The sequence below is a fragment of the Pseudomonas entomophila L48 genome (assembly GCF_000026105.1).
Classification (GTDB): Bacteria; Pseudomonadota; Gammaproteobacteria; order Pseudomonadales; family Pseudomonadaceae; genus Aquipseudomonas; species Aquipseudomonas entomophila.
Genome location: NC_008027.1, coordinates 1,715,007 through 1,771,471 on the forward strand (window position 1 = coordinate 1,715,007; position 56,465 = coordinate 1,771,471).

At 63.7% G+C, this 56,465-nt stretch carries 51 protein-coding genes and 4 tRNA genes (2 of these 55 cut by a window edge); 30 read left to right on the forward strand and 25 right to left on the reverse strand.

The features are described from left to right. On the reverse strand, positions 1-1,625 hold the beginning of the coding sequence (locus tag PSEEN_RS07685) for a PAS domain S-box protein (protein ID WP_044487853.1). The gene continues 1,672 nt to the left of window position 1, outside the view; only the first 1,625 of its 3,297 coding nucleotides appear in the window; its start codon is at positions 1,623-1,625; its stop codon lies beyond the left edge, outside the window. A gap of 61 nt (positions 1,626-1,686) precedes the next feature. After that, positions 1,687-2,565 carry a LysR family transcriptional regulator gene (locus PSEEN_RS07690; RefSeq protein WP_011532912.1) on the reverse strand — a complete coding sequence of 293 codons (879 nt, stop codon included), beginning with the start codon at positions 2,563-2,565 and terminating at the stop codon, positions 1,687-1,689. A 130-nt stretch (positions 2,566-2,695) separates the two neighbouring features. On the opposite strand from PSEEN_RS07690, the gene leuC reads away from it, so the two are divergent. From leuC to PSEEN_RS07730, 8 genes are all read left to right on the forward strand, one after another. Next, complete coding sequence (gene leuC, locus PSEEN_RS07695; protein WP_011532913.1) at positions 2,696-4,129, forward strand: 3-isopropylmalate dehydratase large subunit; 1,434 nt, start codon at positions 2,696-2,698, stop codon at positions 4,127-4,129. Beyond that, a complete protein-coding gene (leuD, locus tag PSEEN_RS07700) occupies positions 4,126-4,770 on the forward strand; it encodes a 3-isopropylmalate dehydratase small subunit (protein ID WP_011532914.1) in 645 nt (214 codons plus the stop codon). Before leuC ends, leuD begins: the two co-directional genes overlap by 4 nt. 107 nt (positions 4,771-4,877) lie before the next feature. Continuing rightward, complete coding sequence (gene leuB, locus PSEEN_RS07705; RefSeq protein WP_011532915.1) at positions 4,878-5,960, forward strand: 3-isopropylmalate dehydrogenase; 1,083 nt, start codon at positions 4,878-4,880, stop codon at positions 5,958-5,960. A 63-nt stretch (positions 5,961-6,023) separates the two neighbouring features. Next, on the forward strand, positions 6,024-7,136 hold the full coding sequence (gene asd, locus PSEEN_RS07710) for an aspartate-semialdehyde dehydrogenase (protein ID WP_011532916.1): 1,113 nt from the start codon (positions 6,024-6,026) through the stop codon (positions 7,134-7,136). 1,125 nt (positions 7,137-8,261) lie between these two features. Further along, positions 8,262-8,675, forward strand: a complete 414-nt coding sequence (locus PSEEN_RS07715; protein WP_011532917.1) for a GFA family protein — start codon at positions 8,262-8,264, stop codon at positions 8,673-8,675. Between the two features lie 83 nt (positions 8,676-8,758). Further along, on the forward strand, positions 8,759-9,097 hold the full coding sequence (locus PSEEN_RS07720) for an FKBP-type peptidyl-prolyl cis-trans isomerase (protein WP_011532918.1): 339 nt from the start codon (positions 8,759-8,761) through the stop codon (positions 9,095-9,097). A 212-nt stretch (positions 9,098-9,309) separates the two neighbouring features. Next, on the forward strand, positions 9,310-9,972 hold the full coding sequence (locus PSEEN_RS07725; protein ID WP_011532919.1) for a hypothetical protein: 663 nt from the start codon (positions 9,310-9,312) through the stop codon (positions 9,970-9,972). 45 nt (positions 9,973-10,017) lie between these two features. Beyond that, positions 10,018-11,211, forward strand: a complete 1,194-nt coding sequence (locus PSEEN_RS07730; protein ID WP_011532920.1) for a D-amino acid dehydrogenase — start codon at positions 10,018-10,020, stop codon at positions 11,209-11,211. A 57-nt stretch (positions 11,212-11,268) separates the two neighbouring features. Here the strand turns inward: PSEEN_RS07730 and PSEEN_RS07735 are convergent, their stop codons facing one another. From PSEEN_RS07735 to PSEEN_RS07745, 3 genes are all read right to left on the reverse strand, one after another. Continuing rightward, positions 11,269-11,997 (reverse strand): aspartate/glutamate racemase family protein, encoded by a 729-nt coding sequence (locus PSEEN_RS07735; protein ID WP_011532921.1) that lies wholly within the window; start codon positions 11,995-11,997, stop codon positions 11,269-11,271. 17 nt (positions 11,998-12,014) lie between these two features. Further along, positions 12,015-13,550 (reverse strand): NCS1 family nucleobase:cation symporter-1, encoded by a 1,536-nt coding sequence (locus PSEEN_RS07740; RefSeq protein ID WP_011532922.1) that lies wholly within the window; start codon positions 13,548-13,550, stop codon positions 12,015-12,017. Between the two features lie 557 nt (positions 13,551-14,107). Further along, positions 14,108-14,545 carry an Lrp/AsnC family transcriptional regulator gene (locus PSEEN_RS07745; RefSeq protein WP_011532923.1) on the reverse strand — a complete coding sequence of 146 codons (438 nt, stop codon included), beginning with the start codon at positions 14,543-14,545 and terminating at the stop codon, positions 14,108-14,110. A gap of 133 nt (positions 14,546-14,678) precedes the next feature. On the opposite strand from PSEEN_RS07745, the gene PSEEN_RS07750 reads away from it, so the two are divergent. Together PSEEN_RS07750 and PSEEN_RS07755 are read left to right on the forward strand one after the other, a co-directional pair. Continuing rightward, on the forward strand, positions 14,679-15,578 hold the full coding sequence (locus PSEEN_RS07750) for a DMT family transporter (protein WP_011532924.1): 900 nt from the start codon (positions 14,679-14,681) through the stop codon (positions 15,576-15,578). A gap of 56 nt (positions 15,579-15,634) precedes the next feature. After that, the gene (locus tag PSEEN_RS07755; RefSeq protein ID WP_011532925.1) at positions 15,635-16,564 is read left to right on the forward strand and encodes a class I SAM-dependent methyltransferase; all 930 of its coding nucleotides are present in this window, start codon (positions 15,635-15,637) and stop codon (positions 16,562-16,564) included. Between the two features lie 76 nt (positions 16,565-16,640). Here the strand turns inward: PSEEN_RS07755 and PSEEN_RS07760 are convergent, their stop codons facing one another. The 8 genes from PSEEN_RS07760 to gcl form a co-directional block, all read right to left on the reverse strand. Then, positions 16,641-17,639 (reverse strand): sulfate ABC transporter substrate-binding protein, encoded by a 999-nt coding sequence (locus tag PSEEN_RS07760; RefSeq protein WP_011532926.1) that lies wholly within the window; start codon positions 17,637-17,639, stop codon positions 16,641-16,643. A 171-nt stretch (positions 17,640-17,810) separates the two neighbouring features. Beyond that, entirely contained in the window at positions 17,811-18,632 is an 822-nt protein-coding gene (locus PSEEN_RS07765) for an ion transporter (RefSeq protein ID WP_011532927.1), read from the reverse strand. A 45-nt stretch (positions 18,633-18,677) separates the two neighbouring features. Beyond that, entirely contained in the window at positions 18,678-19,553 is an 876-nt protein-coding gene (locus PSEEN_RS07770; protein ID WP_011532928.1) for an urea transporter, read from the reverse strand. Positions 19,554-19,698: 145 nt separating this feature from the next. Beyond that, positions 19,699-21,114, reverse strand: coding sequence for a pyruvate kinase (gene pyk / locus PSEEN_RS07775; RefSeq protein ID WP_011532929.1), 1,416 nt, complete (start codon positions 21,112-21,114; stop codon positions 19,699-19,701). Continuing rightward, complete coding sequence (locus PSEEN_RS07780) at positions 21,111-22,385, reverse strand: glycerate kinase type-2 family protein (protein WP_011532930.1); 1,275 nt, start codon at positions 22,383-22,385, stop codon at positions 21,111-21,113. Before PSEEN_RS07780 ends, pyk begins: the two co-directional genes overlap by 4 nt. 226 nt (positions 22,386-22,611) lie before the next feature. Further along, entirely contained in the window at positions 22,612-23,505 is an 894-nt protein-coding gene (locus PSEEN_RS07785) for a 2-hydroxy-3-oxopropionate reductase (protein WP_011532931.1), read from the reverse strand. Positions 23,506-23,684: 179 nt separating this feature from the next. Next, entirely contained in the window at positions 23,685-24,467 is a 783-nt protein-coding gene (gene hyi, locus PSEEN_RS07790) for a hydroxypyruvate isomerase (protein ID WP_011532932.1), read from the reverse strand. 54 nt (positions 24,468-24,521) lie between these two features. Continuing rightward, entirely contained in the window at positions 24,522-26,297 is a 1,776-nt protein-coding gene (gcl, locus tag PSEEN_RS07795; protein ID WP_011532933.1) for a glyoxylate carboligase, read from the reverse strand. Positions 26,298-26,554: 257 nt separating this feature from the next. Here gcl and PSEEN_RS07800 point away from each other — a divergent pair, with 257 nt between their 5' ends. Next, positions 26,555-26,995 (forward strand): GlcG/HbpS family heme-binding protein, encoded by a 441-nt coding sequence (locus PSEEN_RS07800; RefSeq protein WP_011532934.1) that lies wholly within the window; start codon positions 26,555-26,557, stop codon positions 26,993-26,995. A gap of 87 nt (positions 26,996-27,082) precedes the next feature. On the opposite strand, the gene PSEEN_RS07805 is transcribed toward PSEEN_RS07800, so the two are convergent. Beyond that, positions 27,083-27,694 (reverse strand): TetR/AcrR family transcriptional regulator, encoded by a 612-nt coding sequence (locus PSEEN_RS07805; protein ID WP_011532935.1) that lies wholly within the window; start codon positions 27,692-27,694, stop codon positions 27,083-27,085. A 133-nt stretch (positions 27,695-27,827) separates the two neighbouring features. Here PSEEN_RS07805 and PSEEN_RS07810 point away from each other — a divergent pair, with 133 nt between their 5' ends. Then, positions 27,828-28,742, forward strand: a complete 915-nt coding sequence (locus PSEEN_RS07810) for a DUF808 domain-containing protein (RefSeq protein WP_011532936.1) — start codon at positions 27,828-27,830, stop codon at positions 28,740-28,742. 97 nt (positions 28,743-28,839) lie between these two features. Here PSEEN_RS07810 and PSEEN_RS07815 read toward each other — a convergent pair whose 3' ends face one another. Further along, on the reverse strand, positions 28,840-30,783 hold the full coding sequence (locus tag PSEEN_RS07815; protein ID WP_011532937.1) for an LTA synthase family protein: 1,944 nt from the start codon (positions 30,781-30,783) through the stop codon (positions 28,840-28,842). 150 nt (positions 30,784-30,933) lie between these two features. Between PSEEN_RS07815 and PSEEN_RS07820 the strand changes: the two genes are divergently transcribed. Beyond that, on the forward strand, positions 30,934-31,248 hold the full coding sequence (locus PSEEN_RS07820) for a hypothetical protein (protein ID WP_011532938.1): 315 nt from the start codon (positions 30,934-30,936) through the stop codon (positions 31,246-31,248). Positions 31,249-31,310: 62 nt separating this feature from the next. Here the strand turns inward: PSEEN_RS07820 and PSEEN_RS07825 are convergent, their stop codons facing one another. The 7 genes from PSEEN_RS07825 to puuE form a co-directional block, all read right to left on the reverse strand. After that, positions 31,311-32,093: an outer membrane protein OmpK gene (locus PSEEN_RS07825; RefSeq protein WP_011532939.1), complete on the reverse strand. Its 783-nt coding sequence runs from the start codon at positions 32,091-32,093 to the stop codon at positions 31,311-31,313. A gap of 351 nt (positions 32,094-32,444) precedes the next feature. After that, positions 32,445-33,230 carry an outer membrane protein OmpK gene (locus PSEEN_RS07830; RefSeq protein ID WP_011532940.1) on the reverse strand — a complete coding sequence of 262 codons (786 nt, stop codon included), beginning with the start codon at positions 33,228-33,230 and terminating at the stop codon, positions 32,445-32,447. A gap of 141 nt (positions 33,231-33,371) precedes the next feature. Beyond that, positions 33,372-34,727, reverse strand: coding sequence for a nucleobase:cation symporter-2 family protein (locus PSEEN_RS07835; RefSeq protein ID WP_011532941.1), 1,356 nt, complete (start codon positions 34,725-34,727; stop codon positions 33,372-33,374). 182 nt (positions 34,728-34,909) lie between these two features. After that, a complete protein-coding gene (locus PSEEN_RS07840; RefSeq protein ID WP_011532942.1) occupies positions 34,910-36,229 on the reverse strand; it encodes a urate hydroxylase PuuD in 1,320 nt (439 codons plus the stop codon). 45 nt (positions 36,230-36,274) lie between these two features. Then, positions 36,275-36,778: an ureidoglycolate lyase gene (locus tag PSEEN_RS07845; protein ID WP_011532943.1), complete on the reverse strand. Its 504-nt coding sequence runs from the start codon at positions 36,776-36,778 to the stop codon at positions 36,275-36,277. 102 nt (positions 36,779-36,880) lie between these two features. After that, the gene (gene uraD / locus PSEEN_RS07850; RefSeq protein ID WP_011532944.1) at positions 36,881-37,396 is read right to left on the reverse strand and encodes a 2-oxo-4-hydroxy-4-carboxy-5-ureidoimidazoline decarboxylase; all 516 of its coding nucleotides are present in this window, start codon (positions 37,394-37,396) and stop codon (positions 36,881-36,883) included. Further along, positions 37,396-38,322, reverse strand: a complete 927-nt coding sequence (gene puuE, locus PSEEN_RS07855; RefSeq protein WP_011532945.1) for an allantoinase PuuE — start codon at positions 38,320-38,322, stop codon at positions 37,396-37,398. The genes uraD and puuE overlap by 1 nt, the downstream gene beginning before the upstream one ends. 400 nt (positions 38,323-38,722) lie before the next feature. On the opposite strand from puuE, the gene uraH reads away from it, so the two are divergent. The 16 genes from uraH (at position 38,723) to PSEEN_RS07940 (ending at position 53,104) form a co-directional block, all read left to right on the forward strand. Further along, positions 38,723-39,076, forward strand: coding sequence for a hydroxyisourate hydrolase (gene uraH / locus PSEEN_RS07860; protein ID WP_011532946.1), 354 nt, complete (start codon positions 38,723-38,725; stop codon positions 39,074-39,076). Between the two features lie 294 nt (positions 39,077-39,370). Next, positions 39,371-40,375 carry an aspartate-semialdehyde dehydrogenase gene (locus PSEEN_RS07870; protein ID WP_011532947.1) on the forward strand — a complete coding sequence of 335 codons (1,005 nt, stop codon included), beginning with the start codon at positions 39,371-39,373 and terminating at the stop codon, positions 40,373-40,375. A gap of 71 nt (positions 40,376-40,446) precedes the next feature. Next, on the forward strand, positions 40,447-43,122 hold the full coding sequence (locus tag PSEEN_RS07875) for a motility hub landmark protein FimV (protein WP_011532948.1): 2,676 nt from the start codon (positions 40,447-40,449) through the stop codon (positions 43,120-43,122). 150 nt (positions 43,123-43,272) lie between these two features. Beyond that, the gene (truA, locus tag PSEEN_RS07880) at positions 43,273-44,127 is read left to right on the forward strand and encodes a tRNA pseudouridine(38-40) synthase TruA (protein WP_011532949.1); all 855 of its coding nucleotides are present in this window, start codon (positions 43,273-43,275) and stop codon (positions 44,125-44,127) included. A 60-nt stretch (positions 44,128-44,187) separates the two neighbouring features. Continuing rightward, positions 44,188-44,808, forward strand: a complete 621-nt coding sequence (locus PSEEN_RS07885; RefSeq protein WP_011532950.1) for a phosphoribosylanthranilate isomerase — start codon at positions 44,188-44,190, stop codon at positions 44,806-44,808. 225 nt (positions 44,809-45,033) lie between these two features. Further along, the gene (gene accD / locus PSEEN_RS07890) at positions 45,034-45,927 is read left to right on the forward strand and encodes an acetyl-CoA carboxylase, carboxyltransferase subunit beta (RefSeq protein ID WP_011532951.1); all 894 of its coding nucleotides are present in this window, start codon (positions 45,034-45,036) and stop codon (positions 45,925-45,927) included. Further along, a complete protein-coding gene (folC, locus tag PSEEN_RS07895; protein WP_011532952.1) occupies positions 45,927-47,234 on the forward strand; it encodes a bifunctional tetrahydrofolate synthase/dihydrofolate synthase in 1,308 nt (435 codons plus the stop codon). Before accD ends, folC begins: the two co-directional genes overlap by 1 nt. Beyond that, positions 47,218-47,898, forward strand: a complete 681-nt coding sequence (locus PSEEN_RS07900) for an SPOR domain-containing protein (RefSeq protein ID WP_011532953.1) — start codon at positions 47,218-47,220, stop codon at positions 47,896-47,898. Before folC ends, PSEEN_RS07900 begins: the two co-directional genes overlap by 17 nt. A 260-nt stretch (positions 47,899-48,158) precedes the next feature. Beyond that, positions 48,159-48,713 carry a CvpA family protein gene (locus tag PSEEN_RS07905; protein WP_011532954.1) on the forward strand — a complete coding sequence of 185 codons (555 nt, stop codon included), beginning with the start codon at positions 48,159-48,161 and terminating at the stop codon, positions 48,711-48,713. Positions 48,714-48,755: 42 nt separating this feature from the next. Continuing rightward, positions 48,756-50,261 (forward strand): amidophosphoribosyltransferase, encoded by a 1,506-nt coding sequence (purF, locus tag PSEEN_RS07910; RefSeq protein ID WP_011532955.1) that lies wholly within the window; start codon positions 48,756-48,758, stop codon positions 50,259-50,261. Between the two features lie 15 nt (positions 50,262-50,276). Then, positions 50,277-51,488: an O-succinylhomoserine sulfhydrylase gene (locus PSEEN_RS07915; RefSeq protein WP_011532956.1), complete on the forward strand. Its 1,212-nt coding sequence runs from the start codon at positions 50,277-50,279 to the stop codon at positions 51,486-51,488. Next, complete coding sequence (locus PSEEN_RS07920) at positions 51,485-52,258, forward strand: SDR family oxidoreductase (RefSeq protein ID WP_011532957.1); 774 nt, start codon at positions 51,485-51,487, stop codon at positions 52,256-52,258. Before PSEEN_RS07915 ends, PSEEN_RS07920 begins: the two co-directional genes overlap by 4 nt. Positions 52,259-52,495: 237 nt before the next feature. Next, a tRNA-Val gene (locus PSEEN_RS07925) sits at positions 52,496-52,571 on the forward strand. Positions 52,572-52,652: 81 nt separating this feature from the next. Then, a tRNA-Asp gene (locus PSEEN_RS07930) sits at positions 52,653-52,729 on the forward strand. 82 nt (positions 52,730-52,811) lie between these two features. Then, positions 52,812-52,888 (forward strand) — tRNA-Asp (locus PSEEN_RS07935). A 139-nt stretch (positions 52,889-53,027) separates the two neighbouring features. Then, a tRNA-Asp gene (locus PSEEN_RS07940) sits at positions 53,028-53,104 on the forward strand. A gap of 112 nt (positions 53,105-53,216) precedes the next feature. Here PSEEN_RS07940 and PSEEN_RS07945 read toward each other — a convergent pair. Further along, on the reverse strand, positions 53,217-53,978 hold the full coding sequence (locus PSEEN_RS07945) for a methyl-accepting chemotaxis protein (protein ID WP_011532958.1): 762 nt from the start codon (positions 53,976-53,978) through the stop codon (positions 53,217-53,219). A 231-nt stretch (positions 53,979-54,209) separates the two neighbouring features. On the opposite strand from PSEEN_RS07945, the gene PSEEN_RS07950 reads away from it, so the two are divergent. Further along, entirely contained in the window at positions 54,210-55,022 is an 813-nt protein-coding gene (locus tag PSEEN_RS07950; RefSeq protein ID WP_011532959.1) for a DUF2242 domain-containing protein, read from the forward strand. A 229-nt stretch (positions 55,023-55,251) separates the two neighbouring features. Here the strand turns inward: PSEEN_RS07950 and PSEEN_RS07955 are convergent, their stop codons facing one another. Then, on the reverse strand, positions 55,252-56,292 hold the full coding sequence (locus PSEEN_RS07955) for an AraC family transcriptional regulator (protein ID WP_011532960.1): 1,041 nt from the start codon (positions 56,290-56,292) through the stop codon (positions 55,252-55,254). A gap of 4 nt (positions 56,293-56,296) precedes the next feature. Then, a protein-coding gene (locus tag PSEEN_RS07960; RefSeq protein ID WP_011532961.1) for a nitrilase-related carbon-nitrogen hydrolase crosses the window boundary here: on the reverse strand, positions 56,297-56,465 show its final stretch. The gene runs 950 nt beyond the window's last position; the window shows 169 of its 1,119 coding nt (coding positions 951-1,119); the start codon falls outside the window, past its right edge; it ends in the stop codon at positions 56,297-56,299.

Here is a 56,465-nt window from a genome sequence, read left to right on the forward strand (position 1 = left end):
GCCTTGGCGAACTTCTCTTCGCTGGCCTTGAGCGCCGCTTCGGCGCGTTGCTGCTGGGTGATGTCGCGCAGGGTGGTGACGCTGCAGGGCTGGTTGTCGACGCTGATCAGGCGGCTGGAGATCACGCAGGTCAGTGGCGTGCCGTTGCGGTGGTTGACCCCGACCGCGACATTGCTCAAGGCCTGGTCGCGGATCACCCGCTCGATGCGCTGGGCGCGCTCCGACGACTCGGCCCACAGGCCAAGCTCTTCGGCGGTGCGGCCGATCACCTGGTCGGTTTCCCAGCCGAAGATCTGGCTGAAGGCCGGGTTGATCTCGATGAACTGGCCGGTGTCCTGGCGGGTCACGCAGATCGGGTCGGGGCTGACCTGGAACAGGCTGGCGAACTTCTCTTCGGAGGCGCTCAGGCGCTGCTCGCGCTCCACCTGGTCGGTGATGTCGAGCAGGGTGCCGGCCATGCGCAGCGGGTTGCCGTGCTCGTCGCGGTACAGCCGCGCGCGGCTTTCGATAAAGCGTGTGGTGCCGTTTTCCAGCTGTACCTGGTAGGTGATCTGGTAGTTACCGGCCGGGCCCTCGCGCAGGCTGCGGTAGGCCTGGCGCATGACGTTGCGCTCGTCTTCGGGCACGCCCTCGAAGAAGGCGTCGAAGGATTCGTGGAAGGGCACCGGGGCCAGCCCGTGCAATTGTGCCGCGCGGGCCGAGCCATAGAGCATGCCGCTGGGGATGTGCCAGTCCCAGGTGCCCAGCTGCGCCGAGTCCAGGGCCAGGTCGAGGCGTTCCTGGCTGTCCTTCAGGGCCTGTTCGGCGCGCTTGCGCTCGGTGGTGTCGACGAAGGTGCTGATCAGGAAGGTGACGCCTTCCAGTTCGATGCCCTGGGTGCACAGGATGCCGTCGTGGACCTTGCCGCTGGTGGCACGGAACTGTACCTCCATGATCAGCGGCCCACTGCCGGCACGGGTGGCCTCCAGCACCTGGAAGCGTTGCTCGGGGTTGACCCACAGGCCCAGCTCCAGGCTGGTCTTGCCCACCACTTGTGCGCCCGGCCAGCCGAACATGTGCTCGAAGTGCTGGTTGACCTCGAAGATCATGCCGTCCTGGCGGCGGGTGAGCAGGATGGCATTGGGGCTGAGGTGGAAGAGGGTGGCGAAACGTTTTTCCGAGTTGATCAGCGCGGTTTCCCGCTCCCGCTGGCGGCTGATTTCGCGGATCACCCCGATCATCTGCGGGTGGCCGTTGGCGTCATGGGTCAGGCTGCCGTTGATCTCCAGCCAGTGCACGCTGCCGTCGGGCCAGCGGATGCGATGGCGCATGGCCTGCTCGACCGGTTCGCCATTGACCACCGCCTGGAAGGCCTGGCGCGTGCGGGCACGGTCTTCTTCCGGCAGCAGGTCGAGGTAGTCGATGTCGGCAGGTAGCGGGCGCTGCGGGTCGAAACCGAAAAGCGCCTGAGTGCCGCGCGACCAACTGACCCGGCCGCTGTCGATGTCCCATAACCAGGCGCCCAGGCGCGCGCCATTGAGCGCAGCCAGCAGTTGCGGCGCGTTCTGCCAGGCCTGTTCCGACTCCTGGGGATCGGCGGCGGGGATGCGTGGCAGGCGCGGAAAGCGGTTTGCTGATTTGGGCATCGGTACCAGACCTTTGGCGAAAAACGCGTCCTTGTGGATGTAACGCCGTGCAGACGGCCGGTCAGGCGGACCCGGCATGGCTGTCGAGCAGGGCCATGAAGGCCCTGGCCGCGTTCGACAGCGTGCGTTCGGTATGCAGTATGTAGCCTAGCTGGCGTGACAGCTGTATGCCGGGCAGGGCGATGGGCGCGACCTGCTCATCGAGCATAGTACGTGGTAGCACACTCCACGCCAGGCCGATGGACACCATCATCTTGATGGTTTCCAGGTAGTTGGTGCTCATGGCGATGTTAGGTGTCAGGCCCTGGCTTTCGAACAGGCGCTGGACAATGTGGTGGGTAAAGGTGTTGCCGCCTGGGAAAACCGCCGGATGACGGGCGACATCGGCCAGCTCGACCTGGCCATTGCTGGCCAGCGGGTGTTCCGGCGCGGCCACGAAGTCCAGCGCGTCATCCCAGACCGGGACGGCGCGGACCAGGTGGTGAGGCTCCGGGGCCAGGGTGATCACGGCGATTTCGGCGCGGCCATGGAGAATTTCATCGTAGGCCGCCTCCGAATCGAGGAACTGGATATCCAGGGCCACCGCCGGGTACTGGCGGGTGAAGGCGCGCAGCAGCGGGGGCAGGCGGTGCAGGCCGATATGATGGCTGGTGGCCAGGGTGAGACGACCGGTCACCTCGCCGGTCAGGTTGGTCAGGGCGCGGCGGGTGTCATCCAGTACATTGAGAATCTGGTAGGCGCGCGGCAGCAGGGCGCGGCCGGCCTCGGTCAGGGTCACTTCGCGGCCCAGGCGGTCGAACAGGCGCACGTCCAGTTGCTGCTCGAGCCCGGCGATGCGTTTGCTGATGGCTGGCTGGGTCAGGTGCAAGCGTTCGCCGGCCCCGGAAAAGCTGCCGGTTTCGGCAATGGCGATGAAAGCACTGAGGTTGGCGAGGTCCATCTTTCGAATTCCTGATGGTTATGCAAAGCATGAAAATTATGAATTTGAGTTATTCAATCTATCGCCATAGGATCGTCCGTACAAGCCAAGGGGTCTTTGGCATAGAAAGACGCTGATGAGGAACAGTCTGATGGCTGGCAAAACGCTCTACGACAAACTCTGGGACGCCCATGAGGTCAAGCGCCGCGATGACGGCTCGTCCTTGATCTACATCGATCGCCACATCATCCACGAAGTGACGTCGCCCCAGGCCTTCGAGGGCCTGCGCCTGGCCAGCCGCAAGCCATGGCGCATCGACACCAACATCGCCACCCCCGACCACAACGTGCCGACCACGCCGGAGCGCAAGGGCGGCATCGAGGCCATCGTCGACCAGGTGTCGCGCCTGCAGGTACAGACCCTCGATGAGAACTGTGACGAATATGGCATCGTCGAATTCAAGATGAATGACGAGCGCCAGGGCATCGTCCACGTCATCAGCCCCGAGCAGGGCGCCACCTTGCCGGGCATGACCGTGGTCTGCGGCGACTCGCACACCTCCACCCACGGCGCATTCGGCGCCCTGGCCCATGGCATCGGCACCTCCGAGGTCGAGCACGTGCTCGCCACCCAGTGCCTGGTGGCCAAGAAAATGAAGAACATGCTGGTGCGCGTCGAGGGCGAGTTGCCTGCCGGCGTCACCGCCAAGGACATCGTTCTCGCCGTGATCGGCAAGATCGGCACCGCGGGCGGCAACGGCCACGCCATGGAGTTCGCCGGCAGCGCCATCCGCGAATTGTCGATGGAAGGCCGCATGACCATCTGCAACATGTCCATCGAGGCGGGCGCCCGTGTGGGCCTGGTGGCGGTCGACGACACCACCGTGAACTACGTCGAAGGCCGCCCCTATGCGCCCAAGGGCGAGCAGTGGAAGCAGGCCGTCGCCAGCTGGAAGGGCTTGGTATCCGACGCTGACGCCGTGTTCGACACCCTGGTCGAGCTGGACGCCGCGCAGATCAAGCCGCAGGTCAGCTGGGGCACTTCGCCGGAGATGGTCCTGGCCGTCGACCAGTGTGTGCCGGACCCGGCCGCCGAGGCCGACCTGATCAAGCGTGGCTCGATCGAGCGCGCCCTCAAGTACATGGGCCTGAGCGCCAACCAGGCGATCACCGACATCAAGCTCGACCGCGTGTTCATCGGTTCGTGCACCAACTCGCGCATCGAAGACCTGCGCGCTGCCGCCGAGATCGCCAAGGGCCGCAAGGTCGCCGCCAACGTCAAGCAGGCACTGGTGGTGCCGGGCTCGGGCCTGGTCAAGGCCCAGGCCGAGCGCGAGGGGCTGGACAAGATCTTCCTCGAAGCCGGTTTCGAATGGCGTGAGCCAGGCTGCTCGATGTGCCTGGCGATGAACCCGGACCGCCTGGAGAGCGGCGAGCATTGCGCGTCCACCTCCAACCGCAACTTCGAGGGCCGCCAGGGCGCCGGTGGCCGCACCCACCTGGTCAGCCCGGCCATGGCCGCCGCCGCCGCGGTGACCGGCCACTTCATCGATGTCCGCGAGTTGATCCAAGGGAGCGCAGCATGAAAGCCTTTACCCAGCACATCGGCTTGGTCGCGCCATTGGACCGTGCCAACGTCGACACCGACCAGATCATTCCCAAGCAATTCCTGAAGTCGATCAAGCGCACCGGCTTCGGCCCGAACCTGTTCGACGAGTGGCGCTATCTTGACGTTGGCCAGCCTTACCAGGACAACAGCAAGCGCCCGCTCAACCAGGACTTCGTGCTCAACCACGCCCGTTACCAAGGTGCCAGTGTATTGCTGGCCCGTGAGAACTTCGGCTGCGGCTCGAGCCGCGAGCACGCCCCTTGGGCGCTCGATGAGTACGGTTTCCGCAGCGTGATCGCCCCCAGCTTCGCCGACATCTTCTTCAACAACAGCTTCAAGAACGGCTTGTTGCCGATCATTCTCGACGCCGCTGAAGTCGATGAATTGTTCAAGCAGGTCGAGGCCACCCCGGGCTACCAGCTGACCATCGACCTCGAAGCCCAGGCGGTGACCCGCCCGGACGGCAAGGTGCTGAAGTTCGAGATCGACGCGTTCCGCAAGCACTGCCTGCTCAATGGCCTGGATGACATCGGCCTGACGCTGCAGGACAGCGACGCGATCAAGGCGTTCGAGGGCAAGCACCGCGCCAGCCAGCCCTGGTTGTTCCGCGACGCTTGAGTGATTGCGGTTTACCCGGCATCGCGTGGCGATTGTGAGCTACGATGCCGGGCCGGATTTTTCGGCGCGCCGACAGGGCGCGCCGCTTGATTGGATACGAGGAAAGCATGAGCAAGCAGATTCTGATTCTCCCAGGTGATGGCATCGGCCCGGAAATCATGGCCGAGGCGGTCAAGGTACTGGAGCTGGCCAACGACAAGTTCCAGCTCGGCTTCAGCCTCGCCCACGACGTGATCGGTGGCGCGGCCATCGACAAGCACGGCGTGCCACTGGCCGACGAGACCCTCGAGCGCGCGCGCCAGGCTGACGCGGTGCTGCTGGGCGCCGTGGGCGGCCCGAAGTGGGACAAGATCGAGCGTGACATCCGCCCGGAGCGCGGCCTGCTGAAGATCCGCTCGCAACTGGGCCTGTTCGCCAACCTGCGCCCGGCGATCCTCTATCCGCAACTGGCCGATGCCTCGTCGCTCAAGCCCGAGATTGTTTCTGGCCTGGACATCCTCATCGTCCGTGAGCTCACCGGCGGCATCTACTTCGGCGCGCCACGCGGCCAGCGCGAGCTGGAAGGTGGCGAGCGCCAGGCCTACGACACCCTGCCATACAGCGAAAGCGAAGTACGCCGCATCGCCCGTGTCGGTTTCGACATGGCCCGCGTGCGTGGCAAGAAGCTGTGCTCGGTGGACAAGGCCAACGTCCTCGCCTCCAGCCAGCTGTGGCGCGAAGTGGTGGAAGAGGTGGCCAAGGACTACCCGGACGTCGAGCTGAGCCACATGTACGTCGATAACGCCGCGATGCAGCTGGTACGCGCGCCCAAGCAGTTCGACGTGGTGGTGACCGACAACATGTTCGGCGACATCCTGTCGGATGAGGCTTCCATGCTCACCGGCTCGATCGGCATGCTGCCTTCGGCATCGCTGGACGCCGACAACAAGGGCATGTACGAGCCGTGCCACGGCTCGGCCCCGGACATCGCCGGGCAGGGCATCGCCAACCCGCTGGCGACCATCCTCTCGGTGTCGATGATGCTGCGCTACAGCTTCAACCAGTCGGCCGCCGCCGAAGCCATCGAGCAGGCCGTGAGCCTGGTCCTGGACCAGGGCCTGCGCACCGGTGACATCTGGTCGGCCGGTTGCACCAAGGTCGGTACGCAGGAAATGGGCGACGCAGTAGTCGCAGCGCTGCGGAATCTGTAATCTCTCTGGCCCGCCACCAAAAACTCCCGGTGGCGGCCCACTTTTAGCAAAGGTGTAGTTGCGATGAAACGTGTAGGTCTGATCGGTTGGCGTGGAATGGTCGGTTCCGTGCTCATGCAGCGGATGCTCGAAGAGCAGGACTTCGACCTGATCGAGCCGGTGTTCTTCACCACCTCCAATGTGGGTGGCCAAGGCCCTGCCGTGGGCAAGGACATTGCCCCGCTGAAGGATGCCTACAGCATTGAAGAGCTCAAGACCCTCGACGTGATCCTGACCTGCCAGGGCGGCGACTACACCAACGAAGTCTTCCCCAAGCTGCGCGAAGCCGGCTGGCAGGGGTACTGGATCGACGCCGCTTCCTCGCTGCGCATGCAGGATGACGCGGTGATCATCCTCGACCCGGTCAACCGCAAGGTCATCGACCAGCAGCTGGACGCGGGCACCAAGAACTACATCGGCGGCAACTGCACCGTCAGCCTGATGCTGATGGGCCTGGGCGGCCTGTTCGAAGCCGGCCTGGTCGAGTGGATGAGCGCCATGACCTACCAGGCGGCCTCGGGCGCCGGCGCGCAGAACATGCGTGAGCTGATCAAGCAGATGGGCGGTATCCATGCGGCGGTGGCCGATGACCTGGCCAACCCGGCCAGCGCCATTCTCGACATCGACCGCAAGGTGGCCGAAACCATGCGTGGCGAGGGCTTCCCGACCGAGAACTTCGGCGTGCCGCTGGCTGGCAGCCTGATTCCGTGGATCGACAAGGAGCTGCCGAACGGGCAGAGCCGTGAAGAGTGGAAGGCCCAGGCCGAGACCAACAAGATCCTCGGCCGTTTCAAGAGCCCGATTCCGGTCGACGGTATCTGCGTGCGCATCGGCGCCATGCGCTGCCACAGCCAGGCGCTGACCATCAAGTTGAACAAGGATGTGCCGCTGGCCGATATCGAAGGGCTGATCAGTCAGCACAACCCTTGGGTGAAGCTGGTACCGAACCAGCGTGAGATCAGCATGCAGGAGCTGAGCCCGACCAATGTGACCGGGACGCTGAATGTTCCTGTGGGGCGGCTGCGCAAGCTGAACATGGGGTCGCAGTATCTTGGGGCATTCACGGTGGGTGACCAGCTGCTGTGGGGGGCGGCCGAGCCGCTGCGTCGCATGCTGCGGATTCTGCTGGAGCGGTGATTCGGCTTTGGATTGACGCTTGATTCGAGAAACCCGTGCCTTGAGTGGTGCGGGTTTTTTTATGGGTGATTGGATCTGGTTAGTCGGTTAGTTGGTTCTGGGCCTTATGGGCATATCCGTTTGCTATGTAGACGCTGATTCACCTTTCCGCCCTTACGGCGGGTTACTTTGGTCTTGGCCAAAGTAACCAAAGCCGCTCGCTCCATCATACGGCCCCTACGCTACGCTTCGGGGTCCCTTCGCTCCGGCGCCTTCCGGGCCCGCGCGGCCTACGACTTGCTGCGCAAGTCTACATCTCGCGCCTTCGGCTAACGCCGAAGGGTGCTGCGCACCTGGCCCTCCAGACGCCTGCGCTCAGCCTCCTGAAGTCGCGAAGTTACGGGCGGCGCCTGGGCAGGCGCAGCTGTCGCTAGTTGTTTATTCGTGACCTCAAGTACGCATTCGCCGGCAAAGCCGGCTCCTACCGGACGGTGCACGCCGCTCCATTGTAGGAGCCGGCTTTGCCGGCGAACCAATGGCACAAACAACCCAACAATAAAAGATCTACATATCTATCAAACTTTTCTGCTCTTCGCTCTTCGCTCTTCGCTCTTCGCTCTTCGCTCTTCGCTCTTCGCTCTTCGCTCTTCGCTCTTCGCTCTTCGCTCTTCGCTCTTCGCTCTTCGCTCTTCGCTCTTCGCTCTTCGCTCTTCGCTCTTCGCTCTTCGCTCTTCGCTCTTCGCTCTTCGCTTCTGCGAGCGCGCAGCGCCTCGCCCGGCTTTTGATCTTGATGCGCGGTAGTCCAGGCGCCGCCAAATGCGACTTCAGGAGGCCGAGTGGAGTTCTTGCGTAGTGGGGCGACGGCCATGGATGGCCGTCGAGCGCTGCGCCCCAGGATGGGGCGTTCAGCGCGGTACCCACGGGAGCAAGAACGGAGCGAGGGAACCCCGGAGCGAAGCGTAGGGGCCGGATGATGGAGCGAGCGGTTTTGCCTACTTTTTCCAAGAAAAAAGTAGGCCGCCGTAAGGGCGGAAAGGTGAGTCAGCGTCTCTATCGCCAATGGATATGCTCACATCCGCCCAAACCCACACTCTGAAAGCCGAAGCCTATACTCCCAATCCCCCAACCCAGCACGGAGCTCCCCAAATGCCCCTGGAAAAACAAGGCACCTGCCTCTGCGGCAAAACCCACCTCAAGGCCACCGTCGACAACACCCAGATCAGCGCCTGCCACTGCAGCATGTGCCGCAAGTGGACCGGCGGCCCGCTGCTGGCCGTGCATTGCACCCAACCCCCGCAGATCGAGGGCCCCGAGCCCAGCGTCTACGACTCGTCCCCCTGGGCCCAGCGTGGCTTTTGCGGCCACTGCGGCACCCACCTGTTCTATCGGGTGAAACAGAGCGACATCTACATCCTGCCCATCGGCCTGCTCGATGGCGACGAAGCCTGGGACTTCGACCTGCAGATCTTCATCGATGAAAAACCCGCCTGGTACTGCTTCAAGAACGAGACCAAGGAATTGACGGGTCAGCAAGCGTTCGAACTGTTCACCTCGCAATAGAAACCACCCGGCACACTTGCCAAAACAAACCATTCCTGAGAAAACGGCGCCCTTTGTCTGAATGCCCCAGGGAGAATCCGATCATGACCAGTGAACTGCACATCACCGACCTGCACGAAGGCGACGGCAAAACCGTGGTCAAGGGCGCGCTGATCACCACCCAGTACACCGGCTGGCTGGCCGACGGCAGCGAGTTCGACTCGTCCTGGTCGCGCGGCAAGCCGTTCCAGTGCGTGATCGGCACCGGCCGGGTGATCAAGGGCTGGGACCAGGGCCTGATGGGCATGCGCGTCGGTGGCAAGCGCAAGCTGCAGGTGCCCGCGCACCTGGGGTATGGCGAACGGACCATGGGCAAGATCCCGCCGAATTCGGACCTGACCTTCGAGATCGAACTGCTCGAAGTGCTGACCCGCGACGATTGAGCCAAACGCCATAATTCGGCAACACACAAGCACTAGTGTGGGCTTGTCGAAGGAACGGCATGTGCATTCAGGGAGGAACCAAAGGGCTTGAGGGCACTCTGACCCTCACTCGCTGCCACGGATGGCATTCACGACAGGGACGCCCGGCGGCTGCGGCCGCAGGGCAATGTGACGAGGCATCCCGATTCTCCTTGTCACAAGAGCCTGCCTTGATGAAGTTGCCAACTTTCTTGCGCCGTCGTCGCCACTTGTTGTTGAGCCTGGCGCTCGCCGCTGCGGCTGTGCCGTTGGCGCTGGACGTGGTCGAAAGCCGCGCACAACCGGTGGATGGCACTCAGACACTGGTATTCCTGCGCCATGCCGAAAAACCGGGTGAGGGGCTTGGGCAGTTGAACTGCCAGGGGCTCAACCGCGCCCTGGACCTGGCCACGCTGCTGCCAGAGCGTTTCGGCAAGGCCGACTACGTGTTCGCCGCCAACCCTTCGCGGCAGGTCGAAGAGGGCAGCCAGGACCAGAGCTACAGCTACATTCGCCCCCTGATGACCATCACTCCCAGCGCCATCCGCCTGGGCCTGCCGGTGAACATCGACTACGGCGCCAACGACACCGACGACCTCGCCGACGAACTGCTGCGCGACAAGTACCGCAACGCCACGGTCTACACCGCCTGGTCCCATGGCTACCTCCCCGAACTCATCAATACCGTGGCCGGCAAGGCCCTCGGCGAAAAGCGGGTGATCACCGAAGACTGGAACGGCGACGATTTCGACACGCTCTACGTGCTCACCCTGACCTGGCGCGACGGCAAGGCCAGCCTGCTCAGCCGCAACGTGCGCCAAGGGCTCGACCACGGTGCCCATGGCTGTCCGACCTGACCTGCTGCTACTGTCTCGGTCTGCAGACGTGGACAGGGATGTGCGATGAGCCAGCGGGTGACAGTGATCGGTGGAGGGGTGGTCGGCCTGGCGACAGCCTACGCATTGGTGCGCGAAGGGCTGTCGGTCGACCTGATCGAGGCACGCGACAGCCTGGCCAGTGCCACCAGCTTCGCCAATGGCGGGCAGTTGTCCTATCGCTACGTGGCGCCGCTGGCCGATGCGGGCGTGCCCTGGCAGGCGCTTGGCTGGTTGCTGCAGGGCGATTCGCCACTGCGCTTACGCCTGCGTCTGGACCCGGCGCAGTGGCGCTGGCTGGCGGCCTTCTTGCTCGCTTGCCAGCGCTCGACGAACCGGCGCAACACCTCCCAGCTGCTGGGCCTGGCCTTGGAAAGTCAAGCCGCGTTGGCACGTTGGCGTGAAGAGGATGCCCTGGAAGACTTCGCCTGGCGGCGTAATGGCAAGCTGGTTGCCTTCCGCACGCCAAAGGCCTTTGCCCATGGGCGTGACCATTTGCTCGATCCGCAGGGCCAGCAGGTCTTGGCAGCTGCTGATGTGCGCAGGCTGGACCCGGCGCTGGCCGATGCGCCTTTCATCGGTGGCGTGTTCACACCAGACGAAGAGGTCGCTGATTGCCACCGTTTCTGCCTGCGTCTGGCCGAGCATTTGCGCGCCTCGGGGCAGTGCCGGTTCTTCCTGGGCAAGCCGGTGACGCGCTTGATACCGCACGGTGGCAAGGTGGTTGAGTTGGCGCTGGGTGATGAGCTACTGGCTGTCGAGCGCCTGGTGCTGTGTGCCGGCCACCGCAGCCCGGGGCTGGCATTGCCCGGGCTTGCGTTGCCGGTCTATCCGCTGAAGGGCTACAGCCTGAGCGCCCCCATTACTGACGCGCATCAGGCGCCGGAGGTAAGCCTCACCGATTACGAACGCAAGATCGTCTATGCGCGGCTCGACCGGCAATTGCGGGTGGCGGCGATGGTGGACATCGTCGGCTACGACGAATCGGTGGATGCTGGCCGCCTGCGCAGCATGCGCCGGCTGGCGGGCGAGACGTTGCCGGGAGCCGCGGATTACAGCCAGGCAGTGGAATGGGCTGGGATGCGGCCGGCGACGCCGACCGGGGTGCCAATCATCGGTGCCACGGTGTACCGCAACCTGTGGATGAACCTGGGGCATGGGGCGCTGGGGTTCACCCTGGCATGCGGCAGTGGCGAGCGATTGGCCAGGATACTGTGTTGATTGAGCTGGCCTCTTCGCCGGCTTGCCGACGAAGAGGCCGGTACGATCAACTTCGACTCAACGCCCGAAGCGCATTGGCCAACCCACCACTTTCTTCACCCGCGGCGTGGCGTAGGTGCGCACTTTGGACGTGCTCAATCCCATCCGCACCAATGACTCGGCGATAGTCACTGCCGCACTCACGCCATCGACCACCGGCACCCCGGTGCGCTGGCGAATCTGCTCATCGAGCCCGGCCATCCCGCCACAACCCAGGCAGATCACCTCGGCCTTGTCCTCGCGCACGGCGCGCTCGGCCTGTTCGACGATGGCTTCCACTGCGCGCCGTGGTTCGGCCTCGAGTTCGAGTACTGCCAGCCCACTGGCACGCACCGAGGCGCAGCGCTCGTACAGGCCGGACAGCCGCAGACGGTCCTCGATCAGCGGCACGGTGCGGTCCAGGGTGGTCACCACCGAGTAGGCGTGGCCCAGGTACAGGGCGGTGCTGGCGGCCGCATCGGTGATGTCCACCACCGGCACGTCGAGCAACTCCTGCAAGCCCTCGCGGCCATGCTCGCCATAGCCGGCCTGGATCACTGCATCGTAAGGCCCTTGGTAGGCCAGCACCCGGTCCATCACGGCGATGGCGGCCAGGTAGCTCTCGAAGTTGCCCTCTACCGACTCGGCGCCGAACCAGGGCGTCAGCCCGACGATCTCGGTGCCGGGCGCGGCGACGCTGCGCGCCTGCTCGGCGATGGCCTCGGTGATGGCTTCGGTGGTGTTGACGTTGGCAATCAGAATACGCATGACGAATCTCCCTGAATTCAGTGGCTGGCATGGTCGACGGCGATGCACTCGCCGCTGATATCGGCGTACTGGCCGTGACGGGGCGCGATCAGCAGGTACACGGCGGCGGCGATGCCGGCCCCGATCAGCCACGAGAACGGCGCCACGCCATGGAAGTTGGGCACCAGGGCCAGGACGATGGCCAGCAGGGCGGCCGGGATGAACGCCGCCACCGCGCGCAGGTTGATGCCTCGGGTGTAGTGGTAGGCGCCGGCGGGGTTCTCGCTGTACAGCTCGGGCACGTTGATGCGGCCCCGGCGCAGCAGCCAGTAGTCGGCCATGATCACGCCGTACAGCGGGCCGAGCAGGGCGCCCAGGCCTGAGAGGAAGTACACGATCACCAGCGGGCTGTTGTAGAGGTTCCACGGCAGGATCACCACCGCCAGGGTGGCGCTGATCAGGCCGGCGCGGCGGAAGTTCAGGTGGCGCGGCGCCAGGTTGCTCAGCACGAACGCCGGGGCGACGAAGTTGGCCATGATGTTCACCGCCACGGTGACGATCAGGAACGCCAGGCAGCCCAGCACCAGGAAGGCGGTGTTGGGGATGCTGGCGACGATCTGCGTGGGGCTGTCGATGATCTGGCCGTTGATCTGGAACTGCGCGCCGCACAGCACCACGGTGATTGCGGCGAACACCAGGATGTTCACCGGCAGGCCCCAGAAGTTGCCCACGCGGATGGTCTTGCGGCATGGCGCCGAGCGGGCGAAGTCGCAGAAGTTGAGTACCAGGGTGCCGTAGATCGCCAGCCACAGGGCGCCGCCGGCAAAGATGTTGCGCCACATCTCGTAGCCGCTCAGCGGTTCGGCCACCGACCAGGCGATACGCGCGTCGGCCTTGAAGTACATGAACACCGCCAGGCTGGCCACCGTGAGCAGGATCACCGGGCCGGCGAACGCTTCATAGCGGCGCACCATCTCCATGCCGTAGGCGAGGATCACCAGTTGCACCAGCCAGATGCTCACGAAGCACACCCACCCCAGGCTCGACAGCCCGAGGATGCTGTCGTGGTCGTAGGCCGCCACCTGTGGCCACACGGCGGTCAACAGCACGCGCAGCACCACCGAGGCCAGATACGTCTGGATACCGAACCAGGCGATGGCGATCACCGCGCGGATCAGCGCCGGGAGCTGCGCGCCGTGGATGCCAAAGGCGATGCGGCTGATCACCGGGAACGGCACGCCAGTCTTTTGCCCCATGTAGCCGGACAGGTTCATGAAGAAGTACACCAGCGCCGCGCCGATCGCCAGCGACAGGAGGATCTGCCAACCACCCAGCCCCAGGGCGAACAAGCCCATGGCGAAGGAGTAGTTGGCGATGTTGTGTACGTCGTTGGTCCACAGCGCGAAGATGCTGTAGCCACCCCAGCGCCGGCCTTCGAGCTTGGTCGGGGCGAGGTCGCGGTTATGTAGGCGTGGGCTCAGTTCAAGGTCGGCTGGGTGGCCTTCAAGTGGGGTGGCGATGGGGTGGGTGCTGGCAACGGAAAGTTCAGGGGCAAGGTCGAGGCTGCTACTCATTCCGGCGGCTCCTGATGCGTTTGACTGCGATGAGCGGGCGCTGGCGCACGGGCTCGCCATCTCGTCGGTGCAGGCGTTGGCATCACTGGGTTCTGGGCGCGGCGGTCGCGGTTCGGGGCGACGCTGCGGGTTATTGTGTATTTATGTTTTGATCAGCTTGTATACAAAACACGAACACACAAAAGCCAGTTCCATGCCATATGGAATCCAACTTTCTCTTTGCCATTACTTTGAGTCTATTGATTAATTTTATAACTAGCTGAAATAGCGAAATTAAAAATTGACTGAATGAACAGGTTTTATTTTTTTGAAGGTCTTTTAGTTGATCGATCGGTCAGATTGATGGGCGAGGAGTGTGTAACCTAATGGGGCATCGCCTGGTAAAAGTGCACACAAAAATGGCACCTAAGGTGACGTTTATGTGTACAAAATTATTTGGCGAGGACTCTGTAGGAGCGGCTTTAGCCGCGATCACGCGCGCAGCGGGTGCCAGGCACCGCGTTGTTCGCATCGCGGCTAAAGCCGCTCCTACAGGTTCGCGCCGGTCGTGCGGCGCCTCATTCCATCGGCGGCAGGCGCCGTTTCACCGGGGTCTTCTTAATGATCGCGGTATTGGTTTCGGCCAGCACATTGAGACGGTCGAGCAAGGTGTCCAACTGCTCCATCGAGCGCACATGAAGCCGGGCAATGAAACAGTCCTCGCCGGTGACCTTGTCGCACTCGGTGAACTCGGGGATGGCCACGATCTGCCGTTCCACCTCCTGCAACTGCCCCGGCAGCGGACGGATGCGCACGATGGCCTGCAACTGGTAACCGAAGCTGCGCGGGTCGACCTCCACGGTGTAGCCGCGCAGCACGCCGCGCTCCTCAAGGCGGCGCAGGCGTTCGCTGACACTGGGCGCGGACAGCCCGCTGATCTGGGCCAGGGCCTTCAGCGAGCGGCGCGAGTCTTCCATCAGGGCGTTGATAAGCAACTGGTCGATAGCGTCGGTCATGTTCACCTCGTCAGGCGATTTTCTGGATTTGCCTTGATAGTAAAGGCGGTATCGTGGAAATGCCTTTTCTATCCGCTGGATGGCGTGCATCGCTCCTGCGCATACTGTGCCCATCGTCGACAGGAGGTGTGAGATGGACAATTCGCTGCGCCGCGGGGCCCTGGAAATGGTCGCCGCCATGCTGATCTCCGGGACCATCGGCTGGTTCGTGCTGGTGTCCGGGCAACCGGTGCTGGAGGTGGTGTTCTGGCGCTGCGTATTCGGGGCCGGCACCTTGCTGCTGATCTGCGCGGCCATGGGCTTTCTCAAGCCCGGTGTGCTGACCCGCGCAACCTTCCTGCTGGCGGTGGCCAGCGGGGTGGCCATCGTCGGCAACTGGGTGCTGTTGTTCGCCTCCTACTCGCGGGCCTCCATCGCCATCGGCACGGCGGTGTACAACGTCCAGCCGTTCTTGCTGGTGGGGCTGGCGGCGCTGTTCCTCGGTGAGAAAATCACCCTGCCCAAGCTGACCTGGCTGAGCGTGGCCTTCCTCGGCATGCTGGCCATCGTCAGCGCCCATGGCGCTGGGCAGGGCAGTGGCGGCGAGTACCTGCAGGGTATCGCCCTGGCCCTTGGCGCGGCGTTTCTGTATGCCGTGGCGGCCCTGATCATCAAGCGCCTGACCGGCACACCACCGCACTTGATCGCCCTGGTCCAGGTAAGTACCGGTGTACTGTTGCTGGCGCCCTGGGTAAAGCTTGGCGGACTGCCGGGTGAACTGCCTGCGCTGGGCAGCCTGGTGACGCTGGGGATCGTGCACACCGGTTTGATGTACGTATTGTTGTACAGCGCCATCCAGCGGCTGCCCACTGCACTGACCGGCGCCTTGTCGTTCATCTACCCGATCGCGGCGATCCTGGTCGACTGGGTTGCCTTCGGCCATCGCCTGGCGCCGCTGCAATGGCTGGGCGTGGCGCTGATCCTGCTGGCGGCGGCAGGCATGCAGCAGGGGTGGTGGTTCCGGCCACTCGCGGGGGCGGCGCAGCAACGGTGAAGGCCAGATGCGGCACAAGCGGTTAGAATGCCGCTTTTGCCCAACCAAAGCCGAACATGACGCCAGCCATTGCCACCCTTGAGCAGCATCTGCTCGCCGCCCTCGATCCCGCCCCCCAGGAAACCCGTCGCCTGTTCCACGGCCGTGGCCGTTGCTGGCCGGGGCTCGAGCAGATCACTGTCGACTGGCTGGAGGGTGTGCTGCTGGTGGCGCTGTTCCGCGAGCCGCCCGAGGGCCAGCTGGCCGAACTGGAGGAGATGCTCAAGGCGCTGGCGCAACGCCCGCAGTGGACTGGCCAGGCCATTCTCCTGCAGCACCGCTACCTGCCCGACAGCCCCGGCCAATGGCTGCTGGGTGAGCCCTGCCAGCAACGCGAGGTGGTCGAGGATGGGCTTGCGTACCTGCTCGACCTCGGCGTGCGGCAGAACAACGGCCTGTTCCTCGACATGCGTTATGGCCGTCGCTGGGTGCGTGAGCAATCGGCGGGCAAGCGGGTGCTCAACCTGTTCGCCTATACCTGTGGTTTCTCCGTGGCGGCGATTGCCGGCGGTGCCGAGCAGGTGGTCAACCTGGACATGGCCAAGTCGGCGCTGTCCCGTGGCCGCGACAACCACAGGCTCAACGGCCATGACGCCTCGCGGGTCGCCTACCTGGGGCATGAGCTGTTCAAGTCGTGGGGCAAGGTGCGCAAGTACGGGCCGTACGACCTGATAATCATCGACCCGCCGACCTTCCAGCGCGGCAGCTTCGTGCTGACCCAGGACTACGGCAAGATCCTGCGGCGGTTGCCGGAGTTGTTGAATGAGGGCGGGACGGTGCTGGCCTGTGTCAACGACCCGGGGGTCGGGCCGCAGTTCCTGATCGATGGCATGGCCGAGCAGGCGCCGGGGTTGGCGTTCGTCGAGCGGCTGGAAAATCCGCCGGAATTTCCGGATGCCGACCCCGAGGGTGGGTTGAAGGCATTGGTGTTTCGTTCGCAGGCTTGAAATGCTGTTCGCCAGCAAGCTGGCTCCTACAGGAGGTTACGTGGGCCTGTAGGAGCCAGCTTGCTGGCGAAGGCGTTTACTTGTTGGTGTAGATCTGGTCGAACACGCCACCGTCGTTGAAGTGGGTCTTCTGCACGGTGCGCCAGTCACCGAAGGTCTTCTCCACCGACAGGAAGTCGACTTTCGGGAAGCGGTCGGTGTACTTGGCCAGGACCGCGGCGTCACGTGGGCGCAGGTAGTTGTTCGCGGCGATCTCCTGGGCCTCCGGCGACCACAGGTACTTCAGGTATTCCTCGGCCACGGCCTGGGTACCTTTCTTCGCCACCACCTTGTCGACCACGCTCACCGGCGGTTCGGCTTCGGCCGACACGCTTGGGTAGATCACTTCGAACTGGTCGCGGCCGAACTCGCGGGCAATCATCTCGGCTTCGTTCTCGAAGGTCACCAGCACGTCGCCAATCTGGTTGGTCATGAAGGTGGTGGTGGCGGCGCGGCCACCGGTGTCCAGCACTGGCGCCTGCTTGAACAGCTTGCCGACGAAGTCGCGGGCCTTGCCTTCATCGCCGCCCTGCTTGAGCACGTAGCCCCAGGCGGAGAGGTAGGTGTAGCGGCCGTTACCCGAGGTCTTGGGGTTGGGTACGATCACCTGCACGCCATCCTTGAGCAGGTCGGGCCAGTCCTTCAGCGCCTTGGGGTTGCCCTTGCGCACGATGAACACGGTGGCCGAGGTGAACGGCGCGCTGTTGTTCGGCAGGCGGGTCACCCAGTTGTCCGGCACCAGCTTGCCATTGTCGGCCAGGGCGTTGATGTCGGTGGCCATGTTCATGGTGATCACGTCGGCTGGCAGGCCATCGATCACTGCGCGTGCCTGTTTGCTCGAGCCGCCGAAGGACATCTGCACATTGACCTTCTCGTTGTGGTCTTTTTCCCAGTGCTTCTGGAATGCCGGGTTGTAGTCCTTGTAGAAGTCGCGCATCACGTCGTAGGAAACGTTGAGCAGGGTGGGGGCGGCTTGGGCGAGGTTGCCCAGGGCCAGGCCCGCGGCGAGCAGCGAGGCGCTGAAAAGTTTTTTCACTGGGGCATTCCTTGTTCTGGTTCAAAGGGTTGGCGATTTGCCAGCGACTATAGCGGGTGGCTTTGCGCGGGTTAAAGAACAAAACGGTCTTTGGTTATGTCTTTGTCGCCCTGTTCGCCGGCAAGCCGGCTCCTACGGGGATTTGTAGGAGCCGGCTTGCCGGCGAACGGTTCACTGCTTGGGAAACAGCGCATTGCCACACCGCGAACAGAACGCCGCGCCATGCTCATGGTGATGCTTGGCGCAGGTCGGGCAGTCGTGCTGCAACTGCTCGCCACGCAGAGCATTGGCCAGTTCGGCGGTGAAGATGCCGGTCGGCACGGCAATGATCGAATAGCCGGTGATCATCACTAGCGACGACAGCACTTGCCCCAGCGGCGTTTTCGGCACGATATCGCCGAAGCCCACGGTGGTCAGGGTGACGATGGCCCAGTAGATACCCTTGGGAATACTGGTAAAACCATGCTCCGGCCCTTCGATCACATACATCAGCGTGCCGAACACGGTGACCAGGGTCGACACGCTGACCAGGAACACGATGATTTTCTGCTTGCTGCCCTGCAGCGCCGCCAGCAGGTAGTGGGCCTGCTTCAGGTAGGGGCTGAGCTTGAGCACGCGGAAGATCCGCAGCATGCGGATCACGCGGATCATCAGCAGGTACTGGGCGTCGCTGTAGTACAGGGCGATGATGCCCGGCACGATGGCCAGCAGGTCCACCAGCCCGTAGAAACTGAAGGCGTAGCGCAGCGGTTTGGGCGAGCAGTACAGGCGGGTGATGTACTCGGCCAGGAAGATTGCCGTGAAGCCCCATTCGATACCGGCGAGCAGCCCGGCGTAGTTGCGGTGCACGTCGTCGATGCTGTCGAGGATCACCGTGACCAGGCTGGCCAGGATGATCAGCAGGAGAATCTTGTCGAAGCGTCTTCCAGCGACGGTGTCGGTCTGGAAGACGATGACGTAGAGCCGCTCGCGCAGGCTCGAAGGGTTGTCCATGGGCGCGTTCCATTGTGCGAATGGGCAGAGCCTAGGGGCTGTGTTTCAGCTGTGCAAGCGAGGCGCGTTGCGGCGCTGGTTGAGTTGCACCAGGTGGTTGCCCAGGTGCATCAACCAGCAGGCGCTGACGAACGGCGCGGTCAACCCGGCGATCGGCAGCAAGTTGAACAGCGGTTGCAGCAGCAGGGCGCAGGCGATGGCGAGCACGGTCACCCAGGGCTTCTCGCCCTGGCGGCTGAAGGCCAGCGCGGCAAGAGCCGCATTGAAGCCGTACAGGCCCAGCCAGGCGCCCTGTGCTTCACCGGCCAGCAGCGCGACGCCGCCGCCGATCGCCGAGCCGATCACCGCCCAAGTGGCGGCATAGGGGTTGGCGAAGTACATGCCGATGACGATCAGCAGGCCGGCCATGGGCTTGTCCAGCAGAAAGATCTGGCCCACGCCACGCAGCAAGGCATACACCGGGTCGGCCTCGACATAGCCGTTGGCCGAGGGTGTCGCCATCAGCAGGGTTGCCCAACCCATCAGCACGAAAGGCGCGGTGTAGGCGACCAGCAGCTTGCCGCCGCGCTTGCGCCATTGGTGGGTGAGCATGCTCGACAGGCCACCGGCCGCGATGATCAGCGGCGGCAGGATGGCCGACCAGGGCAGCACGGCGCTGATCAGCAGGCCGATCAGCACGCCGTTGTAGCAGTACAGCCCGGCCTGGCGGTCAGCGCGGTCGTAGCCCCGGCGCTGGGCGGTGAGCAGGCCGGCGAGGGCGCCGAGCAGGGCGCCGCCGACCAGGTCGGGTGCGGTCAGCAGGATGGCCAGCAGGCAGCACAGGCCGCACAAGGGGTTGCGCAGCAGCAGTACCTGGCTGAAGCCGTTGAGCAGCGCCGTGGCCCAGTCGGGGCACGGGTTGACGAAATTCTTGGTGTACATGGGCAGTCGGTAAGGTGAGTGGGGGAGCGGTGGGCCTCTTCGGGCCTCGGTTTTCCGCAGTGCAAGGGGGAGGGCTTTGCCCTCCATTCGCCGGCAAGCCGGCTCCTACAGATCCATGTAGGAGCCGGCTTGCCGGCGAACAGGGTCAGACCAACGTCTCGATCCGCAGCGTATTAGTCGAACCCGGCTTGCCGAAAGGCACACCGGCGGTGATCAGCAGCGTGTCGCCACGGCTGGCCATGCCTTGCGCCTGGGCGATCTCCAGTGCGGTGGAAACCACCTCGTCGACCTGGCGCAGGCGGTCGTTGACCACCGAGTGCACGCCCCAGGTCACGCTCAGGCGGCGGGCGGTGTTCAGGTTCGGCGTCAGGTTGAGGATCGGCGCCCGTGGCCGCTCGCGGGCGGCGCGCAGGGTCGAGGCCCCCGACTCGCTGTAGTTGACCAGCACCGCCACCGGCAGGATGCCGCTGATGCGGCGGATCGCACAGCTGATGGCATCGGACACCGTCGCTTCGGCTTTCGGTCGGCCGACGTCGAGCTGGGCCTGGTAATCCGGACCGTTTTCCACCTGGCGGATGATCTTGCTCATCATCTGCACCGCTTCCAGCGGGTAGTCGCCCGAAGCCGTTTCGGCCGACAGCATCACCGCGTCCGCGCCTTCGGCCACGGCGTTGGCCACATCGGTGACTTCGGCGCGGGTCGGGGCCGGCGAGAAGCGCATCGACTCGAGCATCTGGGTGGCCACCACCACGGGTTTGCCCAGCTGGCGGCAGGTGCCGATGATGCGCTTCTGGATCTGCGGCACGCTTTCGGCCGGCACTTCCACGCCCAGGTCGCCACGGGCGACCATGATGGCGTCGGACAGCTCGGCGATGGCTTGCAGTTGCTCGACCGCCGAAGGCTTCTCGATCTTGGCCATCAGGTAGGCGCGGTCACCGATCAGTTGGCGTGCCTCGGTGATGTCTTCGGGGCGCTGCACGAACGACAGGGCCACCCAGTCGACGCCCAGTTCCAGGCCGAAGGCCAGGTCGCGGCGGTCCTTCTCGGTGAGCGGGGAGAGGTCCAGCACCGCTTGGGGCACGTTGACCCCCTTGCGGTCGGACAGCTCGCCACCGGCCAGCACTTCGGTGTCGATAGCGTCGTGGTGCTTGGCGGTCACTCGCAGGCGCAGCTTGCCGTCGTCCAGCAGCAGGTCCATGCCGGGTTCCAGCGCGGCGATGATCTCCGGGTGTGGCAGGTTGACCCGGTGGCTGTCACCCGGGGTCTTGTCCAGGTCCAGGCGCAGGGCCTGGCCGCGTTGCAGTTGCACCTTGCCTTCGGCGAAGCGGCCGACCCGCAGTTTCGGGCCCTGCAGGTCCATGAGGATACCCAGCGGGTAGTTGAGCTGCTGCTCGACTTCGCGGATCCACTGGTAGCGCAGGGCGTGGTCGGCGTGCTCGCCGTGGCTGAAATTGAGGCGGAAGATGTTCACCCCGGCTTCGACCAGCTGGCGGATGTCATCGATGCCGTTGATCGCAGGCCCTAGGGTGGCGAGGATTTTGACTTTTTTATCAGGCGTCATGATTGCGGGGTCTCGAGGATCAGGATGGCGCGGAAGTCGTTGACGTTGGTGCGGGTCGGTTCGGTGACGATCAGCGCGTCGAGCGCCGCGAAGTAGCCGTAACCGTTGTTGTTGTCCAGCTCGTCGCTGGCCGACAGGCCCAGGGCCTCGGCGCGGGCGTAGCTGTCCGGGGTCATGAAGGCGCCGGCGTTGTCTTCCGAACCATCGATGCCGTCGGTGTCACCGGCCAGGGCGTACACGCCCGGCAGGCCCTTGAGGCTTTCGGTGAGGCTGAGCAGGAACTCGGCGTTGCGCCCGCCACGGCCGTTGCCGCGCACGGTGACGGTGGTCTCGCCACCGGACAGGATCACGCAGGGCGCCTTCAGTGGCTGGCCGTGCAGGACGATCTGCCGGGCGATGCCGGCGTGCACCTTCGCCACCTCGCGGGACTCACCCTCCAGGTCACCGAGGATCAGCGGGCTGAAACCGGCCTGGCGGGCTTTCACCGCTGCGGCCTCCAGCGATTGCTGGGGCCTGGCGATCAGCTGGAAGTGGCTGCGCGCGAGGGTGGGGTCGTCGGCCTTGACGGTTTCCGAGGCTGGGTTGTTCAGCCAGTCGATGACGGCTTTCGGTGCTTCGATGTTGTAGCGCTTGAGGATCGCCAGGGCGTCGGCCGAGGTGCTCGGGTCGGCCACGGTGGGGCCGGAGGCAATGACGGTGGCAAGGTCGCCGGGCACGTCGGAAATCGCGTAGGTATAGACGGTGGCCGGCCAGCAGGCCTTGGCCAGGCGGCCGCCCTTGATCGCCGAAAGGTGCTTGCGCACGCAGTTCATCTCGCCGATGGTGGCGCCGGACTTGAGCAGGGCCTTGTTGATCTGCTGCTTGTCGGCCAGGGTCAGGCCTTCGGCGGGCAGCGCCAGCAGCGCGGAACCACCACCGGACAGCAGGAAGATGACGCGGTCGTCTTCGCTCAGGTTGCTGACCAGCGCCAGCACGCGCTTGGCCACGGCCAGGCCTGCGGCGTCGGGGACCGGGTGGGCGGCTTCGACCACCTCGATTTTCTGGCAGCTGGCGCCATGGCCGTAGCGGGTGACCACCAGGCCGGAGACTTCGCCTTGCCAGCTCTTCTCGACCACTTCGGCCATGGCCGCGGCGGCCTTGCCGGCGCCGATGACGATGACCCGGCCGCTGCGGTCGGCGGGCAGGCAGGGTTCCAGCACCTGGCGGGGGTGGGCGGCGGCGATGGCTGTGTCGAACAGTTCGCGCAGGAGTTCTTGTGGATCGACCGACATGGCAGGCTCCCAAAATTCTTGTTGTTCTGCAGAATCGAAAACGCCCCTGGAACTGCCTCCGTGCAGGCCGAACCAGGGGCGGGTGTTGCTCGGTGCTACCTCATGGACCTGTGGTTGCAGGTTCATTGGTGTTGCCGCATCGCGGATGAATCCGCTCCTACAGGCCATTCATCACGATCGGGTCAACCTGTAGGAGCGGATTCATCCGCGAAGGGCCGGTACAGATTTACTTGTCGTCGCGGATCGAGAAGTTGGCCATGTGCTCCAGGCCCTTGATCAGCGCCGAGTGGTCCCAGTTGCCGCCGCCCAGTGCCACGCAGGTGCTGAACACTTGCTGGGCGTTGGAGGTGTTGGGCAGGTTGATACCCAGCTCCTTGGCGCCCTGCAGGGCCAGGTTCAGGTCCTTCTGGTGCAGGTTGATGCGGAAGCCTGGGTCGAAGGTGCCCTTGATCATGCGCTCGGCGTGCACTTCGAGGATCTTCGACGAGGCGAAGCCGCCCATCAGCGCTTCACGCACCTTGGCTGGGTCCGCGCCGTTCTTGGCGGCGAACAGCAGGGCCTCGCCGACAGCCTGGATGTTCAGGGCGACGATGATCTGGTTGGCGACCTTGGCGGTCTGGCCATCGCCGTTGCCACCGACGCGGGTGATGTTCTTGCCCATGGCTTCGAACAGCGGCAGGGCGCGTTCGAAGGCTTTCGGGCAACCACCGACCATGATGCTCAGGGTCGCGGCCTTGGCACCGACTTCACCGCCGGAGACCGGGGCGTCCAGATAGGCGGCGCCGGTGGCCTTGATCTTCTCGGCGAAGGCCTTGGTGGCGGTAGGGGAGATCGAGCTCATGTCGATCACCACCTTGTTCGGGCCGACACCCTCGACGACACCGTTTTCACCGAACAGGACGCTTTCGACCTGCGGGGTGTCCGGCACCATGACGATGATGAACTCAGCTTCCTGGGCCACTTCCTTCGGGTTGGCCAGGGCCACGGCGCCAGCGGCGATCAGGTCGGCCGGGGCGGCGTCGTGGTGGGTGGAAACGAAGATGCTGTGACCTGCTTTTTGCAGGTTCTGGGCCATGGGCTTGCCCATGATGCCGGTGCCGAGGAAACCGATTTTAGCCATGAGAGTTCTGCCTCTTTGTATTTGTATGAACAGGCGACCAGGCCCCTGTAGGAGCGGCCTTGTGCCGCGAAAGGGGCGCGCAGCGGCCCCACGATCTCAATCACGCCGGAAGATTGCCGGGGCTGCTGCGCAGCCCGTTCGCGGCACAAGGCCGCTCCTACAATGGTCCCGCGTGCGTCTCAAATTGCGTTGTGCGTCTTCAGCCAGCCCAGGCCGGCTTCGGTGGTGGTCTTGGGCTTGTACTCCGCGCCCACCCAGCCCTGGTAGCCGATGCGGTCCAGGTGCTCGAACAGGAAGCGGTAGTTGATCTCGCCGGTGCCCGGTTCGTGGCGGCCCGGGTTGTCGGCCAGTTGCACGTGGTTGATCAGCTTCAGGTTGGCTTCCAGGGTGCGGGCCAGGTCACCTTCCATGATCTGCATGTGGTAGATGTCGTACTGCAGGAACAGGTTGTCGCTGCCCACCTCGGCCTGGATTTCCAGGGCTTGCTTGGTGGTGTTCAGGTAGAAGCCCGGGATGTCGCGGGTGTTGATCATTTCCATGACCAGGCGGATCCCGACGGCCTTGAGCTTGTCGGCGGCGTAGCGCAGGTTTTCGACGAAGGTCTTGCGCACGGTGGCGCAGTCCAGGCCTTCGGGGCGGATGCCGGCCAGGGCGTTGACCTGGGTGTTGCCCAGCACCTTGGCGTACTCGATGGCCTTGTCGACACCGGCGCGGAACTCTTCGACGCGATCCGGGTGGCAGGTGATGCCGCGCTCACCTTTCGCCCAGTCGCCTGCGGGCAGGTTGAACAGCACTTGGGTGAGGCCGTGGGCCTCAAGTTGCTGCTTGATTTCGTTGGCGCTGAAATCGTACGGGAAGAGGTATTCGACACCGCTGAAGCCAGCGTCGGCGGCGGCCTTGAAGCGGGCCAGGAAGTCCTGTTCGGTGAACAGCATGGACAGGTTGGCGGCGAAGCGAGGCATAGGTCGTCTCCTTGCGTTGAAGACCCCCGCGCAAGGCGCGGGGGCGTCAGGCGATCAGTCCAGCAGCGAGATGGCGGTTGGCGCGTCGTTACCCACCAGGGCGAGGTCTTCGAATTCGTTGACCGCGTTGATCTCGGTGCCCATGGAAATGTTGGTCACGCGCTCGAGAATCACTTCGACCACCACCGGTACGCGGAACTCTTCGGCCATCTTCTGCGCCTTGAGCAGGGCAGGGGCGATGTCGGCCGGTTCGAACACGCGCAGGGCCTTGCAACCCAGGCCCTCGACCACGGCGACGTGGTCGACACCATAGGTGGCGGCGTCGGTGGCGTTGATGTTCTCGAAGGCCAGTTGTACACAGTAATCCATGTCGAAGCCACGCTGGGCCTGGCGGATCAGACCCAGGTAGGCGTTGTTCACCAGCACATGGACGTACGGCAGGTTGAACTGCGCGCCCACCGCCAGCTCTTCGATCATGAACTGGAAGTCGTAGTCACCCGACAGCGCGACCACCTTGCGCTTCGGATCGGCCTTGACCACACCCAGCGCGGCCGGAATGGTCCAGCCCAGCGGGCCGGCCTGGCCGCAGTTGATCCAGTGGCGTGGCTTGTACACGTGCAGGAACTGCGCGCCGGCGATTTGCGACAGGCCGATGGTGCTGACGTAGCAGGTGTCCTTGCCGAATACCTGGTTCATCTCTTCGTACACGCGCTGCGGCTTGACCGGCACGTTGTCGAAGTGGGTCTTGCGCTGCAGGGTGGCTTTGCGCTGCTGGCAGTCTTCCAGCCAGGCCTTGCGGCACTTGAGCTTGCCGGCGGCTTTCCACTCGCGGGCCACTTCGAGGAACACGTCCAGCGCCTTGCCGGCGTCGGAAACGATACCCAGGTCAGGCGTGAACACGCGGCCGATCTGGGTCGGTTCGATGTCCACGTGCACGAACTTGCGGCCTTCGGTGTACACGTCGACGGAGCCGGTGTGGCGGTTGGCCCAGCGGTTGCCGATACCGAACACCAGGTCGGACTTGAGCAGGGTGGCGTTGCCGTAGCGGTGCGAAGTCTGCAGGCCGACCATGCCGACCATCAGTTCGTGATCGTCCGGGATGGTGCCCCAGCCCATCAGGGTCGGGATCACCGGCACGCCGGTCAGTTCGGCGAATTCGACCAGCTTGTCGCTGGCGTCGGCGTTGATGATGCCACCACCGGCCACCAGCAGCGGGCGTTCGGCGTCATTGAGCAGGGCCAGGGCTTTTTCGGCCTGTACGCGGCTGGCTTGCGGCTTGTGAACGGGCAGCGGCTCGTAGGCGTCGATGTCGAACTCGATTTCAGCCATCTGCACGTCGAACGGCAGGTCGATCAGCACCGGGCCTGGGCGGCCGGTGCGCATTTCATAGAAGGCCTTCTGGAAGGCGTAGGGCACCTGGCCCGGTTCCAGGACGGTGGTCGCCCACTTGGTCACCGGCTTGACGATGCTGGTGATGTCGACGGCCTGGAAGTCTTCCTTGTGCAGGCGCGCACGCGGCGCCTGGCCGGTGATGCAGAGGATCGGGATGGAGTCGGCCGAGGCGCTGTACAGGCCGGTGACCATGTCGGTGCCGGCAGGGCCGGAAGTGCCGATGCACACACCGATATTGCCCGGGTTGGCGCGGGTGTAGCCCTCGGCCATGTGCGAGGCACCTTCGACGTGGCGAGCGAGGACGTGATCGATGCCACCGACTTTCTTCAGGGCCGAGTACAGCGGGTTGATGGCAGCCCCTGGAATGCCGAACGCGGTATCTACACCTTCACGGCGCATGACCAGAACGGCTGCATCGATTGCTCTCATTTTGCTCATGGGTTGTGCCTCATCGATTTTGTAATTGTATACAACTTGCGTTGCGGCAGAGTGTATTCATGCTCGGCGCAAAAGGTCAATCCATTTTCGTCGGCGGGTTTGACTCACCGGTCATGCCCATTAAAGGCGGCATTTCGTCGCAGTCGTCATAATTGCGCCAAAAAATTGTATACAAATAGTGCCTTTGTTGTGTTCTATGCTGTCTATCGGTTTTCAACTGCCCTCAGGGCTTCTCACAACAAGAAGAGGACCTTTCCATGAACGCATTGACCCTGAAAGTCGCCGTAGGCGTGGTGAACGCCGCGCTGGCCGCAGGCCGCAAGATCAACGCCGCGCCATTGACGGTGGCGGTGCTGGACGCTGGCGGGCACCTGCTGGCGCTGCAGCGCGAGGACGGCGCCAGCCTGCTGAGGCCGGAAGTCGCCATCGGCAAGGCCTGGGGCGCGGTGGCCCTGGGCAAGGGCTCGCGCCTGCTGGCGCTGGACTCGCAGCAGCGGCCGGCGTTCTACGCCGCGCTGAACGGGTTGGGTGAGCGGCCGGTGGTGCCTGTGCCGGGCGGTGTGCTGATCCGCGATCAGGAGGGCAAGGTGCTGGGTTCGGTGGGGATCAGCGGGGATACGTCGGATATCGACGAGCAGTGCGCGATCAATGCGATCGAAGAGGTGGGGCTGACGGCGGATGCGGGGGTGGCGGCTTAAGGCTCGAGCTATTGGGGCCGCGATGCGGCCCATCGCCGGCAAGCCGGCTCCTACAGTAGGAGCCGGCTTGCTGGCGAATTGGCCTTGTCAGGCGGCCTCGGGCTCGCAGCCCTTCAATACCAGGCGAATGATGGTTTCCGCCGCCGCGTCGTAATCACTGTCGGCCAGCTTCGCCTTGCCGGTCACCACGGCGATCTGCCAGTCGAAATCGGCGTACGTCTGCGTCGCTGCCCAGATGCTGAACATCAGGTGGTGCGGGTCGACATTGGCGATCTGCCCGCGCTCGATCCAGCGCTGGATGCACTCGATGTTGTGCCGGGCCTGCTCGTTGAGCTGCTCGACCTGGCTGGGCGAGAGGTGCGGCGCGCCGTGCATGATCTCGCTGGCGAACACTTTCGAGGCGTGGGGCAGGTCGCGGGAGATGCGGATCTTCGAGCGAATGTACGAACTCAGCACTTCTTTTGGATCACCGTCGGCGTTGAACGGCGTCGAGGCCTGCATGATCGGCGCGATGATGCTCTCGAGCACCTCGCGGTAGAGGTTTTCCTTCGACTTGAAGTAGTAGTACACGTTGGGCTTGGGCAGGCCGGCCTTGGCCGCGATATCGCTGGTCTTGGTGGCGGCGAAGCCCTTGTCGGCGAATTCTTCACTGGCCGCGCGCAGGATCAGTTCCTTGTTGCGCTCGCGAATGGTGCTCATTGTCGGGGATCTTCCTCGTGTCTGGCCGCCCTCCAAGAGGGATCGCGCATGGTAGCACCGCCCCGGACAGGCGCTCAAGGCAGCGACTTTGCGCTAGAATCCGGGCCTTTGACCCCACTGGATACAGGCAAACATGGCAGGAAGCAGTCTACTGGTACTGATCGACGATATCGCCACGGTACTGGACGATGTCTCGGTAATGACCAAGGTCGCGGCAAAGAAGACCGCGGGGGTGCTGGGCGACGACCTTGCACTCAATGCCCAGCAGGTCACCGGCGTGCGCGCCGACCGGGAAATTCCGGTGGTCTGGGCGGTGGCCAAGGGCTCGCTGGTGAACAAGGCGATCCTGGTGCCGGCGGCGCTGCTGATCAGTGCCTTCATCCCCTGGGCGGTGATCCCCCTGCTGATGGTCGGTGGCGCCTACCTGTGCTTTGAAGGTTTCGAGAAGCTGGCGCACAAGTTCCTGCACAGCAAGGCAGAGGACGAGGCGCAGCACGAGGCGCGCAAGGAAGCCCTGGCCGACGCCAATGTCGACCTGGTGGCGTATGAGAAAAGCAAGATCAAGGGCGCGGTGCGCACCGACTTCATCCTGTCCGCCGAGATTATTGCCATTACTCTGGGTATCGTGGCCGACGCGCCGCTGAGCCAGCAGATCGTCGTGCTGTCGGGCATCGCCGTCGTCATGACCATCGGTGTCTATGGCCTGGTGGGCGGTATCGTCAAGCTCGACGACCTCGGGCTGTGGATGACCCAGAAATCCTCGGGCCTGGTTCGCGCCATCGGCGGCGGCATCCTGCGCGCCGCGCCGTACATGATGAAGGGCCTGTCGGTGATCGGTACCGCCGCCATGTTCCTGGTTGGTGGCGGCATCCTGGTGCATGGTATTGCGCCGTTGCACCATGCCATCGAAGCGTTTGCCGATGGGCGGGGCGGGGCGCTGACCGGGGCCGTGCTCAACGGTGTTGCCGGTGTGGTGGCCGGCGCCGTTGTGCTGGCCGTGGTCGCGGTGCTGGGCAAGCTGTGGCGGGGTGTGCGGCCTGCTCGCTGAGGCGGGTAGAGCGGTTCGCCGGCAAGCCGGCTCCTACAGGCGTTGCGTGATCCTTGTAGGAGCCGGCTTGCCGGCGAACCGCCCTTGAATCAAGGCCTCAACGGCTGACAGCGACACCTTTCTCTACTGGCTTCCACGCCAGCAACCCTTGGCTGAACCCGTAGGCGGCGCTCTGGTAATAGGCGATCGCCCGGCGTACCAGCGGGTTGTCCTCACCCACGTTCGTCTCGCGGCTGTTGCCCAGCGCATCTTCATGCACGCGCAGGCCGCCACGTGGGCTGAGGATCGCCAGGTCCTTGCCGTCGAACAGCCCCAGGTGCTGGTAGTTGCCGATCAACACCCGTGGTGGCAACACGTCGTCACGCAGCAGGTCGCGACCGAAGAACGTCGAGGTGTAGCTCAGGTTGAGCAGGCCGAGCAGGGTCGGTGCCAGGTCGATCTGGCTGGCCAGCTTCGGGTTTTCCTGCGGTGCGATCATTTTCGGTGCGTAGATCCACAACGGAATCTGGTAGTTGTTGACCGGCAGGTCTTCCTTGCCGGCGCTGCCCGCAGTGTGGTCGGCGACAAACACGAACAGGGTGTTGTCGAACCAGGGCTTTTCCTTGGCCTGGCGCAGGAATTGGGCGATGGCGTAGTCGGTGTATTTCACCGCGCCCTCGCGCCCGTCGCCCGAAGGGATGTCGATACGACCGTCGGGGTAGGTGTACGGGCGGTGGTTGGAGGTGGTCATCAACTGCAGGAAGAACGGCTTCTGCGCGGCGTGGTCGCTGTCGGCCAGCTTGATCGCCTGGCGATACAGATCCTCGTCGGCCATGCCCCAGGCATTCTTGAAGCTGATTTCGCGCTCGTCGACGCTGCTCTGGTCGACGATGCGATAGCCGTTGCCGCTGAAAAAGGCGTTCATGTTGTCGAAGTAGCCGCGCCCGCCATAGACGTACACGGCGTCATAGCCGACCGCCGTCAACTGTTGGCCCAGGCTGGCATAGCCGCTTTCGCGGCCGATGCGCTTGACGATCGAGCGGCCGGGGGTGGGCGGGATCGACAGGGTGATGGCTTCCAGGCCACGGTCAGTGCGGGTACCGGTGGCGTAGAAATTGTTGAAGTACAGGCTCTGGGTGCGCAGTGCGTCGAGGTTGGGCGTGAGGTTTTCCGGGTGGCCGTTGCTGCCCATGTACTTGGCGCTGAAGCTCTCGATGGTCACCAGGATGATGTTCGGCTTGCGCAGTTCACCGCTGGCACTGATGCGGCGGCGGATGTCCTGGGCCTCGCGGGCCTCGAAGCGGGTATTGGCGGCGGCCAGTTCCTGATGCATCTGCGTACCCACCGCGTCCGCGCCAAGGCTGGCGTAGAACTGGGTGTAGTCCAGTTCGTTGTTACGGAGGGCGGCGAAGAACTGGTACGGGCCGTTGCTGGCCAGTTCGCGCTGGTAGGCGTTGCCGCCCTGGCCGCGGGGGAACTGTTGGTCGATCACCAGCACCGCCATCACGCCCAGGCCCGCCAGTAGGCAGAGGCCCGCCAGGCGTTGGCGGCCCGTGATCGGTGGGGCTGCGAGGGCACGGGTCAGGGGCTTGCGCAGCAGCAGGGTGAGCAGCAACGCCACCACCGCCAGGCCACCGAGCAGCGTGGGCAGGGGGTAGGACTCGCGAATGTTGTCCAGGACTTCCTTGGAATACACCAGGTAGTCCACGGCGATGAAGTTGAAGCGCACGCCGAACTCGTCCCAGAACAGCCACTCGGCCACCGCGACGAACAGCATCAGGAACAGGCTCGCCGCCAGCGCGCCTTGTAGCAGCCAGCGGTGGGTACGGGTGCGCCACAGGGGTGTCGGGCACAGGGCCAGGTACAGCCCCAGCGGGAGCGCGGCATAGGTCAGGAAGCCCAGGTCATACAGCGCGCCGCTGAAGAACACCGACAGGTAGCTGCCGCTGAACTCATCGGCATGGGCTGCCAGCAGGACCACACGGGTCAACAGAAAGATGCCGAACCAGGTCGAACAGAGTAACAGCAGGAAACGCCAGGGAGCGGCGAGCGGGGTGCGCATGAAACTGGCCTATGTCCATATGGGTTGTTGAGAGCCAAGCAGACTAAAGAGCCAGTTGCAAAAAAAATGTCAAAATTTTGCAGGCTATAAGTGGATGTCTACTTTAAAGGTGCCAGATATTTATTTCGAAACTGTACCGGGGAGGAAATCATGTTCGGCCAAGTTCTCACCTACGACGTTTATCACCTGGCGCTGTATCTGATCTCGGCGCTGGCGTGGGGCATGCTGGGGGTGCGCTTTCTGCTGCTCGACCTGTCTGCAACAGCCTTGCTCAGGTGCTTCGCGATGTTCGGGCTAGCGATGGCGATCAATGCCGGAATGTTGATGCTCGATATTCGAAGGGTGCTTGAACATCATCAGGTTGAGTTGCTGCTGGTGGTGCTGGGAGGGTTGTTGCCTGGTGCGCTGATGTTGATTTGGAAGGCAAGGTCTACGTTAAGTAAGAGGTTTCTTATTTGGCTGTAGGTTAATTCTTACAGTTTTGAAAGAAACAGCGCCTTCTCGAAAGGCGCTGTTTCGTTTCACGGTCAGAAGTGAACTTTGACCAACAAGCTCGCGGTGTTCTGGTCGGTGGTGAAACCGTCGCTGTCCTTGATGCCGTACTTGTTCTTCCAGTAGTCGTACTCGATACCCACGTACAACTGCTTCTCACCCAGGTGCAGGGCCTTGCCCAGGTCGTACTTGATCTGCGGGTTGAAGTGCAGGTTGGCCTGGTAGGTGCCACGACGGTTCTCGTCGTTGTCCACCACCCAGTCCATGAAGCCGTCGATCAGCACGTCGGACGAACCCACGGGGATGGTGTAGGACCAGACTGGGGTGATCTGCCAGACATTGTCGCCCGGGCGGCTGCCATCGGTGGTGCGCTGGTAGAAGTTCAGCTGGAAGTAGTCGAAGCCTGGGATCGCCAGGTCGAAGCCGGGGCCGATCAGGTAGGACTCGGTGTCACCCTCGCCGAACTCGTAGGTCATCGCCAGCAAAACGTCTTTCACCGGGCCGAACTCGAGCTTCTGGTCGAAGATCTTGCCGAACGACAGGCGCGGGCTGATCTCGCCGTAGTAGGTGTTGGGGCCGTTGTTGGCGTCCTTCTTGCCCTGGTAGAAGATCTTGTCGACGAAGATGAAGTTGTCGCCGTACTTCCACGCGTCGGCGTGCTCGAAGGTGAAGGTCTGCTGGGTCTCGGGGTTGACCTTGAAGTTCTTGCCCCACAGGTAGGTCAGGCTGTTGTTCTGCCATTGCAGCAGGTCACCGGCTTGGCTGGCGCCGCAGGCCAGCAGGCCACCGGCGAGGATCAGGCTATTGATGGTACGCATTGCGTGTGTCGCTCCCTTGATTTGGATCTGTTGTCAGCGCTCGAGCGCTATTCTTGTCTTTTGGGTCAGCTTTTTTCGATTGGCCACAGCTGTTTGGCAAGAGCTGCGCCAACTTTTCCGCGTTGGGCACAACCATCCTGCTCGACGTCTTTCTGAACGGATGAAAAGGGTGTTTCAGGCTGGCAACACGTTGGCCAACCGCCCGAATTCATTGACTGAGCGGTCAGTAAACGCAGGCAGGATCCGTCCTGCCCTGATCGAGGGGGCGCGCAGATTACTGGCTTGCGCGCCGCACCTCAAGTGCTCCGTCCTGGAGCACGGTGCTGCAAAGTTGGGCGTTCGGTCAGGTTATCAGAAGTGCACCTTGATGAGGGCACTGGCGACGCTCTGATTGCTGTCCAGGTTGCCGCGGCTGTCGATGCCGTACTTGTCCTTCCAGTAGCTGTACTCGAAACCCACGTAGAGCTGCTTGGCGCCCAGGTTCAGGGCCTTGCCCAGGTCGTACTTGACCTGTGGGTTGAAGTGCAGGTTGGCGTGGTAGGTGCCGCGACGGGTCTGGTCGTTGTCGGTCACCCAGTCCATGTAGCCGTCGATCAGGATGTCCGATCGGCCCACGGGAATGGTGTATGACCAGCCGGGGGTGATCTGCCAGACGTTGTCGCCCGGGCGGCTGCCCTCGGTGTTGCGCACGTAGAAGTTCAGGGTGAAGTAGTTGAAGCCGGGGATGTCCAGGTCGAAGCCGGGGCCGATCAGGTAGGCCTCGTTGTCGCCTTCACCGCGTTCGTAGGTCATGGCCAGCAGTACGTCCTTGACCGGGCCGAAGGCCAGCTTGCGCTCGAAGATCTTGCCGAACGACAGGCGCGGGCTGAACTCGCCGTAGTAGGTGGTGACGCCTTTGCCGGGGTCGGCCTTGCCGTTGTAGAAGATCTTGTCGACGAACAGGAAGGTGTCGCCGTACTTCCACTTGTTGGCGTGTTCGAAGGTGACGGTCTGCTGGATGTCGGGGTTGATCTTGAAATCCTTGCCGTACAGGTAGGTCAGGCTTTCGCCGTGCCATTGCAGCCATTCGCCGGCATGGGAGGGGAGGGCGGCCAGCAGGCTGCTGCCCAGCAGAACGGACGTGGTGATGCGCTTCATGTTGTGGTTCCCGGACTTATTGTTTTTGTTTGGGGCTTTTTCGGCGCGCAGGCGCCCCGGGCGGCCCATTCCGGCGGGCCGACGGCAAAACGGTTGCAGCGTGTCTGAAGTGGGGCGGCACCCCGGTGCCGCCCCGGTCACTCAATGCGGGTGACAGGCCTCGTTGTGCGCGGCGCGCTCGGCGCCACCGAGGATGTTGAACAGCAGGTTCAGCACCAGGGCGCTGAGGGTGGCCATGGCGATACCACTGTGGGTGATGGGCTCCATCCACTGCGGCATCTGCGCGAAGAACTCCGGGCGAACCACGGGGATCAGGCCGAAGCCGACGCTGACCGCGACCAGCAGCTGGTTGCGACGGTCGGAGATATCCGCTTCCTGGAGGATCTTGATCCCGGTGGCGGTGACCATGCCGAACATGGCGATGGACGCGCCGCCCAATACCGCGGGCGGGATCGAGGCGATCAGGAAGGCCGCCTTGGGCAGCAGGCTGAGCAGGATCAGCAGGGCGCCGGCCATCACGGTGACGTAACGGCAGCGCACCCCGGTCATCTGCACCAGGCCGATGTTCTGGGCGAACGAGGAGTGGGTGAAGGTGTTGAAGAAGCCGGCGATGAACGACGCGCCGGCATCGCACAGCAGCCCGCGGCGCAGCATCCCTGGTGTGACTTCACGGTCGGTCACCTTGCCCAGGGCGAGGAACATGCCGGTGGACTCGACGAAGATGATCACCACCACCAGGCACATCGACAGGATCGGCGCCAGGCTGAAGGTCGGCATGCCAAAGTGCAGCGGGGTAACCACCTGCACCCACGGCGCCTCGCTCAGGCCCGACAGGTCGACCATGCCGATGGAGCCGGCGAGCACATAGCCCAGGCCCATGCCCACCAGCACCGACACATTGACCCAGAAGCCGCGCATGAAGCGATTGATCAGCAGGATCACCGCCAACACCAGGCCGGCCACCATCAGGTAGATCGGCGCGCCGAAGGCTTGCGCCTCGTGGCCGCCACCGGCCCAGTTGACCGCCACCGGGAACAGCGACAAGCCAATGGAGGTGATGACCGTGCCGGTCACCAGCGGCGGGAAGAAACGCACGACCTTGGACATGAACGGCGCGATCAGCATGCCGAAGAACCCGGCCGCGATGGTCGCGCCGAAGATCCCCTGCAAACCGACACCCGGCATGCCGGCCATGGCCACCATGCTGCCGACCGCCGCGAAGCTGGCGCCCATCATGACGGGCATGCGGATGCCCACAGGGCCGATACCGAAGGATTGGATGATGGTGGCAACGCCGGCGACCAGCAGGTCGGCGTTGATCAGGAAGGCGACTTCTTCGCGGGACAAGCCCGCCGCCTGGCCGATGATCAACGGCACCGCGATGGCGCCACCGTACATCAGCAGAACGTGTTGCAGACCCACCAGGATCAGCTGGAACAAGGGCAGGGGCTGTCGCGGGGGCGCAACGGGGATGTACGCCTTGCGTGACTCGGACATGCAGCACCTCGAGTTTTGTTTTTATTCTCGGATCCAAGCGCTCGATACCACGCGGCAGGTCCCCGGGTGATATCGAACGCTCGATGCTTGCTTGTTGCTTAGAGCTTGAAGCCGAGGCCGGGGTTGCCGGCCTCTTCGCGGCACAAGGCCGCTCCTACAGTCTTGAAACAGGGTGTCGCGATTCAGTTGACCCGCGCACCGGCGGCGATCCAGTCGCCGACCAGCTTGCGTTCTTCGACGGTCATCTGGGTGATGTTGCCCAGCGGCATGATCTGGCTGGCGACGGCCTGCGCCTGGATGCGCGCGGCCTGGGCCTGGATCTGCTGCGGGGTGTCGAACATCACGCCGGCCGGGGCGGCGCTGAACAGTGGGCTGGTCGGCTTGGCCGAGTGACACACGGTGCAGCGTTCCTGGATGACGTTGTGGATCTTGTCGAAGCTACCGGTGGCCGCTTGGGCGGTGGCCTGGGCGGGTTGCGCGGCAGGTGCCTCGGCAGGCTTGGCGGCTTCCTCGGCGCGCAGTTCGGCAGCCGTCTTGCCACCCACGGCGGTAGCCGGCAGCGGCTGATACTCGACCTTCGCGGCGGCCTGCTCAGGGGCGGTCGGCAGCGGCTTCGGACCGGTCACATAGGCCAGGCAGATCATCGCCAGGGCGCCGACAGGCAGGGTCCAGGCGTACTTGTTGCTGTCGTGGCGGGTGTTGAAGTAGTGACGGATCAGTACCGCGGCCACTGCGATCCCGGCCAGGATCAGCCAGTTGTACTGGCTGCCGTAGGTGCTCGGGAAGTGGTTGCTGATCATGATGAACAGCACCGGCAGGGTGAAGTAGTTGTTGTGGCGCGAACGCAGCAGGCCCTTGGCCGGCAGCACCGGGTCAGGCGTTTCGTTCTTCTCGATGGCCGCCACCAGCTGGCGCTGGGCCGGCATGATGATGCGGAACACGTTGCCGACCATGATGGTGCCGATGATCGCGCCGGTGTGCAGGTAGGCGCCACGGCCGCTGAATACCAGGCTGAAGCCCCAGCAGGCGGCGATGATCAGCACGAACAGCACGCCACCGAGCAGGGCGGGCTTCTTGCCCAGGGGCGAATCGCACAGGAAGTCGTAGATGAACCAGCCGGCGATCAGCGAACCGATACCGATGGCCACGCCCTCGGCACCGCTCAAGGTGCTGCCGGGCGCCAGCAGGTAGAGGGTCGGGTTCCAGTAGAACACCACGCACAGCAGGGCGATACCGGACATCCAGGTGAAGTAGGCTTCCCATTTGAACCAGTGCAGGTTCTCGGGCATTTTCGGCGGGGCCAGCTTGTACTTCTCGAGGTGGTAGATACCACCGCCGTGGATGGCCCAGAGGTCACCCGACAGCCCCTCGCGCGGATTGCTCCGGTTCAGGTTGTTTTCCAGCCAGACGAAGTAGAACGATGCACCGATCCAGGCCACGCCGGTGATCATGTGAACCCAGCGAATGCTCAGGTTCAGCCATTCGTGAAGGTGTGCTTCCACAATATGTACCTCACGCCGGTCACCACGGTGATGACCGACCTTTTCTTATTGGTGGGGATTGAGGATCAACATCTGTTCCTCGGGGAAGTAATGCTCATCGCAGTTGTTGCCGGAACCACTGCGATCAACCACCAGGAAGTCATCCCGCTTTTCGATCGTCAGCACCGGGTGGTGCCAGACGCCGCGATGGTAATTGACGCCCTGCCTGCCATTACTGCGGAAGGCACGGACCAAGCCTGATACAGGTGCATCGCCAACGGGCGCGACCACGATCAGAAAGGGGTTGCCGAGCAGCGGGATGAAAGCCTGGCTGCCCAGCGGATGGCGTTCCAGCATGCGCACGGTCAGCGGCATCTCCAGCGCGTCGGCGCGGAAGATGCTGATGATCGCCTTGTCTTCAGGCTCGGCGGTCTCGACCGTGGCGAGCTTGTGGAAGCGCATGGTCGAGCCGTTGTTGATCATGAAGTGGTCGCTGCCGTCGGTTTCGATCACGTCACCGAACGGGGCGAAGGCTTCTTTGGTCAGGGGCTCGATCATCAGGGTGCGCATGCGGTTATCTCTTCTATGTTCGTTGTTCTTGAAATAGGGTGGGCCGTCTTGCCTCGGCAGGCCCTGGGTGTCAGGCACTCGGGCCAGGCCGGGCGACAACCCTCAAAGCTGCAGCAGGCGGAACAGGGCGATCAGGTTGATCTGCGCCAGGGCTTCCTTGAATTCGGCGTCCTTGTCGTTGTGGATGCGTTTTTCGAAGGCGGCGAGGATCTGGTGCCGGTTGCTGCCCTTGACCGCCATGATGAACGGGAACTGGAACTTGGCCTTGTACGCATCGTTCAGTTCGGTGAAACGGGCGAACTCCTCGGCGGTGCACTGGTGGATGCCAGCGCCGGCCTGCTCGTTGGTGCTCGACTCGGTCAGCTCGCCCTGGATGGCGGCCTTGCCGGCGAGGTCCGGGTGCGCGTTGATCAGGGCCAGCTGGTCCGCCTGGTTGGCGCTGAGCAGGATGTCGCTCATGCGCTGGTGCAGCGCCTCGATCTCGTCCAGCTCGGCCAGTTGTCCCAGGTCATAGGCTTTTTCGGCGACCCACGGCGAGTGCTCGTAGATGTCGGCGAAGGCCTCGACGAAGGCGGCGCGGTCCAGGGTGGAGGGCTTGAGGGTGTTGAAGGCGGTCATCAGGCGTTCTCTTTCTTGTACGGGTGGGTGGCGTGCCAGTGGCGGGCGATATCCACGCGACGGGCGAACCAGACCTGCTCGTGGCTCTTGGCGTAGTCGACGAAGCGCTTGAGCGCGGCCAGGCGCGCCGGGCGGCCGACCAGGCGGCAGTGCAGGCCGATCGACAGCATTTTCGGGGCGTCGGCACCTTCGGTGTAGAGCACGTCGAAGGCGTCTTTGAGGTATTGGTAGAACTGCTCGCCGCAGTTGAAGCCCTGGACCTGGGTGAAGCGCATGTCGTTGGTGTCCAGGGTGTAGGGGATCACCAGGTGTGGCTTGCCGGTCGGGTTGTTCGGCTCCCAGTACGGCAGGTCGTCGTCGTAGGTGTCGCTGTCATAGAGGAAACCGCCTTCCTCCATCACCAGGCGCCGGGTGTTCGGGCCGGTGCGGCCGGTGTACCAGCCTAGCGGTCGTTCGCCGGTGATCTCGGTGAGGATGCGGATGGCTTCGAGCATGTGCTCGCGCTCCTGCACCTCGTCCATGTTCTGGTAGTCGATCCAGCGGTAGCCGTGGCTGCAGATCTCGTGGCCGGCCTGGGCCATGGCGCGGATCACGTCGGGGTGGCGTTGGGCGGCCATGGCCACGGCGAAGATGGTCAGCGGCACGCCGCTGTCCTTGAACAGCTTGAGCAGGCGCCAGACGCCGGCGCGGCTGCCGTACTCGTAGAGCGACTCCATGCTCATGTTGCGCTGGCCCTGAAGCGGCTGGGCGGCGACCATTTCGGAGAGGAAAGCTTCGGATTCCTTGTCGCCGTGCAGGATGTTGCGCTCGCCACCTTCCTCATAGTTGAGCACGAAGGACAGCGCAATGCGGGCATTCCCCGGCCATTGCGGATGAGGTGGGTTGTTGCCGTAACCGATCAGGTCGCGAGGGTAGTCAGCGCTCACTGCAGTCTTCCTTCTTGTACGTTTGTGCGGGGGGTGGGCGGGGCCGCGTCGGGATGTCGCACCACCGGATGAGCTGATTGTATACAACTTCTCAATTCTTTTGTAAGCCTGTTTTTCCGCATTTCTTCCCATTTGTCGCCTTGGAATGGCTTGCAAGAAACTTGCCCGATTGGTCAGTTAATCACAGGGGCGTCTTTACCCGGCCTGAGTTTAAGACTGGTGGGCTTTATATAAGAGGGTGAGTGGAAGCGGGTAGGCGGTCAGGCGGGATGGCTGAAAAAATTGTGTACAATTTATCGCTAAACTGTCTTAATGGCGCCATTCCGCACGCCGTTGGCCTTGCCGCCCGGTGAGTGCCGTGTATTTTTTGCCCACGCATACGACAAGAGGCGATTAGCAAATGGGACGTTTGACCACACACGTATTGGATGCCGCTCACGGCTGCCCGGGCAGCTCGATCAAGGTCGAGCTGTACCGCGTCGAAGGCCAGCAGCTGGAGCTGGTGAACACTGCCCTGACCAACAGCGATGGCCGCGTCGACGCGCCGCTGCTGCAGGGTGACGATTATCGTACTGGCGTGTACCAGTTGCAGTTCAGTGCTGGCGACTATTACCGTGCCCGCGGCGTGAAGCTGCCGGATACCGCATTCCTCGATGTGGTCGTGCTGCGTTTTGGCATTGACCAGAACCAGGAGCACTACCACGTGCCGCTGCTGATCTCGCCGTACAGTTACTCGACCTATCGTGGAAGCTAGTTGGTCGCTAGATGAATCTTCGTAGGTCCTTGCCCGCTCTCACACTGGCGGGCTTTTTTTTGCCTGTGCTTTTCCCTTTTTGCCATCGCCTTCAAGGTCTTCGACGGAGGATCGCGTATTAGCATGGAGGCGCTCGTCGTTAGCCTTGCAGTGTTCTCGAGATCGAGCGCCGCTACTCTCCCGGCGAACACCTTGAAAGCTCCGCGTTTCACCAGAAACCTCTCCCGGGTACCCAGCGCCCTACAATCCAAGTAAAGTGCCGCCCCCGCCGTACCCGCAGAAGGAACCGAAGCCATGACCACCCCCCTAGACATCGCCGTCGTCGGCGCCACCGGCACTGTCGGTGAAACCCTCGTGCAGATCCTCGAGGAGCTGGCATTCCCGGTAGCGACCCTGCACCTGCTGGCCAGCATGGAGTCAGCCGGCAGCAACGTCATGTTCGCCGGCAAGAAACTGCGGGTGCGCGAAGTGGACAGTTTCGATTTCAGCCAGGTGAAACTGGTGTTCTTCGCCGCCAGCCCGGCCGTCAGCCGCAGCTTCGCACCCAAGGCGCAAGCTGCCGGTTGCGCTGTCATCGATCTGTCGGGTGCCCTGGACGGTGCGCAGGCCGTGGTTCCCGAAGCGAATGGCGAGCGGGTGGCGGACCTGGCGATGCCTGCGCTGATCACCAGCCCCAGCTCGGGTGCCGTGGCCCTGGCCGTGGCGTTGGCACCGCTGAAGGCGTTGCTGGATATCGAGCGGGTGCAGGTCAATGCCTGCCTGGCCGTATCGGCGCAGGGCAGGGAAGCGGTCAGCGAGCTGGCGCGCCAGACTGCCGAGCTGCTCAACGCACGGCCATTGGAGCCACGCTTCTTCGACCGCCAGGTCGCATTCAACGTGTTGCCCCAGGTGGGGGCGCCGGACGATCAGGGCCGCACGGCCGTCGAGCGACGCCTGGTCACCGAGCTGCGCCAACTGCTGGACATGCCGCAACTGAAGATTTCCGTGACCTGCATTCAAGTCCCGGTGTTTTTCGGCGATAGCTTCAGTGTGGCGGTACAGAGCCGTCGTCCGGTCGATCTGGGCGCGGTCAACGCGGCGCTGGACACGGCCGACGGCCTTGAACTGGTCGAGCCAGGCGATTATCCGACCCCGGTGGGTGACGCAGTGGGCCAGGACGTGGTCTATGTTGGTCGTGTACGCCGTGGTGTCGACGAGGACGAGCAGCTCAACCTCTGGCTGACCACCGACAATGTGCGCAAGGGCGCGGCGCTGAACGCCGTGCAGGTGGCGCAATTGTTGATTAAACACATGGCGTAAAAGATACTGCGAGCAATTTTGTCCTACACCGCGACTGGGTTTTCGGGACCGTTCATACAAGGGAAGAGTTCATGCTTCGAATTCGCAAACTGGTTCTGGCCATCGCGGCAGCCTCGGCGCTGTCGTCCGGCGTGGCGAATGCCCTGGGGTTGGGGGAGCTGACCCTCAAGTCGGCGCAGAACCAGCCGCTGGATGCCGAGATCGAACTGCTCGATGTGCGCGACCTCACCGCCGCGGAAATGGCGCCCAGCCTGGCCTCGCCGGAAGACTTCGCCAAGGCCGGGGTACCGCTGCCGGCCTACCTCGAAGACCTCACCTTCACGCCAGTGCTCACGCCAAACGGCAAGAGCGTGCTGCGGGTCACCTCCAGCAAGCCGCTGCCGGAGCCGGTGGTCAAGTTCCTGGTCCAGGTCATGTGGCCACAGGGGCGCTTGCTGCGCGACTACAGTGTGCTGCTCGACCAGGCGCAAGCCCAGGGTAGCCAGCCGACCCAGGCCAACATCAACCCGGCCGTGAGCGCGGGCAGCTACACCACCAAGCGCCGCGACACCCTCTGGCAGATCGCTGCGCGCAACACCCATGGCGGCTCGGTCCAGCAGACCATGCTGGCCATCCAGGCGTTGAACCCCGATGCTTTCATCGGCAACAACATCAACCAGCTCAAGATCGGCCAGGTCCTGCGCCTGCCCGACCAGCAGCAGATCCAGAACATTCCTCGCCCCGAAGCCAACCGCGAAGTCGCCGAGCAGTACGCTGCCTGGCGCGAAGGGCGGCGCCTGGGACCGCGTGCCCGCCAGCTGGATGCCACCCGTCGTGGCGAGGCTGGCGCGGCGCCTGCGCGTATCGCCCAGGGCGACAACCTGCGTCTGGTATCCCCGGGCGGCAAGGGTGCTGCCGGTGACGCCAAGGCGCTCAACGACAAGCTGGCCGTTGCCCAGGAAAGCCTCGACACCAGCCGTCGCGACAACGACGAGCTCAAGAGTCGGATGGTCGACCTGCAGAGCCAGTTGGACAAGCTGCAGCGTCTGATCCAGCTGAAGAACGACCAGTTGGCACGCCTCGAGGCGCAAGGCGCGGCGCAGCCTGAAGCGCCCACCGCCTTGCCCGGCGAGCCAGCCCCGGCCCCGGCCCAGCCGGCGGTAAACGCCCAGTTGACCCCGGCCGAGCCAGTAGTCGCCCCGGCACCGGCCGCGGTTGATACAGCGCCGGCACCAGAGCCGGCCGCCGAAGCCCCTGTCGCAGAAGAGCCGGGGATGCTCGACCAGTTGCTGGGCAACCCGCTGTTGCTGGGGCTGGTTGCCGGTTCGGCGTTCCTGGTCTTGCTGCTGTTGCTGCTGCTCCTGGCGCGCAAGCGCAAGGCCCAGCAGGAAGCCGAGAAGCACCTGCGCATGGCCCGGGCGTTGTCCGAGGAAGGCGAGCGTAGTCCTGACCTGGACCTGCCGCCAAGCAGTTTCGAAGGGCTGGACGTTTCAGCGCCCAGCGTCACCCTGTCGCCTGCCGTCGTGGCCGCCTCGGCCGCTGCCGCCACCGCCGCGGAGAAGCCGCTGCCGGTGGTCGCTGCCGAGCCAGCCCAGGATCCGCGTGCTGCGTTGTTCGCCGAGGTCGATGAAAGCATCGCCCGTGGTCGCCTCAACCATGCCGCCGATCTGCTCGAGGCTGCCGTGGCGTCCGAGCCGCAGCGCAGTGACCTGCGCCTGAAACTGATGGAAGTCTATGCCCGCCAGGGTGACCAGACCGCGTTCGCCGACCAGGAGCGCAAGCTGGCGCCCAGCGACGCCAGCCAGGCCGAAGTCGCCTCGCTCAAGGAGCGTTACCCTGGCATGCTGGGGGTTGCGGCCGTGGCCGCAGGTGCCGCTGGCGCGGCAGCTTTGGCCGCAGAGCTGGATGAACAGTACGTCCAGGAACTGCTGCAGGAGCAGGAGCCGGCAGCACCCGTGGCAGAGGCCGAGCCAGAGCCGCTGGTTGAGCCTGCTCCGGAGCCTGAACCGGCTGCGTCGCTCGAGCCCGAGTTGGAATCCGAGCTGTCCCAGGCCCCCGAGCAGGATGACCTTGATAGCGCCTTCGACCTGAGCCTGGACGACGACCTGCCGGTCGACGAGCCGCTCGACCTGCCGGTGCTGGACGACACCGCGCCGCTGGAGGCCGTGCTCGAAGCTGAAGCGGCGCCGGCAGCCGAGACCGATGCCGACGATGACTTCGAGGCGTTGCTGGCACAGGCGCAGGCACAGTCGGAGCCGCAGAGCGTCGACGACCTCGCCGAGTTCGACCTCGACGTCGGCGAGCCGGCTGCTCCGGCCGGCACCGAGGAAGCGCCGGTGGACGTGGCGGCCGAACTTGCGGCCTTTGACGCCATTCCGGAGTTCGACCCTATTTCCGAGCTGGAGCTGCCGGACGATTTCGACCTGTCGCTGTCGCTGGATGACGACTCGCCGGCGGCGAAGAACTTCGCCTCGGAGCTGGATGACGTCAACGCCGAGCTCGACAAGCTGTCGCAGAACCTCGAGTCGCCGTCGCTGGAGCCGCAGTTCACCGCCGAGGACGCGGCCCAGGAGCCGGAGCCGCTGGATGACCTGGACTTCGACTTCTTCTCCGGCGCTGACGAAGTGGCCACCAAGCTCGACCTAGCCCGCGCCTACATCGACATGGGTGACCACCAGGGCGCCCGTGACATCCTCGACGAAGTGGTCAAGGATGGCGACGAAGGTCAGCGTCAGGAAGCCAACGAGATGCTCTCGCGCCTGGTCTGACGCGGCGTCACCTATCGCGGGGCAAGCCTGCTCCCACCGGCCTCTTTCGCAGGCGAGCGTGGGGGCGGGCTTGCCCCGCGATCATTTCGGCCCTTGCGTGGTTTGCCGGTATACTGCCCGCCTTTCGTTTCATCATCAGGTTTTCCGCTCTTGGACATCATCGACAACGCCGCTGCCGAATCGGCGGCCGAAGGCTACACCCGCATCGCCCTGGGCGTGGAATACAAGGGCTCGCGCTACCGCGGCTGGCAGCGCCAGGCCAGTGGCGTGCCCAGTGTCCAGCAAGCCCTGGAGCAGGCGCTGTCGACGGTGGCCAATGAGCCCATCACGGTGGTGTGCGCCGGCCGAACCGACGCCGGCGTGCACGGTTGCGGGCAGATCGTGCATTTCGACACTCGCGCGGTGCGTGACGAGCGCGCCTGGACGCTGGGCACCAACTTCAACCTGCCCCACGACATCAGCGTGGTTTGGTCCGCGCCCATGCCGGCGCATTTCCACGCCCGCTTCAAGGCCACGGCGCGGCGCTACCGTTATGTGATCTATAACGACCCGATCCGCCCGGCGCATCTGGCTGAAGAAGTGACCTGGAACCACCGGCCACTGGATGTGACGCGCATGGCCGAGGCCGCGCGGTATTTGCTCGGCACCCATGACTTCAGCGCTTTCCGCGCCAGCCAGTGCCAGGCCAAGTCGCCGATCAAGCATATCCACCACCTGCGCGTCACCCGGCACGGCCAGATGATCGTGCTGGACGTGCGCGCCACCGCGTTCCTGCATCACATGGTGCGCAACATCGCCGGTGTGCTGATGACCATCGGCGCCGGCGAGCGGCCAGTGGAGTGGGCTCGCGAGGTGCTGGAAGGGCGGAACCGCCGGGAGGGCGGGGTGACGGCCCACCCGTACGGCCTGTACCTGGTCCAGGTGGAATACCCGCAAGAGTACGCGTTGCCGCAGCGTTACATCGGCCCACACTTTCTTACCGGCTACGAGGCCCTGGCAGACTGACGGGCCAAAAGTCATTTGCTAACATCGGGCCTTTCACCGATCACTCAAGGTTCGCCCTCCATGAGCAACGTGCGCAGCAAGATCTGCGGGATTACCCGCCTAGAGGACGCCCTGGCGGCCGTCGAGGCTGGTGCCGATGCCATCGGCTTCGTCTTCTATGCGAAGAGCCCACGCGCGGTGGATGTGCGCCAGGCGCGGGCAATCATCGCCGAACTGCCGCCGTTCGTGACCACCGTGGGTTTGTTCGTCAATGCCAGCCGTTGCGAGCTCAACGAGATCCTCGAAGTGGTTCCGCTGGACCTGCTACAGTTCCACGGCGATGAAACCCCGGCCGACTGCGAGGGGTATCACCGGCCCTGGATCAAGGCCCTGCGCGTGCGCCCCGATGACGATCTGCAGGCCGCCTGCAAACACTACGCCGGTGCCAGCGGCATCCTGCTGGACGCCTATGTGCCGGGCGTGCCGGGAGGAACCGGAGAGTCCTTCGACTGGTCATTGATTCCGCAGTGCCTGAGCAAACCTATCATCCTTGCCGGTGGCCTGTCGGCCGACAACGTCGCCGAGGCCATCCGCCAGGTGCGTCCATATGCGGTGGATGTCAGTGGCGGTGTGGAGCAGCGAAAGGGCATCAAGGATGCCGCGAAGATCGAGGCCTTCATGCGTGCGGTGAGGCAGGCGTGAGGGCGGATGTGACGGCTGGCCGCGCGCCATCGTCCATAGCTTTCGCAGCCCGATGCTGCCAGGCCATGAGGCCGGCCCAGGCATCGGCGTAAACATTGGAGATGGGGCGGTGCGTGGCGAATCCATGGCCGGCCCATCGTCGTTTCACAGCAGAATTTGAGCTCAAGGGCAGGGTGGGGCCGGTAATTCCAGGCCCGTCGCCCGCCGATACTGGAGAGAGAAAGCATGAGCAACTGGTTGGTAGACAAACTGATCCCTTCGATCATGCGTTCCGAGGTGAAGAAGAGCTCGGTGCCCGAAGGCCTGTGGCACAAGTGCCCGTCCTGCGAAGCCGTGCTGTACCGCCCGGAGCTGGAAAAGACCCTCGACGTCTGCCCCAAGTGCAACCACCACATGCGCATCGGCGCACGTGCGCGTATCGACATCTTCCTCGACAAGGACGGCCGCGCTGAACTGGGTGCCGACCTGGAGCCGGTCGACCGCCTGAAGTTCCGTGATGGCAAGAAGTACAAGGACCGCCTGACCGCCGCACAGAAGCAGACCGGCGAGAAAGACGCGCTGATCTCCATGAGCGGCAACCTGATGGGCCTGCCGGTTGTGGTCAGCGCTTTCGAGTTCTCCTTCATGGGCGGCTCGATGGGCGCTATCGTCGGCGAGCGTTTCGTGCGCGCCGCCAACTACGCCCTGGAAAACCGCTGCCCGATGATCTGCTTCTCCGCCTCCGGCGGCGCGCGCATGCAGGAAGCACTGATCTCGCTGATGCAGATGGCCAAGACCTCGGCCGTGCTGGCGCGCCTGCGCGAAGAAGGCATTCCGTTCATTTCCGTGCTGACCGACCCGGTCTATGGTGGTGTTTCCGCCAGCCTGGCGATGCTCGGCGACGTGATCGTCGGTGAGCCCAAGGCGCTGATCGGCTTCGCCGGCCCGCGTGTGATCGAGCAGACTGTGCGCGAGAAACTGCCGGAAGGCTTCCAGCGCAGCGAGTTCCTGCTGGAGCACGGCGCCATCGACCTGATCATCTCCCGCGACGAACTGCGTCCGCGCCTGGCTCGCCTGTTGGCGCAGATGACCGGCCAGCCCACGCCGGAAGCCGCCAAAGAAGTCGCTGCGGTCGCGTGATGACCCAGCGCTCCCTGGGCGACTGGCTCGCCTACCTCGAACAGCTGCACCCTTCGGCCATCGACATGGGGCTGGAGCGCTCGCAGCAGGTGCTGGCGCGCCTGGGGCTGGGCAAGCTGGCGCCCCGCGTGGTGACGGTCACCGGCACCAATGGCAAGGGTTCGACCTGCGCTTTCGTGGCTACGCTGTTGCGCGCCCAGGGGCTCAAGGTGGGTGTGTACAGCTCGCCTCATCTGCTGCGCTATAACGAGCGCGTGCTCATCGATGGCGTCGAAGCCAGTGATGAGCAGTTGTGCGAGGCCTTCACCGCTGTTGAGGCGGCGCGTGGCGATGTTTCGCTGACCTATTTCGAGATGGGCACCCTCGCGGCGTTCTGGCTATTCAAACAGTCCGAGCTGGATGCCGTGGTGCTCGAAGTCGGCCTGGGTGGCCGGCTGGATGCGGTCAACCTGGTGGATGCCGACGTTTCATTGGTCACCAGTATCGGTGTCGATCATGCCGACTACCTGGGTGATACCCGTGAGTCGGTCGCCTTCGAGAAAGCCGGCATCTTCCGTCAGGGCAAGCCTGCGTTGTGTGGTGATCTCGACCCGCCGCAACCCTTGCTCGACAAGGCGCGTGAACTGGCTTGCCCGTTCTTCCTGAGGGGGCGCGATTTCGACCTGGCCAGCACCGACAGCCACTGGCAGTGGCGAGGCAGCAGGCTGGACGGTTCCGTCGCAGAGCTGCGCGACCTGCCGCTGCTCGACCTGCCCATGGAGAACGCGGCGCTCGCCTTGCAGGCCTTCCTCCTCATGGATCTGCCCTGGGATGAAGCACGGGTACGCCAGGCATTGCTGGATACCCGCATCACCGGGCGTCTCGACAGGCGAGCATTGCACTTCGCCGGCAAGCGTGTAGAGCTGTTGCTGGATGTCGGCCATAACCCGCATGCTGCCGAGTACCTGGCGCGTCGTCTTGCGACCCGGCCGCTCAAAGGTCGGCGCCTGGCGGTATTTGGCTTGCTTGCCGACAAGGACCTGGACGGTGTGCTTGCGCCGTTGCGTGGGCTGGTCGATGAATGGGCGGTGGCTCCGCTGGCCACTCCCCGCAGCCGTCCGGCCACAGAACTGGCCGACGCCTTGACGAACCTCGGTGTGCCAGTGAAGTCTTACGCTAGCGTCGATGCTGCCCTGGAGGGGCAGTGCGCCCAGGCGACGGCGGATGATCAGATCCTGCTGTTCGGTTCGTTTTTCTGCGTCGGCGAGGCCCTGGCCTGGCTCGAGCGGCAGGCCCTCGAGGATGGAGTAGATGGCAGTGCTGGATAAAGGGATGAAGCAGCGCATGGTGGGTGCGTTGGTGCTGGTGGCGCTGGCGGTGATCTTCCTGCCGATGTTGTTCACCCGTGAGGACGAGATGCGCCAGGTGCGTGTCGAGGCGCCGGAGGCGCCGGCCATGCCAAGCCTGCCCCAGGTGCAGGTCGAGCCTGTGGCGGTGCCTGAACCACAACCGTTGCCGGACCCGGGCGAGCAACCGCCTGTGGTGGTCAATGAGTCCACGGCGCCGGTGGCTGCGCCAAGCCAGCCGATCGCGCCCGCGCCTGTCGTGGCGCCGGTTCAGCCCAAGCCGCAGACGCCTGTGCCGACTCCCCCGGCGCCGAAGGTCGAGCCCCGCCCGGCGCCAGCGCCGACAGTGGCGCCTGCTGCGGCGGTGGCCAAACCTGCCGCGCCATCGAAGATCGATGCCAACGGCCTGCCGGTGAGCTGGTCGATCCAGCTGGCCAGTCTGTCGAACCGGACCGGGGCCGAAAACCTGCAAAAGACCCTTCGCAGCCAGGGCTACAACGCCTATATCCGTTCGGCGGATGGCATGAACCGGGTATTCGTGGGGCCGTTGATCGAGCGGGCGGAAGCCGAGCGCCTGCGCGATGTGATCAATCGCCAGCAGAACCTCAAAGGCATCGTGGTGCGTTTCCAGCCAGAGCGTGGTTAGCAACTGTCGCAGGGTAGCCCATTGATCTGATGTGACCTCTGTAGGAGCGGCTTTAGCCGCGATCACCCGCGAAGCGGGGGGCCGGCACTGCGTTGCCTGCATCGCGGCTAAAGCCGCTCCTACAGAGAATGCTGCATTTTCAGGCCTGTAAAGCTGTCCCCGGAGTCAGCCTGCAGCCCTTCAAACTCCTGACATTCCGCTTACCCCCAAGCCCTTCGCTCTGGTAAAATGCGCCGCCTCAAACGTCGGCAGGCAGCACCGTGGCATTTACCTGGGTTGATTGGGCGATCATCGCGATCGTCGCCATTTCCTCACTGATCAGTCTCAAGCGCGGCTTCGTCAAGGAAGCCTTGTCCCTGCTCATCTGGATTGTCGCCGGCGCGGTGGCCTGGATGTTCGGCGGCTCGCTCTCGCAGTATCTGGAAAGCTACATCCAGACCCCCTCCGCGCGGGTCATTGCCGGCTGTGCCATTCTTTTCGTCGCCACGCTGCTGGTCGGGGCGATGCTCAACTTCCTCATCGGCGAGCTGATTCGCGTGACCGGGCTGTCCGGCACCGATCGCTTCCTCGGCATGGCCTTTGGCGCCGCGCGCGGGGGCTTGCTGGTGGTGGTGGCCGTCGGGCTGCTCAGCCTGGGGCCGGTGCAACAGGATCCGTGGTGGCAGGAATCGCGCCTGATACCACAATTTCTATTGGTAGCCGACTGGTCGAAGAACCTCATACTCGGGTTCGGCGGCCAGTGGATGTCCAGTGGGGTCAGCGCACCCGTTGACCTTCCGTTCAAGGAGCAGCTGCTCGGGCCGAGCAAGCCCTGAGCGCTCTTCACTCAAGTTTCATCAAAGTAGGGGTTGCGTCGCATGTGTGGCATCGTCGGTATCGTCGGTAAGTCGAACGTCAATCAGGCGCTGTATGACGCGCTTACGGTCCTCCAGCACCGCGGCCAGGACGCTGCCGGTATCGTGACCAGCCATGACGGCCGGTTGTTCCTGCGCAAGGATAACGGCCTGGTGCGCGACGTCTTCCAGCAGCGCCACATGCAGCGCCTGGTCGGCAGCATCGGCATCGGTCACGTACGCTACCCGACCGCCGGCAGCTCCACCTCGGCCGAGGCCCAGCCGTTCTACGTCAACTCGCCCTATGGCATCACCCTGGCGCACAACGGCAACCTGACCAACGTCGAGCAGTTGGCCAAGGAGATCTACGAGTCCGACCTGCGCCACGTCAACACCAACTCCGACTCCGAAGTCCTGCTGAACGTATTCGCCCACGAGCTGGCCGTGCGCGGCAAGCTGCAACCGACCGAAGAGGACGTGTTTGCCGCGGTCTCCCACGTGCACAGCCGCTGTGTGGGTGGTTATGCCGTGGTGGCGATGATCACCGGCTACGGCATCGTCGGCTTCCGCGACCCTAACGGCATCCGCCCGGTGGTCTTCGGCCAGCGTCACACCGACGAAGGCGTCGAGTACATGATCGCCTCGGAAAGCGTCGCCCTGGATGTGCTCGGCTTCACCCTGATCCGCGACCTGGCGCCCGGTGAAGCGGTGTACATCACCGAGGAAGGCCAGATGTTCACCAAGCAGTGCGCCGAGAACCCGAAGCTTCAGCCGTGCATCTTCGAGCATGTGTACCTGGCCCGCCCGGACTCGATCATCGACGGCGTCTCGGTGTACAAGGCGCGCCTGCGCATGGGCGAGAAGCTGGCCGAGAAGATCCAGCGCGAGCGCCCGGACCACGACATCGACGTGGTCATCCCGATCCCCGACACCAGCCGCACCGCGGCGCTGGAACTGGCCAACCACCTGGGCGTCAAGTTCCGCGAAGGTTTCGTCAAGAACCGCTACATCGGCCGTACCTTCATCATGCCCGGCCAGGCTGCGCGCAAGAAATCGGTACGCCAGAAGCTCAACGCCATCGAGCTGGAATTCCGCGGCAAGAACGTGATGCTGGTGGACGACTCGATCGTGCGCGGCACCACCTGCAAGCAGATCATCCAGATGGCCCGCGAAGCCGGCGCCAAGAACGTCTACTTCTGCTCCGCGGCCCCTGCGGTGCGCTACCCCAACGTCTACGGCATCGACATGCCGAGCGCTCACGAACTGATCGCCCACAACCGTACCACCGAACAGGTGGCCGAGTTGATCGGCGCCGACTGGCTGATCTACCAGGACCTGCCGGACCTGATCGAATCGGTCGGTGGTGGCAAGATCAAGATCGAGCACTTCGATTGCGCGGTGTTCAATGGTGAATACGTCACCGGCGACATCGACGAAGCCTACCTCGACCGTATCGAGCAGGCCCGTAATGACCTGGCCAAGGTGAAAACCCAGGCCGTCAGCGCGATCATCGACCTCTACAACAACTGATTTGGGAGCGACGGCATGACCGAACAATGGGATGCCGGTCGACTGGACAGTGACCTCGAGGGTGTCGGTTTCGACACCCTGGCGGTGCGCGCCGGTCAGAACCGCACGCCGGAGGCCGAGCACAGCGAAGCGCTGTTCCTGACCTCCAGCTATGTCTTCCGCACGGCTGCCGATGCCGCTGCGCGCTTTGCTGGCGAAACGCCTGGCAACGTCTATTCGCGCTATACCAACCCGACCGTGCGCGCCTTCGAGGAGCGCCTGGCTGCGATGGAGGGTGCCGAGCAGGCCGTGGCCACCTCCACCGGCATGTCGGCGCTGCTCGCCGTGGTGATGTCGCTGTGCAGTGCCGGTGACCATGTGCTGGTGTCGCAAAGTGTATTCGGCTCGACCATCAGCCTGTTCGAGAAGTACTTCAAGCGTTTCGGCGTGCAGGTGGACTATGTGCCGCTGGCCGACCTGGGCGGCTGGGAGCAGGCCATCAAGGCCAATACCAAGCTGCTGGTCGTCGAGTCGCCGTCCAACCCGCTGGCCGAGCTGGTGGATATCCCGGCGCTGGCTGAAATCGCCCATGCCCGCGGCGCTATGCTGGTGGTGGACAATTGCTTTAGCACGCCGGCGTTGCAGCAACCGCTCAAGCTCGGTGCCGACATCGTGTTCCACTCGGCGACCAAGTTCATCGACGGCCAGGGCCGTTGCATGGGCGGTGTGGTGGCGGGGCGCAGCGAACAGATGAAGGAAGTGGTGGGTTTCCTGCGCACCGCTGGCCCGACCCTGAGCCCGTTCAACGCCTGGATCTTCACCAAGGGCCTGGAAACCCTCAAGCTGCGCATGCGTGCGCACTGTGAGAGCGCCCAGGCGCTGGCCGAATGGCTGGAGCAGCAGGAGGGTGTGGAGAAGGTTCACTACGCCGGCTTGCCGAGCCATCCGCAGCACGAGCTGGCCAAGCGCCAGATGAGTGGCTTCGGTGCGGTGGTCAGCTTCGAGGTCAAGGGAGGCAAGGAAGGCGCCTGGCGCTTCATCGACGCCACTCGGGTCATCTCGATCACCACCAATCTGGGCGACAGCAAGACCACCATCGCCCACCCAGCGACCACTTCCCACGGTCGCCTGACGCCGCAGGAGCGTGAAGCGGCGGGGATCCGTGACAGCCTTATCCGTGTCGCTGTCGGCCTGGAAGACCTGGCCGACCTGCAAGCGGACCTGGCGCGCGGCCTGGCGGCGCTGTGATCGACTGGAAGGCTGGCGAACCCGATCACAATGGTCGGGTGGCCCTGGTGACCGGTGCCGCTCGCGGCATCGGCCTGGGCATCGCCGCCTGGCTGATCTGCGAAGGCTGGCAGGTGGTGCTCAGCGATCTGGATCGCCAGCGTGGCGCCAAGGTCGCCAAGGCACTGGGCGACAACGCCTGGTTCATCTGCATGGATGTGGCCGACGAAGCCCAGGTCAGTGCCGGGGTTTCCGAAGTGCTGGGGCAGTTTGGTCGGCTGGACGCGCTGGTCAGCAACGCGGCCATCGCCAACCCGCACAACCAGACACTGGAAAGCCTGTCGCTGGCCCAGTGGAACCGTGTGCTGGCGGTCAACCTCAATGGTCCGATGCTGCTGGCCAAGCACTGTGCGCCTTACCTGCGTGCCCACGGTGGCGCCATCGTCAACCTGACCTCCACCCGTGCCCGGCAATCCGAACCGGATACCGAGGCCTATGCGGCAAGCAAGGGTGGCCTGATGGCGTTGACCCATGCGCTGGCCATGAGCCTGGGGCCGGAGATTCGCGTCAATGCCGTCAGTCCAGGCTGGATCGATGCCCGTGATCCATCGCAGCGACGGGCGCAACCGTTGAGTGAAGCCGACCATGCCCAGCACCCGGCAGGCAGGGTAGGGACGGTGGAGGATGTCGCGGCGCTGGTGGCGTGGTTGCTGTCGCGCCAGGCGGGGTTCGTCACAGGCCAGGAGTTTGTGGTCGATGGCGGCATGACGCGCAAGATGATCTACACCTGAGTTGCAAGCTATAAGCTTCAAGCTTCAAGAAGGGGACCGTAAGGTCCCCTTTGTCTTTACCAAGGTCGAATACGGTAGTGCAGGCGACGGGAGCTTTTACTTGTCGCTTGCAGCTTTAAGCTTGAAGCTGTTTTTCCCCTTTTTTGAAAAAAAATTCAATGGGGGTATTGACTTAGCATCGGTACCTGCGTAAATTTCGCGGCCTCAGCGAAGCAAACGCAACAAGCAACATCGCGGGGGTGATTAGCTCAGCCGGGAGAGCATCTGCCTTACAAGCAGAGGGTCGGCGGTTCGATCCCGTCATCACCCACCACTTCCTGAGAACGTTTCTAGTACAACGTGTTTTGCAAAAAGCACGCTGGCAGAGAGAAACAGGACGCAAGTCCAGCTATGCGCGGCGGTAGTTCAGTCGGTTAGAATACCGGCCTGTCACGCCGGGGGTCGCGGGTTCGAGTCCCGTCCGCCGCGCCATTTTCTCCAGATGGGTGTTTACACCGGTCTGAGGCCGCAAGGCCAGATCCCAGTTTCAATCAGGTGCAAACCTGAACGATACGCAGCGGTAGTTCAGTCGGTTAGAATACCGGCCTGTCACGCCGGGGGTCGCGGGTTCGAGTCCCGTCCGCTGCGCCATCTTCGCATCGAGTCCCTTGAATAGCTCGATGCAAACAAAAAGAGCGGTTATGGTCGCTTTTTTTGTCCCTGGCTTTCGCGCAAAGAGCGCTTGAAGGTCTGGATCCCAGTTTCAAACGGGCGAAAGCCTGAATGATACGCAGCGGTAGTTCAGTCGGTTAGAATACCGGCCTGTCACGCCGGGGGTCGCGGGTTCGAGTCCCGTCCGCTGCGCCATCTTCGCCTCGAAGTCCCTTGAACACTTTGAAGCACTTAAAAAGCGACCTGATGGTCGCTTTTTTCGTTTCCGCGTGGCGAATAGGCTCGTTAAGGCGGTGGCTGTTTCCGCTCATGGGCGAACGTTGCTTTTGATGGCGGCTTGCGCAGGCGTTGCCGGGTAACCTTGCGTGGAGGGCGCGCCGCTTCGCTCCAGTGCCTGGATCAGTTTGCCGAATTCATCGTTGCGCGCGAGGGTGGGTTCATCTTCCTGTCCCAGCTCGAGGATATCGTGAGCCAGGCTCACGGCATGCTGCAGCGGTCTGTAGATTTGCCGCACCAACAACCATGCAAATCCGCAGGCCAATAGCAGCGTGATATAGAACTCCGCCAGCATCAGACTGATGCGGTAATCGAACTCTTCAGCCCTGACCAGGTTCTGCCGGCTGATCAGTGACTTGGTCTGGTTGACCGCTTTGAGCACTTCACCCAGCAGGTACTTGCCAAATGGACCGTTCAATTCTCCCGAGCTGGCATCAAGACTGCGTTTGAAGCCATCCATGTACCCCTGCATGATGTCGCGTGTTGCGCCTAGGCTGGCTTGGGCATCGGGGGAAGGCATTATTTTCAGGCTATCGTCGATCAACCTGTCGAGGCGTACGTACGCCTGGTGCAGGTTGGCAAGCTCACTCTGTTCTTGTTTCAGGGTATAGGCCAGTTGAGCGACACGAATCTCATTGAGGGTATCGAGTACGTAGTTCACTGACATCAGGCGTTCGGCCCGGAATGTCAGTGAGTTCAGGCTGTTGATGGCCGTCAGTGCGAGAGTCGCCACCAGGGCTATCAACGGGGCGATGCCAAGTAGTAATTTCAGGCGTACGGAAAGATTTTTCACCAGGTATCCCTTGGGCTTTCAGACAGATTAATGAGTCTAGCGAGGCAATGCCGTCCATCTGGCTAGGAATATCTTGAGAATGGTGTGGGTAAAGTCGTCATTGGCTGCACGCGACATTGAGCGATGCAGCGCCCTTTACATGAACCTTGCGTAAAGAACGCCGTTTCAAGGTTTCGGCGGCTCATGGATGTGTTGCACAATAGGCACCGTTCGATTTACCCGGAATCCATGATGTCCAGATCCTCCGTCTACGGTGCGCTCGGGCTGGCCCTTGTGCTGGCGGGCGTGTCCGGTTGCTCCTCGAAGAAACCCGCTGTGTATGAGCACGAGAACTTCGACGACTCAGGCACGTTCTCGCGCACCTTCCCGGTCAGCGAGGCGAGCACCTGTGAAGCCGCTCGGCGCGCGTTGCTCAGTCAGGGCTACATCATCACTAGCAGTGATGCCAGCCAGGTCGCCGGCAACAAGAGCTTCCAGCAGAACGCCGAAAACCACATGCAGATCAGCTTCAACATCACCTGCGTGCCCGACATGGGCGACAAGCAGCGCTCGACCATGTTCGCCAATGCCCTGCAGGACCGTTACACCCTGAAGAAATCGAACACCTCCGCTAGTCTGGGCGTGGGTGTGCTCGGCTCGGTGTCGATGCCGATCGGTTCCACCGATGACTCGATGGTCAAGGTCGCCAGTGAAACGGTGACCGCAGCGCAGTTCTACGATCGCTACTTCGCATTGGTGGAAAGCTATCTGCCAAAACCCAAGGCCACGAAAAAGGCCGAGGCAGCGGCCGAGCCGGCCAAGGTCGAGAAGCCAGCCGCGGAGCTGGGCTTGCCAGAGCCTGCATCAGCTTCATTGGCGCCTGCCGTTGTGCCTGAGCCCGTGTCGGTAGCACCGGCCGCCCAGCCAGCGGCCCCTGCGGCGGCCACTGAGGCGCCAGTAGTCGATGACAGCCAAGGGTCGCAACCTGTCGCGCCGCCGGTGGAGGCCGCACCGATCCAGGTGCAGCAAGCTCCTGCCGCTGACCAGGTGCCCGCGCCGCTGTAGGCTGGTCACGTAGTGTTACAGCTGGCGTGGGTAACATTTCCAGCGCCTGCTACGTTTATTTGTCATGAGGGTGTAACCACGCCTTCATCCGGCCCGCTTAGGTTCATGGCAGACCGGCGAATGACAAGTAAAGAGGAAGCAGGCTGATGGATGACTACCAGGAAGAACTTCTCGAATTCCAGGCTTATGAACTGGACACGCCAGAGCCTGCGGACGACGCTACCGAGCTCTAGCCCACCTGCCGCTGAAGGCGGCGAAACTCTCCCGGTGTCAGGCCCGTCCAGCGCTTGAATGCGCGCTGGAAGGCCTCCGCCGAAGCAAACCCCAATAGATAGGCGATTTCGCCAAAGGCCAACTCCGTGTCACGGATGTAGGTCTCGGCAAGGTCCTGTCGTGTGTCGTTGAGCAGGTTGCGAAAGCGCGTGCCTTCCTCGGCCAGCTTGCGCCGCAAGGTCCAGGTGGGCAGTTGCAGGTGCCGCGCCACTTCCTCCAGGTCTGGTTCGCGTCCACCGTTGAGCAAAGGGCCCAGCAGGTGGGTGATGCGCTCGCCCAGGCTGCGTACTCGGGTGCGCAGGGCCAGTTCCGCTTCGCACAGTTGCAACAGATGCTGCCAGGTGCTCGGGCAATGGTGCGGGTTGGCCAGGGCCAGCGTGGCCTGGCCCAGGCGCAACTGATTGGCCGGGGCGCCGAACACTACCGTGCCACTGCACAAGCTTTGGTATTGCGCGGCGTAAGTGGGCGACTCGAATTCGATCTCCAGTCGCTCGGCTTGCACCGGGCGCTGCACCAGGGTGCTCAGCTGCGCCAGCCAGCCGGCCAGCAACGAGTCGACCACGAAGCGGTTATAGGTGTTGTAGGGACTGATGGAATAGAAGCGCAGCCAGGCACCCTGATTGTCCTCATGAAAGCTCGACTGGCCACGGTAGTTGGCGGCATACAGCGGCTCGAAGCGCAGCAGTGTGCGGGCAGCCTCGCCGAGCGTGGGGGCCTGGGCGGCGGCCACTCCGGCGAGCCCGGCCTGGGCCAGGTGGCTCAGGCGGCCCATGCGCAGGCCCAATGCCGGTTCGCCGCTCATCGCGATGGCGGCATGGCCCAGGTGCATGTAGCGCGGGATCGACAACCGCGCGCCGGGTTCGGCCAGGCGCTGGGCATCGAGCCCGTAGCGCAGCAGGAGGGGGTGCGGATCATGGCCGAGGTGCGTCAGTGCCTGAGCCAGCGGTTGGACGAAGCCTACCGACAGTTCACCCAGGCGCACGCGGGGGCGAGGCATGTTGTCACAACCACAAGTTCAGCAGGCGTGCGCCCTTGCCGGCGCTGCCCGCCCAGAGGACGCCGGCCTGGCTGGCGAAGCCCTGACCGTCCCCGCTGAGCTCCCAGAACTGGCCACGCAGGAACACGCTCATGCTGGTGACGCCATTGCTGGCGGCTTGGGTCAGTTGTTGC

What these genes read in the sequence shown, in the direction of transcription:
- PSEEN_RS07690 (WP_011532912.1), bottom strand. Translation starts at nt 2,565, where the DNA reads ATGGACCTCGCCAACCTCAGTGCTTTCATCGCCATTGCCGAAACCGGC.
- leuC (WP_011532913.1), top strand. Translation starts at nt 2,696, where the DNA reads ATGGCTGGCAAAACGCTCTACGACAAACTCTGGGACGCCCATGAGGTC.
- leuD (WP_011532914.1), top strand. Translation starts at nt 4,126, where the DNA reads ATGAAAGCCTTTACCCAGCACATCGGCTTGGTCGCGCCATTGGACCGT.
- leuB (WP_011532915.1), top strand. Translation starts at nt 4,878, where the DNA reads ATGAGCAAGCAGATTCTGATTCTCCCAGGTGATGGCATCGGCCCGGAA.
- asd (WP_011532916.1), top strand. Translation starts at nt 6,024, where the DNA reads ATGAAACGTGTAGGTCTGATCGGTTGGCGTGGAATGGTCGGTTCCGTG.
- PSEEN_RS07715 (WP_011532917.1), top strand. Translation starts at nt 8,262, where the DNA reads ATGCCCCTGGAAAAACAAGGCACCTGCCTCTGCGGCAAAACCCACCTC.
- PSEEN_RS07720 (WP_011532918.1), top strand. Translation starts at nt 8,759, where the DNA reads ATGACCAGTGAACTGCACATCACCGACCTGCACGAAGGCGACGGCAAA.
- PSEEN_RS07725 (WP_011532919.1), top strand. Translation starts at nt 9,310, where the DNA reads ATGAAGTTGCCAACTTTCTTGCGCCGTCGTCGCCACTTGTTGTTGAGC.
- PSEEN_RS07730 (WP_011532920.1), top strand. Translation starts at nt 10,018, where the DNA reads ATGAGCCAGCGGGTGACAGTGATCGGTGGAGGGGTGGTCGGCCTGGCG.
- PSEEN_RS07735 (WP_011532921.1), bottom strand. Translation starts at nt 11,997, where the DNA reads ATGCGTATTCTGATTGCCAACGTCAACACCACCGAAGCCATCACCGAG.
- PSEEN_RS07740 (WP_011532922.1), bottom strand. Translation starts at nt 13,550, where the DNA reads ATGAGTAGCAGCCTCGACCTTGCCCCTGAACTTTCCGTTGCCAGCACC.
- PSEEN_RS07745 (WP_011532923.1), bottom strand. Translation starts at nt 14,545, where the DNA reads ATGACCGACGCTATCGACCAGTTGCTTATCAACGCCCTGATGGAAGAC.
- PSEEN_RS07750 (WP_011532924.1), top strand. Translation starts at nt 14,679, where the DNA reads ATGGACAATTCGCTGCGCCGCGGGGCCCTGGAAATGGTCGCCGCCATG.
- PSEEN_RS07755 (WP_011532925.1), top strand. Translation starts at nt 15,635, where the DNA reads ATGACGCCAGCCATTGCCACCCTTGAGCAGCATCTGCTCGCCGCCCTC.
- PSEEN_RS07765 (WP_011532927.1), bottom strand. Translation starts at nt 18,632, where the DNA reads ATGGACAACCCTTCGAGCCTGCGCGAGCGGCTCTACGTCATCGTCTTC.
- PSEEN_RS07770 (WP_011532928.1), bottom strand. Translation starts at nt 19,553, where the DNA reads ATGTACACCAAGAATTTCGTCAACCCGTGCCCCGACTGGGCCACGGCG.
- pyk (WP_011532929.1), bottom strand. Translation starts at nt 21,114, where the DNA reads ATGACGCCTGATAAAAAAGTCAAAATCCTCGCCACCCTAGGGCCTGCG.
- PSEEN_RS07780 (WP_011532930.1), bottom strand. Translation starts at nt 22,385, where the DNA reads ATGTCGGTCGATCCACAAGAACTCCTGCGCGAACTGTTCGACACAGCC.
- PSEEN_RS07785 (WP_011532931.1), bottom strand. Translation starts at nt 23,505, where the DNA reads ATGGCTAAAATCGGTTTCCTCGGCACCGGCATCATGGGCAAGCCCATG.
- hyi (WP_011532932.1), bottom strand. Translation starts at nt 24,467, where the DNA reads ATGCCTCGCTTCGCCGCCAACCTGTCCATGCTGTTCACCGAACAGGAC.
- gcl (WP_011532933.1), bottom strand. Translation starts at nt 26,297, where the DNA reads ATGAGCAAAATGAGAGCAATCGATGCAGCCGTTCTGGTCATGCGCCGT.
- PSEEN_RS07800 (WP_011532934.1), top strand. Translation starts at nt 26,555, where the DNA reads ATGAACGCATTGACCCTGAAAGTCGCCGTAGGCGTGGTGAACGCCGCG.
- PSEEN_RS07805 (WP_011532935.1), bottom strand. Translation starts at nt 27,694, where the DNA reads ATGAGCACCATTCGCGAGCGCAACAAGGAACTGATCCTGCGCGCGGCC.
- PSEEN_RS07810 (WP_011532936.1), top strand. Translation starts at nt 27,828, where the DNA reads ATGGCAGGAAGCAGTCTACTGGTACTGATCGACGATATCGCCACGGTA.
- PSEEN_RS07815 (WP_011532937.1), bottom strand. Translation starts at nt 30,783, where the DNA reads ATGCGCACCCCGCTCGCCGCTCCCTGGCGTTTCCTGCTGTTACTCTGT.
- PSEEN_RS07820 (WP_011532938.1), top strand. Translation starts at nt 30,934, where the DNA reads ATGTTCGGCCAAGTTCTCACCTACGACGTTTATCACCTGGCGCTGTAT.
- PSEEN_RS07825 (WP_011532939.1), bottom strand. Translation starts at nt 32,093, where the DNA reads ATGCGTACCATCAATAGCCTGATCCTCGCCGGTGGCCTGCTGGCCTGC.
- PSEEN_RS07830 (WP_011532940.1), bottom strand. Translation starts at nt 33,230, where the DNA reads ATGAAGCGCATCACCACGTCCGTTCTGCTGGGCAGCAGCCTGCTGGCC.
- PSEEN_RS07835 (WP_011532941.1), bottom strand. Translation starts at nt 34,727, where the DNA reads ATGTCCGAGTCACGCAAGGCGTACATCCCCGTTGCGCCCCCGCGACAG.
- PSEEN_RS07845 (WP_011532943.1), bottom strand. Translation starts at nt 36,778, where the DNA reads ATGCGCACCCTGATGATCGAGCCCCTGACCAAAGAAGCCTTCGCCCCG.
- uraD (WP_011532944.1), bottom strand. Translation starts at nt 37,396, where the DNA reads ATGACCGCCTTCAACACCCTCAAGCCCTCCACCCTGGACCGCGCCGCC.
- uraH (WP_011532946.1), top strand. Translation starts at nt 38,723, where the DNA reads ATGGGACGTTTGACCACACACGTATTGGATGCCGCTCACGGCTGCCCG.
- PSEEN_RS07870 (WP_011532947.1), top strand. Translation starts at nt 39,371, where the DNA reads ATGACCACCCCCCTAGACATCGCCGTCGTCGGCGCCACCGGCACTGTC.
- PSEEN_RS07875 (WP_011532948.1), top strand. Translation starts at nt 40,447, where the DNA reads ATGCTTCGAATTCGCAAACTGGTTCTGGCCATCGCGGCAGCCTCGGCG.
- PSEEN_RS07885 (WP_011532950.1), top strand. Translation starts at nt 44,188, where the DNA reads ATGAGCAACGTGCGCAGCAAGATCTGCGGGATTACCCGCCTAGAGGAC.
- accD (WP_011532951.1), top strand. Translation starts at nt 45,034, where the DNA reads ATGAGCAACTGGTTGGTAGACAAACTGATCCCTTCGATCATGCGTTCC.
- folC (WP_011532952.1), top strand. Translation starts at nt 45,927, where the DNA reads ATGACCCAGCGCTCCCTGGGCGACTGGCTCGCCTACCTCGAACAGCTG.
- PSEEN_RS07900 (WP_011532953.1), top strand. Translation starts at nt 47,218, where the DNA reads ATGGCAGTGCTGGATAAAGGGATGAAGCAGCGCATGGTGGGTGCGTTG.
- purF (WP_011532955.1), top strand. Translation starts at nt 48,756, where the DNA reads ATGTGTGGCATCGTCGGTATCGTCGGTAAGTCGAACGTCAATCAGGCG.
- PSEEN_RS07915 (WP_011532956.1), top strand. Translation starts at nt 50,277, where the DNA reads ATGACCGAACAATGGGATGCCGGTCGACTGGACAGTGACCTCGAGGGT.
- PSEEN_RS07950 (WP_011532959.1), top strand. Translation starts at nt 54,210, where the DNA reads ATGTCCAGATCCTCCGTCTACGGTGCGCTCGGGCTGGCCCTTGTGCTG.
- PSEEN_RS07955 (WP_011532960.1), bottom strand. Translation starts at nt 56,292, where the DNA reads ATGCCTCGCCCCCGCGTGCGCCTGGGTGAACTGTCGGTAGGCTTCGTC.